58 protein-coding genes (2 of these 58 only partly in view) are annotated in these 54,958 nt (G+C 64.5%); 38 read left to right on the forward strand and 20 right to left on the reverse strand.

All coding sequences use genetic code 11. The annotated features are described in order from the left end of the window. The 3 genes in view from AB3G31_RS01035 to AB3G31_RS01045 are tightly spaced (at most 14 nt apart) and all read left to right on the forward strand, a layout consistent with a single transcriptional unit that may run on beyond the window. Positions 1-487 carry the 3' end of a carbohydrate ABC transporter permease gene (locus AB3G31_RS01035; protein ID WP_367848395.1) on the forward strand. Its footprint begins 557 nt before the window's first position, so 487 of the gene's 1,044 nt are visible here — the last part of the coding sequence; its start codon lies beyond the left edge, outside the window; its stop codon occupies positions 485-487. A gap of 10 nt (positions 488-497) precedes the next feature. Continuing rightward, positions 498-1,499 carry an ABC transporter ATP-binding protein gene (locus AB3G31_RS01040; RefSeq protein WP_367848396.1) on the forward strand — a complete coding sequence of 334 codons (1,002 nt, stop codon included), beginning with the start codon at positions 498-500 and terminating at the stop codon, positions 1,497-1,499. Between the two features lie 14 nt (positions 1,500-1,513). After that, entirely contained in the window at positions 1,514-3,928 is a 2,415-nt protein-coding gene (locus tag AB3G31_RS01045) for a TIM-barrel domain-containing protein (protein WP_367848397.1), read from the forward strand. Between the two features lie 55 nt (positions 3,929-3,983). Here AB3G31_RS01045 and AB3G31_RS01050 read toward each other — a convergent pair whose 3' ends face one another. The 4 genes from AB3G31_RS01050 to AB3G31_RS01065 all read right to left on the reverse strand — a co-directional run bounded on the left by AB3G31_RS01050 (position 3,984) and on the right by AB3G31_RS01065 (position 7,852). Then, positions 3,984-4,742, reverse strand: a complete 759-nt coding sequence (locus tag AB3G31_RS01050) for a sulfite exporter TauE/SafE family protein (protein WP_367848398.1) — start codon at positions 4,740-4,742, stop codon at positions 3,984-3,986. Between the two features lie 351 nt (positions 4,743-5,093). Next, positions 5,094-5,522 carry a hypothetical protein gene (locus AB3G31_RS01055; protein ID WP_367848399.1) on the reverse strand — a complete coding sequence of 143 codons (429 nt, stop codon included), beginning with the start codon at positions 5,520-5,522 and terminating at the stop codon, positions 5,094-5,096. 74 nt (positions 5,523-5,596) lie between these two features. Further along, positions 5,597-5,950 (reverse strand): aminoacyl-tRNA synthetase, encoded by a 354-nt coding sequence (locus AB3G31_RS01060; RefSeq protein WP_367848400.1) that lies wholly within the window; start codon positions 5,948-5,950, stop codon positions 5,597-5,599. A gap of 51 nt (positions 5,951-6,001) precedes the next feature. Further along, positions 6,002-7,852, reverse strand: a complete 1,851-nt coding sequence (locus AB3G31_RS01065; protein ID WP_367848401.1) for a patatin-like phospholipase family protein — start codon at positions 7,850-7,852, stop codon at positions 6,002-6,004. Between the two features lie 167 nt (positions 7,853-8,019). On the opposite strand from AB3G31_RS01065, the gene AB3G31_RS01070 reads away from it, so the two are divergent. Further along, positions 8,020-9,315, forward strand: coding sequence for an MATE family efflux transporter (locus AB3G31_RS01070; protein ID WP_367848402.1), 1,296 nt, complete (start codon positions 8,020-8,022; stop codon positions 9,313-9,315). Here the strand turns inward: AB3G31_RS01070 and AB3G31_RS01075 are convergent. The 7 genes from AB3G31_RS01075 to AB3G31_RS01105 form a co-directional block, all read right to left on the reverse strand. Further along, positions 9,299-11,836, reverse strand: coding sequence for a putative bifunctional diguanylate cyclase/phosphodiesterase (locus tag AB3G31_RS01075; protein ID WP_367848403.1), 2,538 nt, complete (start codon positions 11,834-11,836; stop codon positions 9,299-9,301). The two genes, AB3G31_RS01070 and AB3G31_RS01075, sit on opposite strands and share 17 nt — an antisense overlap. A gap of 84 nt (positions 11,837-11,920) precedes the next feature. Continuing rightward, complete coding sequence (locus AB3G31_RS01080) at positions 11,921-13,474, reverse strand: methyl-accepting chemotaxis protein (RefSeq protein ID WP_367848404.1); 1,554 nt, start codon at positions 13,472-13,474, stop codon at positions 11,921-11,923. Between the two features lie 241 nt (positions 13,475-13,715). Then, positions 13,716-14,399: an ANTAR domain-containing response regulator gene (locus tag AB3G31_RS01085; protein WP_367848405.1), complete on the reverse strand. Its 684-nt coding sequence runs from the start codon at positions 14,397-14,399 to the stop codon at positions 13,716-13,718. Next, positions 14,381-15,967, reverse strand: a complete 1,587-nt coding sequence (locus tag AB3G31_RS01090; RefSeq protein WP_367848406.1) for a sensor histidine kinase — start codon at positions 15,965-15,967, stop codon at positions 14,381-14,383. The genes AB3G31_RS01085 and AB3G31_RS01090 overlap by 19 nt, the downstream gene beginning before the upstream one ends. Before the next feature lie 330 nt (positions 15,968-16,297). After that, positions 16,298-16,843, reverse strand: coding sequence for a lipocalin family protein (locus AB3G31_RS01095; RefSeq protein WP_367848407.1), 546 nt, complete (start codon positions 16,841-16,843; stop codon positions 16,298-16,300). Positions 16,844-16,910: 67 nt separating this feature from the next. Next, positions 16,911-17,543, reverse strand: a complete 633-nt coding sequence (locus tag AB3G31_RS01100) for a MarC family protein (protein ID WP_367848408.1) — start codon at positions 17,541-17,543, stop codon at positions 16,911-16,913. Positions 17,544-17,554: 11 nt separating this feature from the next. Further along, positions 17,555-18,337: an SDR family oxidoreductase gene (locus tag AB3G31_RS01105; RefSeq protein ID WP_367848409.1), complete on the reverse strand. Its 783-nt coding sequence runs from the start codon at positions 18,335-18,337 to the stop codon at positions 17,555-17,557. A gap of 82 nt (positions 18,338-18,419) precedes the next feature. On the opposite strand from AB3G31_RS01105, the gene AB3G31_RS01110 reads away from it, so the two are divergent. Continuing rightward, a complete protein-coding gene (locus AB3G31_RS01110; RefSeq protein ID WP_367848410.1) occupies positions 18,420-19,106 on the forward strand; it encodes a dienelactone hydrolase family protein in 687 nt (228 codons plus the stop codon). A 94-nt stretch (positions 19,107-19,200) separates the two neighbouring features. Here AB3G31_RS01110 and AB3G31_RS01115 read toward each other — a convergent pair whose 3' ends face one another. Continuing rightward, positions 19,201-20,088, reverse strand: a complete 888-nt coding sequence (locus AB3G31_RS01115; RefSeq protein ID WP_367848411.1) for a LysR substrate-binding domain-containing protein — start codon at positions 20,086-20,088, stop codon at positions 19,201-19,203. A gap of 209 nt (positions 20,089-20,297) precedes the next feature. Here AB3G31_RS01115 and AB3G31_RS01120 point away from each other — a divergent pair, with 209 nt between their 5' ends. The 4 genes from AB3G31_RS01120 (at position 20,298) to AB3G31_RS01135 (ending at position 25,839) form a co-directional block, all read left to right on the forward strand. Next, on the forward strand, positions 20,298-20,603 hold the full coding sequence (locus AB3G31_RS01120) for a DUF4148 domain-containing protein (protein WP_367848412.1): 306 nt from the start codon (positions 20,298-20,300) through the stop codon (positions 20,601-20,603). A gap of 93 nt (positions 20,604-20,696) precedes the next feature. Continuing rightward, positions 20,697-24,161: a response regulator gene (locus AB3G31_RS01125; protein WP_367848413.1), complete on the forward strand. Its 3,465-nt coding sequence runs from the start codon at positions 20,697-20,699 to the stop codon at positions 24,159-24,161. Then, positions 24,152-25,198, forward strand: a complete 1,047-nt coding sequence (locus AB3G31_RS01130) for an HD-GYP domain-containing protein (protein WP_367848414.1) — start codon at positions 24,152-24,154, stop codon at positions 25,196-25,198. The genes AB3G31_RS01125 and AB3G31_RS01130 overlap by 10 nt, the downstream gene beginning before the upstream one ends. Continuing rightward, positions 25,195-25,839: an Hpt domain-containing protein gene (locus AB3G31_RS01135; protein WP_367848415.1), complete on the forward strand. Its 645-nt coding sequence runs from the start codon at positions 25,195-25,197 to the stop codon at positions 25,837-25,839. The genes AB3G31_RS01130 and AB3G31_RS01135 overlap by 4 nt, the downstream gene beginning before the upstream one ends. A gap of 850 nt (positions 25,840-26,689) precedes the next feature. On the opposite strand, the gene AB3G31_RS01140 is transcribed toward AB3G31_RS01135, so the two are convergent. Then, a complete protein-coding gene (locus AB3G31_RS01140) occupies positions 26,690-27,778 on the reverse strand; it encodes a magnesium transporter CorA family protein (protein ID WP_367848416.1) in 1,089 nt (362 codons plus the stop codon). Positions 27,779-27,840: 62 nt separating this feature from the next. Further along, positions 27,841-28,842 carry a porphobilinogen synthase gene (gene hemB / locus AB3G31_RS01145; RefSeq protein ID WP_367848417.1) on the reverse strand — a complete coding sequence of 334 codons (1,002 nt, stop codon included), beginning with the start codon at positions 28,840-28,842 and terminating at the stop codon, positions 27,841-27,843. A gap of 212 nt (positions 28,843-29,054) precedes the next feature. Between hemB and AB3G31_RS01150 the strand changes: the two genes are divergently transcribed. The 21 genes from AB3G31_RS01150 to AB3G31_RS01250 all read left to right on the forward strand — a co-directional run bounded on the left by AB3G31_RS01150 (position 29,055) and on the right by AB3G31_RS01250 (position 43,731). After that, positions 29,055-29,483 (forward strand): CopD family protein, encoded by a 429-nt coding sequence (locus tag AB3G31_RS01150; protein ID WP_367848418.1) that lies wholly within the window; start codon positions 29,055-29,057, stop codon positions 29,481-29,483. Between the two features lie 16 nt (positions 29,484-29,499). Then, complete coding sequence (locus AB3G31_RS01155; protein ID WP_367848419.1) at positions 29,500-30,609, forward strand: VanZ family protein; 1,110 nt, start codon at positions 29,500-29,502, stop codon at positions 30,607-30,609. Continuing rightward, on the forward strand, positions 30,606-30,965 hold the full coding sequence (locus AB3G31_RS01160; protein ID WP_315244483.1) for a (2Fe-2S) ferredoxin domain-containing protein: 360 nt from the start codon (positions 30,606-30,608) through the stop codon (positions 30,963-30,965). Before AB3G31_RS01155 ends, AB3G31_RS01160 begins: the two co-directional genes overlap by 4 nt. A gap of 69 nt (positions 30,966-31,034) precedes the next feature. Continuing rightward, on the forward strand, positions 31,035-31,661 hold the full coding sequence (locus AB3G31_RS01165) for an alpha/beta hydrolase (protein ID WP_367848420.1): 627 nt from the start codon (positions 31,035-31,037) through the stop codon (positions 31,659-31,661). 105 nt (positions 31,662-31,766) lie between these two features. Continuing rightward, positions 31,767-32,924 (forward strand): D-alanyl-D-alanine carboxypeptidase family protein, encoded by a 1,158-nt coding sequence (locus tag AB3G31_RS01170; protein WP_367848421.1) that lies wholly within the window; start codon positions 31,767-31,769, stop codon positions 32,922-32,924. A gap of 160 nt (positions 32,925-33,084) precedes the next feature. After that, on the forward strand, positions 33,085-33,462 hold the full coding sequence (gene rpsL, locus AB3G31_RS01175) for a 30S ribosomal protein S12 (RefSeq protein WP_011466063.1): 378 nt from the start codon (positions 33,085-33,087) through the stop codon (positions 33,460-33,462). Positions 33,463-33,613: 151 nt separating this feature from the next. Next, the gene (gene rpsG, locus AB3G31_RS01180) at positions 33,614-34,087 is read left to right on the forward strand and encodes a 30S ribosomal protein S7 (protein WP_076196149.1); all 474 of its coding nucleotides are present in this window, start codon (positions 33,614-33,616) and stop codon (positions 34,085-34,087) included. A gap of 89 nt (positions 34,088-34,176) precedes the next feature. Further along, a complete protein-coding gene (gene fusA / locus AB3G31_RS01185; protein WP_367848422.1) occupies positions 34,177-36,279 on the forward strand; it encodes an elongation factor G in 2,103 nt (700 codons plus the stop codon). Positions 36,280-36,453: 174 nt separating this feature from the next. Further along, positions 36,454-37,644, forward strand: a complete 1,191-nt coding sequence (tuf, locus tag AB3G31_RS01190) for an elongation factor Tu (protein WP_367848423.1) — start codon at positions 36,454-36,456, stop codon at positions 37,642-37,644. A gap of 19 nt (positions 37,645-37,663) precedes the next feature. Then, entirely contained in the window at positions 37,664-37,978 is a 315-nt protein-coding gene (gene rpsJ, locus AB3G31_RS01195) for a 30S ribosomal protein S10 (protein ID WP_019575636.1), read from the forward strand. A 214-nt stretch (positions 37,979-38,192) separates the two neighbouring features. Then, entirely contained in the window at positions 38,193-38,867 is a 675-nt protein-coding gene (gene rplC, locus AB3G31_RS01200) for a 50S ribosomal protein L3 (protein WP_315246657.1), read from the forward strand. Beyond that, a complete protein-coding gene (gene rplD, locus AB3G31_RS01205; RefSeq protein WP_367848424.1) occupies positions 38,867-39,487 on the forward strand; it encodes a 50S ribosomal protein L4 in 621 nt (206 codons plus the stop codon). The genes rplC and rplD overlap by 1 nt, the downstream gene beginning before the upstream one ends. Further along, positions 39,484-39,813 carry a 50S ribosomal protein L23 gene (gene rplW / locus AB3G31_RS01210; protein WP_295952978.1) on the forward strand — a complete coding sequence of 110 codons (330 nt, stop codon included), beginning with the start codon at positions 39,484-39,486 and terminating at the stop codon, positions 39,811-39,813. The genes rplD and rplW overlap by 4 nt, the downstream gene beginning before the upstream one ends. 2 nt (positions 39,814-39,815) lie before the next feature. Next, positions 39,816-40,640 (forward strand): 50S ribosomal protein L2, encoded by an 825-nt coding sequence (rplB, locus tag AB3G31_RS01215; RefSeq protein ID WP_315228369.1) that lies wholly within the window; start codon positions 39,816-39,818, stop codon positions 40,638-40,640. An 11-nt stretch (positions 40,641-40,651) separates the two neighbouring features. Then, the gene (rpsS, locus tag AB3G31_RS01220; RefSeq protein ID WP_295952987.1) at positions 40,652-40,930 is read left to right on the forward strand and encodes a 30S ribosomal protein S19; all 279 of its coding nucleotides are present in this window, start codon (positions 40,652-40,654) and stop codon (positions 40,928-40,930) included. Positions 40,931-40,940: 10 nt separating this feature from the next. After that, positions 40,941-41,270 (forward strand): 50S ribosomal protein L22, encoded by a 330-nt coding sequence (gene rplV / locus AB3G31_RS01225; RefSeq protein WP_295952990.1) that lies wholly within the window; start codon positions 40,941-40,943, stop codon positions 41,268-41,270. 13 nt (positions 41,271-41,283) lie between these two features. Beyond that, complete coding sequence (rpsC, locus tag AB3G31_RS01230; protein ID WP_315188277.1) at positions 41,284-42,186, forward strand: 30S ribosomal protein S3; 903 nt, start codon at positions 41,284-41,286, stop codon at positions 42,184-42,186. A 2-nt stretch (positions 42,187-42,188) separates the two neighbouring features. Then, complete coding sequence (rplP, locus tag AB3G31_RS01235) at positions 42,189-42,605, forward strand: 50S ribosomal protein L16 (protein WP_029708121.1); 417 nt, start codon at positions 42,189-42,191, stop codon at positions 42,603-42,605. A gap of 13 nt (positions 42,606-42,618) precedes the next feature. Further along, positions 42,619-42,828 carry a 50S ribosomal protein L29 gene (rpmC, locus tag AB3G31_RS01240; RefSeq protein WP_295952997.1) on the forward strand — a complete coding sequence of 70 codons (210 nt, stop codon included), beginning with the start codon at positions 42,619-42,621 and terminating at the stop codon, positions 42,826-42,828. A gap of 11 nt (positions 42,829-42,839) precedes the next feature. After that, a complete protein-coding gene (gene rpsQ, locus AB3G31_RS01245; protein WP_295952998.1) occupies positions 42,840-43,109 on the forward strand; it encodes a 30S ribosomal protein S17 in 270 nt (89 codons plus the stop codon). 112 nt (positions 43,110-43,221) lie between these two features. Then, the gene (locus tag AB3G31_RS01250) at positions 43,222-43,731 is read left to right on the forward strand and encodes a peroxiredoxin (protein ID WP_367848425.1); all 510 of its coding nucleotides are present in this window, start codon (positions 43,222-43,224) and stop codon (positions 43,729-43,731) included. A gap of 84 nt (positions 43,732-43,815) precedes the next feature. Here AB3G31_RS01250 and AB3G31_RS01255 read toward each other — a convergent pair whose 3' ends face one another. Further along, positions 43,816-44,688, reverse strand: a complete 873-nt coding sequence (locus tag AB3G31_RS01255) for a LysR substrate-binding domain-containing protein (RefSeq protein WP_367848426.1) — start codon at positions 44,686-44,688, stop codon at positions 43,816-43,818. A gap of 69 nt (positions 44,689-44,757) precedes the next feature. Between AB3G31_RS01255 and asd the strand changes: the two genes are divergently transcribed. Further along, complete coding sequence (asd, locus tag AB3G31_RS01260) at positions 44,758-45,600, forward strand: archaetidylserine decarboxylase (protein ID WP_367848427.1); 843 nt, start codon at positions 44,758-44,760, stop codon at positions 45,598-45,600. Here the strand turns inward: asd and purU are convergent. Genes purU through AB3G31_RS01280 form a run of 4 tightly spaced genes read right to left on the reverse strand, consistent with a single transcriptional unit; the run spans position 45,593 to position 48,638 of the window. Then, on the reverse strand, positions 45,593-46,441 hold the full coding sequence (purU, locus tag AB3G31_RS01265; RefSeq protein WP_367848428.1) for a formyltetrahydrofolate deformylase: 849 nt from the start codon (positions 46,439-46,441) through the stop codon (positions 45,593-45,595). The two genes, asd and purU, sit on opposite strands and share 8 nt — an antisense overlap. Beyond that, positions 46,438-47,229: a ChaN family lipoprotein gene (locus tag AB3G31_RS01270; protein WP_367848429.1), complete on the reverse strand. Its 792-nt coding sequence runs from the start codon at positions 47,227-47,229 to the stop codon at positions 46,438-46,440. The genes purU and AB3G31_RS01270 overlap by 4 nt, the downstream gene beginning before the upstream one ends. After that, the gene (locus AB3G31_RS01275) at positions 47,230-47,523 is read right to left on the reverse strand and encodes a DUF3567 domain-containing protein (RefSeq protein ID WP_367848430.1); all 294 of its coding nucleotides are present in this window, start codon (positions 47,521-47,523) and stop codon (positions 47,230-47,232) included. 59 nt (positions 47,524-47,582) lie between these two features. After that, complete coding sequence (locus AB3G31_RS01280) at positions 47,583-48,638, reverse strand: DUF3108 domain-containing protein (RefSeq protein ID WP_367848431.1); 1,056 nt, start codon at positions 48,636-48,638, stop codon at positions 47,583-47,585. Positions 48,639-48,682: 44 nt separating this feature from the next. Between AB3G31_RS01280 and AB3G31_RS01285 the strand changes: the two genes are divergently transcribed. The 3 genes from AB3G31_RS01285 (at position 48,683) to AB3G31_RS01295 (ending at position 51,325) form a co-directional block, all read left to right on the forward strand. After that, positions 48,683-49,669 (forward strand): fumarylacetoacetate hydrolase family protein, encoded by a 987-nt coding sequence (locus AB3G31_RS01285; RefSeq protein ID WP_367848432.1) that lies wholly within the window; start codon positions 48,683-48,685, stop codon positions 49,667-49,669. 164 nt (positions 49,670-49,833) lie between these two features. Continuing rightward, positions 49,834-50,232, forward strand: coding sequence for an energy transducer TonB (locus AB3G31_RS01290; protein WP_367848433.1), 399 nt, complete (start codon positions 49,834-49,836; stop codon positions 50,230-50,232). 154 nt (positions 50,233-50,386) lie between these two features. After that, on the forward strand, positions 50,387-51,325 hold the full coding sequence (locus AB3G31_RS01295) for a YcjF family protein (RefSeq protein ID WP_367848434.1): 939 nt from the start codon (positions 50,387-50,389) through the stop codon (positions 51,323-51,325). 60 nt (positions 51,326-51,385) lie between these two features. On the opposite strand, the gene AB3G31_RS01300 is transcribed toward AB3G31_RS01295, so the two are convergent. Further along, entirely contained in the window at positions 51,386-52,969 is a 1,584-nt protein-coding gene (locus AB3G31_RS01300; RefSeq protein ID WP_367848435.1) for a DUF2235 domain-containing protein, read from the reverse strand. An 83-nt stretch (positions 52,970-53,052) separates the two neighbouring features. On the opposite strand from AB3G31_RS01300, the gene AB3G31_RS01305 reads away from it, so the two are divergent. The 4 genes from AB3G31_RS01305 to AB3G31_RS01320 all read left to right on the forward strand — a co-directional run. Beyond that, a complete protein-coding gene (locus AB3G31_RS01305) occupies positions 53,053-53,424 on the forward strand; it encodes a hypothetical protein (protein WP_367848436.1) in 372 nt (123 codons plus the stop codon). 79 nt (positions 53,425-53,503) lie between these two features. Further along, positions 53,504-54,049, forward strand: coding sequence for a YcnI family protein (locus AB3G31_RS01310; protein ID WP_367848437.1), 546 nt, complete (start codon positions 53,504-53,506; stop codon positions 54,047-54,049). Between the two features lie 13 nt (positions 54,050-54,062). Next, positions 54,063-54,533, forward strand: coding sequence for a copper chaperone PCu(A)C (locus AB3G31_RS01315; RefSeq protein WP_367848438.1), 471 nt, complete (start codon positions 54,063-54,065; stop codon positions 54,531-54,533). 133 nt (positions 54,534-54,666) lie between these two features. Further along, positions 54,667-54,958 carry the 5' end (the start) of a PhaM family polyhydroxyalkanoate granule multifunctional regulatory protein gene (locus tag AB3G31_RS01320; RefSeq protein ID WP_367848439.1) on the forward strand. Its footprint extends 401 nt past the window's final position, so 292 of the gene's 693 nt are visible here — the first part of the coding sequence; its start codon is at positions 54,667-54,669; the stop codon falls past the right edge of the window.

Here is a 54,958-nt window from a genome sequence, read left to right on the forward strand (position 1 = left end):
CACGCTGATGATTCCGCCCACCATCATTCTGGTGCCCGCGTTTCTGGTGATCTCGGAGCTGAACCTGCTCAACAACCTGTGGGGCGTGATCCTGCCCGCCGTGGCCACGCCCACCGGGGTGTTTTTGCTGCGCCAGTACATGCTGACCATTCCCGACGAGCTGCTGGAGGCCGCCCGCATGGACAACGCCAGCGAATGGCGCATCTACTGGAAGATCATCCTGCCGCTGGCGGCCCCGGCCATGGCGGTGCTGGCCATCTTCTCGTTCATGTGGCGCTGGAACGACTTTCTCTGGCCGCTGATCGTGCTGTCCAAGTCCGAGAACTTCACCCTGCAACTGGCCCTGAACGCCTTCCAGGGCGAGCTCAACACCCAATGGCACTACCTGCTGGCCATGACCGTCATCACGCTGATCCCCATCACCCTGGTGTTCACGTTTTTGCAAAAGTACATCACCACCGGCATTGCCAGTGCCGGTGTGAAATAAGGAATTCGCAATGGCTACTTTAGAACTCGCCCAGGTCGTCAAGACCTTCGACAAAACCACCATCATCCACGGCGTGGACCTGCACGTTGCCAACGGTGAATTCGTGGTCTTTGTCGGCCCCTCCGGCTGCGGCAAATCCACGCTCTTACGCATCATCTCCGGGCTGGAGCCCGCCACCAGCGGCGAGATTCGCATCGACGGCCAGCGCGTCAACGAGCTCACCGCCGCGCACCGCGGCTGCTCCATGGTGTTCCAGTCGTATGCGCTGTATCCGCACATGAGCGTGTACGACAACATGGCCTTCGGGCTGGAAAACCTGGGGGTGGCCAAGGACGTGATTGCCACCAAGGTCACCGCCGCCGCCACCATGCTGCAGCTGGGCCCGCTGCTGCAGCGCAAGCCCACCCAGCTCTCGGGCGGGCAGCGCCAGCGGGTGGCCATTGGCCGCTCCATCGTGCGTGAACCCAAGCTGTTTTTGTTCGACGAGCCCCTGAGCAACCTGGATGCCGAGCTGCGTGTTTCGATGCGCGCCGAGATCCGCGACCTGCACGCCCGCCTGGGTGCCACCATGATTTACGTCACCCACGACCAGGTCGAGGCCATGACCATGGCCGACAAGATCGTGGTGCTGCGCGCCGGCCGCATCGAGCAGGTGGGCACGCCGCTGGACCTGTACAACCAGCCTTGCAACCAGTTTGTGGCGGGTTTCATCGGCAGCCCGCGCATGAACTTCGTACCGGCAGCCCAGTTCCCCAGCGCCAAGCCGGGGGCCACCACCGTGGGCATTCGCCCCGAGCATGCGCAGCTGGACGAACACGGCCCCCTGCACCTCCAGGTGGCGCAGGTCGAGCAGCTGGGCAGCACCAGCATCCTGCACGGCAGCGTGGTCGAGGGCACGCCGTTCGAGCTCATCCTGCCCGGCCAGACCCGCATCCAGCGCGGTGACACCGTGCGCGTGACGGCTCCGCCCGAGCACCTGCATTGCTTCGACGCCCACGGCCTCCGTATCTAAATCCGATCTTCACCATGCGCCTCGACCACCCCCCCGTATTCGCCCTGCAATCGCAGCAGGGCAACCACCTCACCTTGGCCAGTCCGGGTGGGGCCACCGCCCACATCTGGGTACTCGAAGAAGACATCGTCCGCGTGCTGGTGCTGCCGCAGGGCCAGTTGCAAATGCCCCGCACCTGGACAGTAGCGCCCGGCCTGGAAGACCTGCCGCCCGAGGGCCGCGACCGCATGGACACCAGCGGCTTTGCGTTGCCCGCGTTTGACCTGTTCGAAGACGGCACCCGGCTGTGCATCACCACCGCCCAGGTGCGCCTGACGGTTGCGCTGCAAGGCTTCTTCTGCCGCTGGGAGGGCCAGCACCAGGGCGCCTGGACGGCCACCGCCGCCGACCGCGCCACCCAAAGCTACAACTTCGGCTGGTGGGACGAGAAGGTCTACCACTACCTGGAGCGCACCCGGGGCGAGCAGTACTTTGGCCTGGGCGAGCGCGCGGGCGATGCCAACCGCGCGGGCCAGCGCTACCGCATGTGCAACCTCGACCCCATGGGCTACAACGCCCGCAGCACCGACCCGCTGTACAAGCACATCCCGTTCTACATCACCCGCAAAGGGGGCGAAAAAGACGCAGGCCTCAGCTTTGGTTTGTTCTACGACACCCTGTCCGACTGCAGCTTCGACATGGGCCGCGAGATGGACAACTACCACGGCCACTACCGCTATTTTGTGGCCGACCATGGCGACCTCGACCTGTATTACATCGCCGGAGCCGACCCGGCCGCCATCACCCGCCGCTACACCTGGCTGACCGGCAGGCCCATCTTTCCGCCGCGTTACGCACTGGGCTATTCCGGCTCCACCATGCGCTACACCGACGCGCCCAACGCCCAGGAGCGCATGGGCGAATTCCTGGCCCGCTGCGCCGAGCACGACATCCCCTGCGACTCGTTCCACCTGTCCTCGGGCTACACCTCCATCGGCGCGGGCCGCTACGTCTTCCACTGGAACCGCGACAAATTCCCCGACCCGGCCGCCTTCGTGCAAAGCTACCTCGACCGGGGCGTGCGCCTGGTGCCCAACATCAAGCCCGCCCTGCTGCGCGACCACCCGCGCTTCGAAGAGGCCACCCAGGCCGGCCTGCTGATCCACGACCCCGACGGCCAGCCCACCGCCGTGCAGTTCTGGGACGGCACCGGCGGCTACCTGGACTTCACCAACCCCGCCACCATTGCCTGGTGGAAGCAGCAGGTCACCACCCAGCTGCTGCAGCTGGGCATCCCCACCACCTGGAACGACAACAACGAGTTCGAGATCTGGAGCAGCCAGGCCCAGGTGCACGGCTTTGGCACACCGCGTGCCGCCATGGAAGCCCGGCCCCTGCAAACCATGCTGATGGTGCAGGCCTCGCACGCCGCGCAAACCGAATACGCCCCGCAGGAGCGGCCGTTTCTGGTGTCGCGCTCGGGTGCGGCGGGCATGCAGCGCTATGTGCAAACCTGGTCGGGCGACAACTACACCGCCTGGGACACGCTCAAGTACAACATCCGCATGGGCCTGGGCCTGGCCATGTCCGGTGTGTCCAACACCGGGCACGACATTGGCGGCTTCAGCGGCCCCGCACCCGGCCCCGAGCTGCTGGTGCGCTGGGTGCAGCACGGCATTTTTCTGCCGCGCTTCAGCATCCATTCGTGGAACGACGACCAGACCGTCAACGAGCCCTGGATGCACCCCGCCGTCACGCCGCAGATCCGCGCGCTGGTGCACTTGCGCTACCGGCTCATGCCGTATTTTTACGACCTGGTGTGGCGCTACCACCGCAGCTTCGCACCCATCATCCGCCCCACCTACTACGACTTCCCCGAAGACGCGCAGCGCCTGGAGGAAAACGACGACATGCTGCTGGGCGCGCACCTGCTGGTCGCCGCCGTGGTGGAGCCCGGCCAGACCGCGCGCCGCGTCTGGCTGCCTGGCACCGGGGCCTGGGTCTGCTGGCACAGCGCGGCGTACTTCGACGCCGGGCAGTGGATCAGCCTGCCCGCCGCGCTGGACTGCCCGCCGCCGCTGCTGGCCCAGGCCGGGTGCGCCATCCCGCTGAACGTGGGCGAGATCCACTTCGACAACGTGCAGGACGTGCGCGGCTTCCAGGTGTTTCCGCACCCCGGCGCGGGCCAGTTTGAGGCCACCTGCTTTGAAGACGACGGCCATTCGCAGGCCTGCCGCGACGGGGCTTACGGCCAGTGGCGGCTGCAGGTGAGCAGCAGCTCCGACAGCCTGCACATCACGGTGGCCCGCGAAGGCCAGCAGCCACCCACGCAAGCAAACCTGCTGCTGCGCCTGCCCGCCGCCGAAGCGCGCCCGCTGGCGGTGGCCGGGGCCACGGTGGCCCGCAGCACGGTGGTAGATGCGTGGCGCGAAGTTTTAGTGGTGTTTTAGGCCTCTAGCGCTTATGCCAAGGGCGTGACGAGCTACATATTAAATAGCAAATCCGCTACTGGAAAAACGCGGTGTAGCCGGTCTTCAAGATCAGCGCGCTCACCACCACGATGAACACGGTGCGCACAAAACCCGTGCCGTGCTTCAGCGCCATGCGCGAGCCCAGCACGCTGCCCAGCACATTGGCAATGGCCATGGGCAGCACAAAGTGCCACCAGATGTGGCCGGTGGAGACAAACAGGATCAGCGCCGCCAGGTTGGTGGCGGTGTTGAGCAGCTTGGCCGAGGCCGAGGCGTGCAAAAAGTCGTAGCCCAGCCAGCGCACCAGCAAAAACACAAAGAAGCTACCCGTGCCGGGACCAAAAAAGCCGTCGTAAAAACCGATGGTCAGGCCAATCGCGCTGGCGATCAGTGCCTCCTGCAGGCCGGAAAAGCGCGGCGCGTGCACCGCGCCCAGTTGCTTCTTGGCCAGGGTGTAGACCAGCACGGCCAGCAGAATCACCGGCAGCAGCTTGCGCAAGAAGTCGCTGGGCACCACCGTCACCAGCCAGGCCCCGAACATCGCCCCGGCAAAACCCGCTACCGCCGCGGGCAGCAGGCTCTGCCAGCGCAACTGCACCCGGCGGCTGTACTGCCAAGTGGCAAAGCCCGTGCCCCAGATGGAGGCCCCCTTGTTGACCCCGAACAGCGTGGCCGGGTGGGCCGTGGGGAAGGTGGCAAACAGCGCAGGCACCAGGATCAGGCCGCCGCCGCCCACAATCGCATCGATAAAACCGGCCAGCAGCGAGGCCAGCGAGACAAAAAGGAGTTCCATGCGAAGATTGTCGCATCCAGAAGTGCTATGGATTCAGGAGCTCCTCATGCCCTGTCCATAAGCGCTACCCGCGTAAAAAGCTTGCAAGCACTGCGGCCAGGCGCGTGCGGCAGAAGCCGGGCCACAAAAAGAAAAAGCGCCGGGGTGAAGCGGCGCTTTTCAAAAACATCTCGTAGCGGATGTCTAAATAAATTTGTTGATCATTCTGCTGGGTGTCTCCCCGGACCCTCGCTGGGAGAGGCCTTGGGCCTCTCTGCAAGTTGACGAGACTGTATACCCTTGTGTGGGCAAAGGTATTAGGACTTACCCTTTCTGGTGCGCACTTTTTTGGGGTGCCGTGTACCCGGCCCTTTAGTGGGCCACCTGGCGACGTGCCAGCAACTGTTCTTCGGCCATGAAATCGCTGTAGGTGAAGTCGGAGGGGCCCATGCCGGCTTCGTCGTCTTCGTCCTTCAGGGCCTGGGTCAGCAGCTTGCGCAGCACCATCAGGCTGCCGGGGTCGAGGGCTTTTTCGGTCTCCAGCAGGGCTTGCTGCAGGTCGGCGCTGCCCATGTGGGCCTTGCGCGGGTTCAGGGTTTCGATACCGCGGATGAGCCGCTGGGCCAGTTGCCGGGTGGCGATGAAGCGGCTGGCGGCAAATGCGGGGTGCACCCGGCTCAGCACCAGTTGCAGGCCGCCGAGCAGGATTTGCAGCTCCAGCAGCTTGGGGTTGTCGGTCACCCGGGGCAGCATCAGCTCGGCGTTCCAGGGGGATTCTTGGCGCAGGTCGGGTGTGTTCATAGCGCCAAAGTTTATAGACTGCTATGGTTTTGAATCACCGCAAAGCGGCATAAACGCCCGGCAATTGCGGCCTTCTAGGCCACCCGCAGTTCCTTCGGGTGTTCGAGTCGGCGCACCACTTCCTTGACCACCGCCATCATCACCGCCCGGTCGGGGCTTGGGTGGTCGGCCAGGTGCTGGGTGGTGCTGCCCGCCTGCACCCAGGCCCCGGCGGCGTCCGACCCAAAATGCAGCGGGATGTGGTGGGCCACCAGCAGCGGGCCGCAGGCGCTCCATTGGCGGCTCCACTGCGGCAGCTTGGTGCGCCCCTCCCACAGGGTGCCCGCAGATTCGTAGCACTCTTCGATCTGGTGGTGGCCCAGCAGATGGGCCAGTTGCCGCTCTTTGGCAACGCAACTGCGGAAGTACTCTTCGTCGGACATGCGCATGGGGGGCTCCTGAACGTGGTCAAAACACTATAAGCCTACGGGCTGCGAATGTCAGGCGGGGTGTCCCGCCTCGTCCAGAACCTGCAGGGCATGCGCGTAGCCGCGTTGCACGATGTTTTCCAGCCGCCGCCACTGCAGCATGCCCACCCGGTTCAGCGGCGGGTTGAAGTACATGTCGCACTGCTGCTGGGCGCTGCTCTGGCGCGACATGCTGTACAAAATGGTTACCGTCATCAGGTACGAGGGCAGCGACGGCAGGCGGTAACGGCGCTGGGCCAGCGGGCGCAGGCGGTCGCGCAGCAGGGCCCAACTGCCCGGCATGTCCTCGTGGTCCACCCGCACCGGGGTGCGGATGTTCAGGTCCACGCCGATCACCCGGCCCACGCCGCGCATGCTGCGCATCACGTCCACCGGAAAGTTGTTGAAGCTGCCGCCGTCGCACAGCAGGTCGCCGCCATGCGCCACCGGCGGCAGTGCGCCGGGGATGGAGGTGCTGGCCAGCAGCGCGTGGGGCAGGTTGCCGTGCTGCAGGCGCTGCTCGCTGGCGGTGGAGAAGTTGGTGGCCACGCAGAAGAAGTTGATCCACAGGTCTTCGATGTCGGCGTCAAAGCCCACCAGCTCTTCCACCGCGGTGCGCAGGATGCGTTTGAGGCGCAGGCCCTTGATCAGCGACAGCACCGGGAACAGGTTGAAGTCGCCGGTGGGGTTGGTGGCAAAGGCCCGGCGGGCGTTGGCCATTACCTTGTCCAGCGGCTGGTCGGAGGCGGCATAGGTGGCCATCACCGCGCCAATGCTGGTGCCGCCGACCCAGTCCACTTCGATGCCGCGCTCCTGCAGCGCCCGCAGCACGCCCAGGTGGGCCAGCCCGCGCGCGCCGCCTCCGGCCAGCACCAGGCCCACCGCGGTGCGGCTCTGGATGCGCGCCAGCCGGGCCATGTCGCGGTCCAGCGTGGGGCGGATGTGCAGGTGCCCGGCCACCGGGCGGCGCGCCAGCCAGCGGGCGGTGTGGCGCGGCGAGGGCTGGTTGGCCGGGTGCAGCAGCACCAGGATGTCGGCAATCACCGTCAACGGCGGGCGGTTGCTCAAAAACCGGGTTTCGCTGGGGTGCAGCACCGGCGGCTGGGTGGCGTCGGCCAGCAGCAGCAGTTCGTCGCAGTGGCGGCAGCAGCGCTGCGTCCAGGGCGTGGGCGTGGCATCGGCCAGCAGCAGCACAAAATCGTGCTCGGCCTCGATCTGGTCCAGCAGCATGGCAATGCGGCGCTGGGTTTCCTTGTCGGTGTTGTCGCTGGGGCCCAGGCCCAGGGCCTCCAGCCGCTGGTCGATGTCGTGGCGGCTGACCACGCCCACCCGGCCCAGAGTGCTGAGTTGCAGGGCCAGCCGGGCGGCAAAGTCGGGTACATCGATGCCGGTAGTGATGGGCAGCAGGCCGATGGTGACCAGCTTGTCGGCCACCGGCGCATGCCTGCGGCCCTGCAGCTGGCGGATGATTTGCGTGGTGAAGGCCTGCGATATTTGGCTGCTGCAGGCCAGCAGGCGCTGGAAGGCCGGGCGGTCCAGCCGGGCCAGCACCGCGTCGCGCACGGCCACCACGGTGGCGGCACGCGGCTCGCCGGTGTACAGGCTCATTTCGCCCACCACCTGGCCGCGTACGATGTCGCCCACCCGCTGCGGGCTGCCGCCTTCGCTGTGGACAAAGGCGCGCAGCCGGCCACTGACCACCAGGTACATCGCGTCGCCCGCATGGCCCTGGGTCAGCAGGGTGTCGCCGCCGCTCACCTCCAGCCACTCCAGACTGTGCCGCAGCAGCTCCATGGCCTCGGGCTCCAGCGTGCCGAAGAAAGCGGTGAGGTGGCGTACCAGCAGGGCATCCTGCGATTTCTGGCGGTTGGGCGAGGCACTCATGTCTGTATTGTTCTTAGATTGATTCGGTGCTTGGCGCTTATTTGATCAGCGTGGGAAGCTATTTTTTTTATAGTAACCGGGCTTGTACCATCGTCCCCATGGCCACTACCGCTCCCCCATCCTCACCACGTTTTGTTACAGGTCCATTGTTCCGGCATGTGGCGGTGATGTCTACCACTTCGGCCATCGGGCTGGTGGCGGTGTTTGTCGTGGATCTGATCAACCTGTTCTACATCTCCCAGCTGGGCCAGCAGGCGATTGCGGCGGCGGTGGGGTTTGCCGGGGTGGTGGGCTTTTTCCATGCGTCGCTGTGCATCGGGCTGACCATCGGCATCACGGCGGTGGTGGCGCGCACCGTGGGCGCGGGCCGGGCGGCCGATGCCAAGCGCCTGGCCACCTCCAGCCTGCTGCTGATGGTGCTGCTGGCGGCCCTGATCGGCAGCGGCACCGCGCCGTTTCTGCACCCGCTGCTGGCGGCCCTGGGTGCCACCGGCGAGACCGAGCGCCTGGCCGCCCGCTACCTGGGCGTGACGGTGCATTCGCTGCCGCTGCTGGGCATCGGCATGGCCTGTTCGGCGCTGCTGCGCTCGGTAGGCGATGCGCGCGGAGCCATGTCGGTGACGCTGGGGGCTGCGGTGGTGACCGCCGTGCTGGACCCGATTTTGATCTTCGGCCTGCACATGGGGCTGGACGGCGCGGCGGCTACTGCGGTGGTGTCGCGCAGCATCCTGGCGGCGGTGGGCCTGCGCGGCGTGCTGCGCCACGGCCTGCTGGGGCGCTGGAACCGGGCGGCCCTGGGCAGCGATGCCAAGTTGCTGGCGGGTGTGGCGGGCCCGGCGGTGCTGACCAACCTGGCCACCCCCATCAGCGCCGCGTTCGTGACCCACTCCATCGCCCAGTTCGGCGCGTCCGCCGTGGCCGGGCAGGCCATCATCGACCGCGTGACCCCGGTGGCGTTCGGGCTAATCTACGCGCTCAGCGGCGCGGTTGGCCCCATCCTGGCGCAAAACCTGGGCGCGGGGCATTTCGACCGGGTGCGCCAGGGCCTGCGCGACAGCCTGCTGTTCATGGTGATCGCTGTGGGCAGTGCCTGGCTGCTGCTGGCGCTGGGGCAAAACGGGCTGGTCTGGGCCTTCAGCGCGCACGGCGAGGCCGAGCACCTGATCCACATGTTCTGCTCCTGGCTGGCGGCCAGCTTCTTTTTTGCCGGGGCGCTGTTTGTGGCCAACGCCGCTTTCAACAACCTGGGCAAGCCGCTGTGGTCCACCGGCTTCAACTGGGCCCGCGCCACCTTGGGCACGATCCCGTTCGCCTGGTGGGGCGCGCAGTTCGGCCCGGTCGGCGTGCTGGCCGGGGCCGCCATCGGCACGGCGATTTTCGGCACGCTGGCGATGGGGGTGGCGTTTCGGTTGGTGGGGCGGATGGGCTCTGAGGTGGGCCCCGCCGCTACCGGGCGTGGTTGAACGTCGGGCTCTCTGGCGCGGCGACGGCATCCAACGCCAAGTTGCGTAATAACGCCGACAGTGCGGATGCCGGCATGGCTTTGGCGAACAGCCAGCCTTGGTAGGCCTCGCAGCCGTAGGCGCGCAGGAAGTCCAGCTGCGCGTGGGTTTCCACACCTTCGGCCACCAGGGTCAGCCCGAGGCTTTTGGCCAGGGCGATGATGGCGCGGGAAATCGTCACGTCGTTGCTGTCGTGGGGGATACCGTCCATGAAGCTCTTGTCGATCTTCAGCTTGCTCACCGGCAAGGCCTTCAGGTAGGCCAGGGAGGAGTAGCCGGTGCCGAAGTCGTCCAGGGCCACGCTGCAACCCAGGGCGACCAGCGCCTCCAGCTGCTCGCGCGCCTGCTCTGGGCGGGACATGGCCATGGATTCGGTGATTTCAATGTCCAGCAAATGCGCCGGGGCGCCTGTGCGTTGCAGCACGCTACGTACCTTTTCAGGCAGGTCCCGCTGGCGAAACTGCTGCGCGGACACGTTTACCGCCACCCGCAGCGGGGTGCCGGCGAGGCACCATGCGGCGATCTGGCTGCAGGCGGTTTCTAGCACCCAGTCTGACAGGGGCAGGATCAGGCCGGTGGCCTCGGCCACGGGAATGAAGGTCACAGGCGATACCGGGCCCAGCACCGGGTCCTGCCAGCGCAGCAAGGCCTCAGCACCTGCAATTGCGCCGCTCAGAATGTCCACCTGCGGTTGGTAGTGCAGCTCCAGGGCGCCTTGGGCCATGGCCTCCTTCAGGCGGGTGTGCAGTTGCATGTCCTCGTGCACGCGGCGGTCCATTTCCTGCGAATAACAGGCATAGGTGCCGCGCCCGGCATGCTTGGCCTGGTACATGGCCAAATCGGCGTAGCGCAGCAGGTTGTCGCTGTCGAGGGCATCGTCGGGGTAAAAGGCCAGGCCCAGGCTGCCGCCCGAATACACCACCTGGTCCTGCAAGCAGTAAGCGGCCTGCAGCGCGACCAGTAGCTTGTTGGCCACCGTCACGGCCTCGTCCACCTCGGTCAGGTCGGCCAGGAAGATGGCGAATTCATCCCCGCCCAGGCGCGCCAGCGTGTCATTGTTGCGCAGCACGCTGCGCATACGCACGCCCACCTGTACCAGCAGCACGTCGCCTGCGGCGTGCCCAAAGCTGTCGTTGATGGTTTTGAAATAGTCCAGGTCCAGAAACAGCACGGCGACGCGCTGGCCGATACGCCCGGCGCGCACCAGGGCCTGGTCCAGCTGCAGGCGGAACAGCCAGCGGTTGGGCAGGCCGGTCAGTTCGTCGTGCGTAGCCTGGTGGCGCAGCGACTCTTCAAACTTCTTGCGCTCGGTCAGGTCACGGATGTAGGCAATGGCGTGGTCGGCACCATGGTCCTTCCAGTGGCCCAGGGAAATGTCTACCGGCAGCATGGTGCCATCGCGGCGCATCAGCTTCAGGTTCATCTGGCCCATGGCGCGCGGGTGGGGTGCCATGAAGTACCCGCGCATGGACTCGGCGTGGCGGGCGCGCAGGTGCGCGGGCAAAAAGATGTCTACGTTCTGGCCCACTAGCTCTTCGGAGCGGTAGCCCGAGAGTTGCGCCATCGCCTGGTTGGCGAGCAGGATGCGCCCGGCACCGTCGACCCACAAAATGCCGTCGGGCGCGGCGCTCAGTACAAGCTTTTCCCGCATATGCTGCATTTGCAAGCGATCCAGCGGGCGGCGCAGCGATTCGTTGAAAGTGGCGTGGAACAGGTACAAATAGGCGCCAATCTTGTACAGGTGGCCCACCGCATTGGCCAGATCCTTGTCATTGGTGCCCAGCCGGGTAAAAAACAGCTCGGAGGCTGCCGACAAGGCCACGGCAAAGGCCAGTGCCATCGCGCACTCATTGGCCAGGGCGGATCGGCGCAGCCACAGCGCCAGCAGGGTCAGCGCATCCAGTGTGATTACCAGCCATTCCAGCCCGATCTTCCAGCCCGTCAGCCCCTGGTGGGGCACAAACAGGGCGGGCACCGCGTCCGGGAACAGCAGACCTACATAGGCAAGCATCCCCACCAGCAGCAAAACCCCGGCCAGGACCCGCCGTTTTGTGCCCACGGGCAGGTCCGGCCCTTCCGGCGCCAACACGTACACAAGCAAAGCCAGTGCCGCCAGCAGGCGTGCCGCCAGCCAGAAGAACATCGATTTTTGCGCGGAGTTGACCGTGATGGCATCCGGCATGCCGCCGTAGCTCATGGTATGCAGGAAATCTAGCAAACCCACGCCCAAAAACGCCAGCCCCAGCAGCACCACCGCGCCCCTGCGCGCCGAGAAGACGGCGCGGTAGCCGGTCATGAAGACTAGCATGGCCACTACCACAGCGAACAGCTCCAGACAGGTATGCCAATACAGGAAGCGCATTGGCTCAATGGCGATGGAGTGCTCGGCATGCGAGACCCACCACAGCAGCGGCAAGGCCAGAAACAGCAGGATCCAACCGAGGGCGTGCTGTACGGGATGGGTATGGGTAGAAGAACGCATGGTTTCGGCGGCAGAAGGCAAATCAGCGGGGCCAGGCCCAGCTGCCTGAGGGCTTAGCATGGTGTGGTCATAGGCACAGCACGTTCAGGCGGAAAACACCTGGACTGCGGCCACGAGACGCCGGGTCTGGTCGCGCATGCTGTCGGCAGCGGCGCTGCTCTGCTCCACCATGGCGGCGTTCTGCTGCGTCATCGCGTCCAGCTGGGATACGGCCTGACCCAGGTGCACAAAGCCCTGCGACTGCTCGCGCGATGCGCTGGTGATCTCCGCGATCAAGCCGTGAACGCTGCGAACCTTGCGTTCCACTTCGGTCATGGTCTGGCCCGCGTCGGCCACCAGTCGGGAGCCGTTTTCCACTTCGGCCTGGGACGCATCGATCAGGGCCTTGATCTCCTTGGCAGCGGCAGCCGAACGCCCGGCCAGGCTGCGCACCTCGCTGGCCACCACCGCGAAGCCACGCCCCTGCTCACCCGCGCGGGCGGCTTCCACCGCGGCGTTCAGGGCGAGGATATTGGTCTGGAAGGCAATGCCGTTGATCAAGCCGCTGATGTCGGCAATCTTGCGGCTGGCCTCGGCAATCAGCGCCATGGTTGACACCACGTTTTCTACCGCCTGTCCGCCCTGGGTGGCCACTTTGGTGGCGTCCTGCGCCAAGTTGCTGGCCTTTTCCGCTGTGGCAGCGTTGGTCTGCACGGTGGCGATTTGCTGCTCCATGGCAGCGGCAGTTTGCTCCAGATTGGCGGCGGTTTGCTCGGTGCGGCTGGACAAATCCCGGTTGGCCGAGGCGATGTCGTTGCTGGCGGCCTCGAGGCCCGCCACCTGCGCCTGGACGTCGGCCACCAGGGACTGCAGATTCAGTCCTGACTGGTGGATAGCGCGCGCCACCATTCCTACATCGTCGCAGCGGTTGAAGTGCAGGTTGTCGGCCGCTTCCCCACTGGCCACCTGCTGGGCTACCCCGCGTATCTTTCGCAATGGTGTGGTCAGTTGGTTCTCAATGAACGCGTTCACCAGCAGCAGGCAGCTGGCGATGCAGGCACCCAGCGCCCACGCGTTGCCGCCGCCCGGGCCCGCCATGGCAAGCACCGTCTCCATCACAGCCCCCGCGAGCAGCAAGGGCAGCCGCACCCGCCAGGCCGTGGGCAGCACCTGCAGCGCGCTGGTCCAACCCAGCAGGCCGGTGCGTATGAGCAATCCGCGGTGGAATGACCGTGCTGTGGACGTGGACGGCACTTCGCGCAGGCTGCGGTACAGCTTTTCGCTGGCGGCCACCTCGGCCCGTGTGGGCTGGGTGCGCACCGACAAATAGCCCACAACCCGGCCGTTGCGGCGCATCGGGGCTGCGTTGGCGCGGACCCAATAGTGGTCGCCGTCCTTGCGGCGGTTCTTTACCAGGGCGGTCCAGGACTGGCCCTCTTTCAGGCTGCGCCACATGTCCGCAAAAGCGGCGGCGGGCATATCCGGGTGGCGCACCAGGTTGTGGGCCTGGCCCAGCAATTCGTCGGCGGAAAAACCGCTGGTGCGGATGAATGCTGCGTTCGCGTAGGCGATATGGCTGGTGGTGTCGGTGGTGGACAGCAGGGTTTCCGTGCCCGGAAAGTGGTATTCGTTTTGCGTGACAGGGCGCAGGCTGCTCATGGACGCGCCCCTGTGGTTCGCCATGCGAACACGCAAATAGCGGTGCCACAGAGGGGCTGGAAAGCGCCGGTGTGGCGCAGAGTTTCAGTGGATGTGAACACGCTTGCCTCGGTCCGGTCGGACAGTCATAGCGACCTGGTGCAGCGCAGTGCGCGCGACCAAGCGGGTTAGCGAGGCGTGTTCGGGGCCTCTACAGACAAGCCGCGCCGGGGGTAGGGGCGGGCATGCGGGAAACCTATTGTTACAGAGCGGGCTTTACCAAGTCAAGGGATTGCCCGCCCGGGCCGGCGGGGGCGAGCAGGCTCAGGGTGTCGCGGGCACTGGCCAGGGTCTCCGCCAGCTCGGCCAGCTTGCGCTGCTGGGTGCGCGCGGTATCGCGTAGCAGGGTAAAAGCGTCTTTGCGCTGTAGCCGGTACTCGACCATCAAAATTCCCGTGGCCAGGCTGATCTTGCGCTCTGCGTCCAGTGCTTTTTGCAGCTGCCGGCGGGTGCTGCGCAAGCCTTGCAGTTCGTTGGCGCGGGCCAGCGCAGCTTCGATTGCGGGCACCAGTTGCTGGGTGTCCAGCGGTTTGACGGCATAGCCCAGCGCGCCATGGCGGGCAGCTTCTTCGACGATGGCGGTGTCGCTGTAGGCGCTCAGCATCATGAACGGTATATGGTCTAGCGCATGCAGACGCTGGGCCAGCAGCAGACCGCCCTGGCCGGGCATGGCGACATCGAGTATGGCCAGGTCGGGCCGCTGCCCACTGGCCAACCAGGCTTCGGCCTCCTCTGCCGATTCGGCGGTGGCAACCAGGTAGCCCGCATCGCGCAAGCCCTTGGCCACCATGGACAGGACCAGGCGGTCGTCGTCGACCAGCAGCAGCAGTTGTTGTTGTTGTTGTTGTTGTTGTTTGCGGGGTGGCATCATGTTGTCTCGGGGCATGTTGGGTCTTCTTGTTCTAGTCGGATGATGGGGGGCTCCAGTTCCAGCAGGGTGTGCACCTGGTCGCCGGACTGCTCCCGCCGGATGCGTGCGCCTTGGCGCGGCATCAGGGCGGCGATGAGCTGTAGGCCGCTGTGGTGCGAGGAGCCATGGTCGGCGGGCGGCAGCACTTGCCCGGCGTTGACAATGTGCACTTGCACTACGTCCGGGCGTGGGCCTTTGCGCAGGCGGATATGCACCCCGTCGGCGTTTTTGCCCCCATGCTTCACGGCGTTCAGGACCAGCTCGTTGATGACCAGGGCGATGGGTACGGCTTCTTTTTCGGCCACGATGCACGGGTTCCAGGGCTGCGGAATATCCACCGTGACGGGGGTGTGCCAAAGCTGGCGGATCTCGTCGCCGATCGCGCTAGTGAGCTCACACAGGCGCACTGTCGACATCACGCTGCGGCCTTGCAGGCCGTGGATCACGGCGATGCTTTGCACCTGGCCGATCGCCTGGTGGATGGGCACGGCGGTTTCCGGGTGCTGCTGTGCGTACTGGCGCAGGATGCCCATGATGCCTTGCAAATTGTTCTTGATGCGGTGGTGTACCTCTCGCACCAGAATTTCGCGGTGCGCGGATTCGTTGCGCAGCCGCTGGTGTTCCTGCAGCTGGCTTTCAGATGCGTTGCTGAAGATGCCCACCCAGTGGCTGGTGCTGTTGCGCGCGTCTTTGACCGCCGTCAGGCTTACCCGGGCCAGGTAGATGCTGCCGTCCTTGCGCTGTTGCCAGACGGTGCCCTGCCATTTGCCGCCCATCTGCTCGGTTTCCGCCCAGATATCTTCGTAAAAGCGGGTCGGTTGCTGGTTGGATTGCAGCATGGAGGGACTGGTGCCCAGTACTTCCGCTTCGCTGTAACCGGTGATCTGGCTGAAGGCCTGGTTGACGCGCAAGATGTGGCGGTTTTTGTCTATCACCATGATGCCGTCCTGGCACTCAAACGCAATGGCGGCGATACGCAGCTGCTCTTCGGCCTGTTGGCGGGCGGTGATGTCGGTCGATATGCCGCACAGCGCATGGATATCCCCCGCCGCATTGCGCAGCGGCAGCTTGATGGTCATGGTGGTGAAGGTGTGGCCATTGAGCAACTGCAGTTGGGCTTCGTCGATCCGCAGGGTGCGGCCCTCGCGCAACACCAGGTCGTCGTTGTGGCGCAGCTTGGCTACGCTGTCGGGCTGGAAGAACTGCTCGTCGCCTTGTCCCACCACGTCCTCCATGGATGCGTGCAGCAAGCTGCGCATGGCCTCGTTGGCAAACAGGTGACGGCCCTGCGCGTCTTTCAGGTACACGTAGGCATCCACGTGTTCCAGCACTTCTGCCAGTTGGGCCACCGGGGTCAGCTTCGCGCGCAGCCGCCGAGAGGCCACCAGCCAGCCGCAGGCGGTGACGAACATGCCGATGGTGAGGGTGGCCAGCCAGGCACGCTGCTGCATTTCGGGGGTTAGCCGGGGCACAACCATCAGGGCTAACGCCCCGATGCCGCCCGCTAAAGTACCCAGCAAGGCATGGAGGGGACGGGGCTTCATAGTACGCCGCAAAAGGACGAGGTGGCCATATGCAACTTGGACGGGAGCCAGCGTCCTATCTTCCAATGGCCACAGGGGTCTGCGGTCCACATGCTCTCTGTCCGAAAGTGTAACAGTGGGCATCTGTGCGGCGGGCGGCGGCAGCAGCACCCAGGGGAGACCCAAAGTGCCTTTTTTTACACTGGTTTTTTTATGGAAATAATGGCTGTAGCGCTTTATAGATAAGCGTTAAAGGCTATGAAAATAATAATGGCTGAGTCAGCCGTTGCACGCGTTTCCAGGCGCGCTGCCGCCTGCGTGTTTGCTTGATCCACATCAAGCCATCCCCGCTTAGCTGTCGCTGCGGCTCTGGTCCACCCACACCAGCTGGTCCACCGCAATGCCCAGCGCCTGCGCCTTGGCCAACAATTGCGCGCGGATGTCGGCGGGCAACTGTTTGTCGCGCGCCAGGATCCACACATAGCTTCGGTCGGCGCCCACTACCATCGCCCAGCGGTAGGCCGGGTCCAGCGCCACCACGTGGTAGCCGCCGTAGAACGGGCCGAAGAACGACACCTTGAGCGAAGCCGTGTGCGGGTCGCCGGTGAACTTGGCGATGCCTTCGGCTTCCTTCCAGGCGTTCTTCTCGCGGCTGAAGCCCCGGTTGATCACCTGCACGCTGCCATCGGCCTGCAGCGTGTAGCGGGCGCTCACATTGTCCAGCCCGCGCTCAAAGGAATGGTCCAGCCGGGCGATCTCAAACCACTTGCCCGCGTAGCGCGTGGCATCGAACGCCGTGACCGCGGTGATGCCTTCGGGCACGGCGGTGGAGCAGCCGCCTAGGGCGAGGGCGCAGGCCAGCAGCAGGGGGGCGAAACGGTGAAAAGTGTGTGTCATAAAATCTATTAAAAATAGGCCGCTAGCGCTCATTCCATCAGCACAAGCAGCTACAAAAATCGCAGCGCTATCCCCCCAGCACCGGAAACAGCTTGTGCAGCCCGTCGGCCATCACCTCCACGGCCAGGGCGGCCAGGATCAGGCCCATCAGGCGGGTCATCACGTTGATGCCGGTTTTGCCCAGCACGCGGGCGATCGGGGCGGCCAGGGCGAAGCACAGGGCGGTGGCCAGGCCGATCACCACGCCGTAGCCGACCAGGGCGGCCAGTTGCCAGAAGGTTTTGGCCTTGTCGGCGTAAATCACCACGGTGGACATGCTGGCCGGGCCGGTGAGCAGGGGGATGGCCAGCGGCACCACGGCGATGCTGGCGCCCACGGCGGCGCGCTCCGACGCATCTTGCAGCTCGGTGGCGTTGGACTTGGCCTCGGCCGGCTGGGCGTTGAGCATGTTCAGCGACGAGCTCAGCAACAGCAGGCCGCCACCCACCTGGAAGCTGGCCAGCGAGATGTTGAAGAATTCCAGAATCTGCAGGCCCAGCAGGGCGCTGACCGCAATCACCACAAACACGCTGAACGACGACACCCAGATGGTGCGGCGGCGCTGCGCCTCCGAAAAGCTCTGGGTGTAGTGGATGAAAAACGGCACGATGGCCAGCGGGTTGACGATGGCCAACAAGGTGATGAGCGGTTTGAAGTCCATAGCCATTGAGCTTAACGCCCCCCGCTGACATCCACCAGCGCCCCCGTCATGTAGCTCGCCTCCGGCCCCAGCAGCCACACAATCGCCTGCGCCACCTCCAGCGCCGTGCCGCCGCGTTGCATGGGCACCGTGGCCGACAGGTCGCGCACCCGGTCAGGCAGGCCGCCGGAGGCGTGGATGTCGGTTTCGATCAGGCCGGGGCGCACCGCGTTGACGCGGATGCCGTCGGCTGCCACCTCCTTGGACAGGCCGATGGTCATGCTGTCGATGGCGCCCTTGGCGGCGGCGTAGTCCACGTACTGGCCGGCCGAGCCCAGGCGCGACGCGGCGCTGGAGACGTTCACAATCGCACCGCCCTGGCCGTAGCCGGGGCCGAAACCCTGCGCACCCTGGCGGCCCATGCGCCGCACGGCCTCGCGGGCGCACAGAAACGGGCCAACCACGTTGATGCTGAACATGCGCTGCAGCCGGGCCGCGTCCATGCTGTCGACGCGGGCGGGCACGTCCACCACCCCGGCGTTGTTGACCAGGGCGCGCAGCGGGCCGAGCTGCGCATCGACGGCGGCAAACAGGCGCAGCACCTGGGCCTCGTCGGCCACATCGGCCTGCAGGGCGATGGCCTGGCCGCCCTGGGAGCGGATCTCGGCCACCAGCGCTTCGGCGGCGCTGGCGTTGTGCGCGTAATTGACCGCCACGGCATAGCCGCGCTGGGCGGCCAGCCGGGCGGTGGCGGCACCAATGCCGCGCCCGCCGCCGGTGACCAGCAGCACGGGAGGGGAGGGGAGTGGGGTCATAGGCGCACCAGAGAGTGGACCCAGAACGATACCAGTACGATGGCCCCCCCATTTCCCCCTCTCAGTTTCAGGAGCTTTCCCCATGTCCACTTTCATCGACCTGACCGCCGCCGACGGCTTTGTCCTGCCCGCCTACGTGGCCCAGCCCAGCGGCACGCCCAAGGGCGCGGTGGTGGTGATCCAGGAGATTTTTGGCATCAACAGCCACATCCGTGCGGTGGCCGATGGCTATGCGGCGGCGGGCTACCTGGCCGTGGCCCCGGCCATGTTCCACCGCGTGCAGCCGGGGGTGGACCTGGGCTACACCGCCGAAGACGTGCAGGCCGGTATCGCCCTGAAAGCCGCTGCCGAGGCGCTGGGCGTGCCCACGCTGATGCTGGACGTGCAGGCCGCCGTGGCCTTTGCTGCGGCCCAGGCGGGCAAGGTTGGCTGCGTGGGCTACTGCTGGGGTGGCCTGCTGAGCTGGCGCGCCGCCTGCCTGGTGCAAGGGCTGGCGGCGGCGGTGACCTACTACGGCGGCGGCATGACGGCGGCCGCCGAGGTGGCCCGCACGCCCCGGGTGCCGGTGCTGTCGCACTTTGGCGAGCGCGACCACGGCATCGCGCTGGACACGGTGCGGGCCTTTGCCCAGGCCCATCTGGCGGTGGATGTGCGCCTGTACCCGGCCGACCACGGCTTCAATTGCGACCAGCGCGGCGCCTATGACGCACCGGCGGCAGCGCTGGCGCGGGAGCGTTCGCTGGCGTTCTTTGCCGAGCACCTGGTCTGATGCTATTGTTTTAGACTAATTTTTTGATAGCTGCCTACGCCCATTCCATCAGCGTAGGCTGCCAATTTGATGCCTGAAAAATGGCCTGAAAACCTCAATCCTGCTTCCAGCGGGCTTCCATGAAGTCCAGCAGCGCCTTCAGGGCCGCGCTGTTGTGGCGGCGCTGGGTGTAGGCGGCGTACAGCCACAGGTCGTCGGCATGGAAGTCCTCCAGCACCGGCACCAGGGCACCGCTGTCCAGATGCGCCTGCACCAGCATGCGCGGCACGCGGGCCACGCCCAGGCCGTGCAGGGCCAGCTGCACCAGCGGCATCGGGTCGGTGGCATCCATGCGGCTGCGCACCGCCACGGTGTGCGCCTTGCCGTTCACCTTGAAACGCCATTGCGGGTGGTTGCCGTGCATGGCCAGCGTCACGGCATCGTGCCCGGCCAGTTCGTCCGGGTGGGCGGGCAGGCCGCGCTTGTGCCAGTAGGCGGGGGTGGCGCAGACCACCACGTCGATGCGGCGCAGCTTGCGCATGATCAGGTTGTCGTTGGGCGCGGTGCCCACGCGCAGCGCCAGGTCCATGCCTTCTTCCACCAGGTCCACCACCCGGTTGCCCAGGTCCAGGCTGATGTGCACCTCGGGGTAGCGGTGCATGAAGTCGGCCAGCAGGGCGGGCAACTCCACGCTGCCCACGCCCTGCGGCGCGGTCATGCGCAGGCGGCCACTGGGCTCATGCGCGCGGTGTTGCAGCTCTTCGCGGGTCAGCGCCATCATCTCCAGCAAGGGCTTGCTGCGCTCCAGCAGCAGGCCGCCCGCGTCGGTGAGGCTGACGGTGCGGGTGCTGCGGTTGAGCAAGCGGGTGCCCAGGCGGCTCTCCAGCTCGGCCACGTGCTTGCTCACATTGGCCTTGGACACATCCAGGGTTTTGGCGGCCAGTGAAAAACCGCCGCGGGCGGCGACTTCGCGGAAGGTGCGGATGAGTTCGAGGGTGTCCATTGTTTCCAAGACCGAAACAGCCTGGTTCCGTTTAGGGGGCGTGAAGCTGAAACTTAGTTACCGCCAGGCCTTCTGAACAAGGGCAAGGCAAGAACATGTTCTTCACCCTGTGAACCAGTCCTCCGGCGCGGCAACCACCCTGACAGAGTGGCACGTCCCGCCAGAGGTTCCTGGTCCGGCTGCATTGTTTTTAACTTTAAGGAACCACCATGAACACGACCAAACTTTTAGCCGCCTCCCTGATCACCCTGGCAACGGTGGCCACCACCAGTGCGTTTGCCGACTCCTACGACCGCGAATACCCGGTGGTTAGCAATACCCACAGCACCGTCACCCGTGCCCAGGTGCAGGCCGAGCTGGTCGCCGCCGAAAAAGACGGCAGCCTGGCAGCGTCGAACGAGGACAACAACTACCCCGTCATCCACCCCACCGGCACCCCGTTGACCCGCGCCGAAGTCCGCGCCGACCTCATCAAGGCCGAAAAAGACGGTAGCTTGCAGCAGTTCCACGATTAAGGCGGCCGCCGCCGCAGCGTTACATCCTTGGAGCACAATGTTACAAATCGGGCGGATGGACCGCCCGGTCTTCAGAGGCTCTAGGGATGCAGCATGGCGTTGGACATTGGCAAGCTTGAATGGGCCCCCTGGGGCCTGTGCGCGGCCACGCTAGGTGCCAGCTGGGTGCTGCAGCCGCCGGGCGCATGGCAGGCTGCGGGCGGGGTGGTGGCGGCGACGCTGCTGTCCTGGGCGGGTAGGCGGGTGCTGCGCAAAGCGGTACAACCCGCCGCCGATGCCGTGGCAACCCTGGAGCGGCAGTGCCAACAGCACCGCACCGTGCTCGACAGCCTGCCGTTCCAGGTGTGGCTCAAGGACCCGCAGGGCACCCACCTGCTGGTCAACCAGGCGTATGCACAACGGCTGCAACTGCCTCAGCCCGGTGCCGCCGTGGGTAAAACAGACTTTGCTCTGTGGCCCTTGGCGCTGGCCCAGCGGTTTCGCGACGACGATGCGCAGGTGATGGCCAGTGGGCAGCCCTTGCGCGTCGAGGAGCAGCAAGGCGCCGCACCCGACGCGCCGTGGTTCGACATCGTCAAGACACCGGTGCACCTGGGCCCGGGGCAGGGCGGTACGGTGGGTGTGGCCATCGACATCTCCGAACGCAAGGCCCTGGAAAAGCGCCTGACCGACAGCGAGCAGCAGTTCCGCGGCCTGGCCGAAAACATCACCGACATGATCCTGTGCCTGGACGCACAGGGCCGCCGGGTCTACATGAACCCGACCATGCAGCGCCTGTACCGCGCGGTGCTGGGCCCCCATGTGGATGTGCTGGACAGCGCCGTCAGCATGCTGGGTGCCGACGACCGCCAGCAACACGATGCCCTGGTGGCGCGGGTGTTAGCTACAGGCCTGGAAGGGCAACTCGAGTTTGCCTCGCCCGCGCGCGGTGGCAAGCCGCCGTTTTTTGCCACCTCGCGCTACATGCCCCAGCGCAACGCCCAGGGCGACATCGAGGGGGTCATCATCGTCGCCCGCGACACCACCGCCCGCAGGCAGGCCGACGCCCACCTGCGCAGCCTGAACCGCGCCCTCACCCTCACCAGCGCCACCAACCTGGCCGTGGCCAAGGCCACCGGGCTGCAGGAACTGCTGGATGCCGTGTGCCGCCAGATGGTCGACATCGGCGGCTACCTGACCGTCTGCATTGGCCGCGCCGAGTCGGATGCGCGTAAATCCGTCATCCTGGTGGCGGGCTGCGGCAGCCTGGCTGCAGGCATGTTCGACCTCAGCCACAGCTGGGACCCGGCCGCCCCCGACTTCGGGGCCATGGGCCGCAGCATTGCCGAAGGCGCACCCGTGCTGGTGGCCGACGTACAAAACGACCCGCGCGTACTCACCAGCCCCGGCACTGCCCGCAGCCTGGGGGTGCGTTCCATGCTGTGCCTGCCGCTGCACGGCACCGACCGGGTGTGGGGCTCGATTTACGCCTATTCCATGGCCTTGGAGAGCTTTTCCGAGGACGAAGTGCGCCTGCTGGGCGAGGCAGCCAACAACATCGCCTACGGCATCCGCTCGCTGCTGGCCCAGGGCGGCATGCGGGCGGCCGAGCAGGCCCTGTACGAGTCGTCGCTGGCGCGGCAGATCGCCGAAGAAGCCAGCAAGGCCAAGAGCGACTTCCTGGCCACCATGAGCCACGAAATCCGCACCCCCATGAACGGCGTGCTGGGCATGACCAGCCTGCTGCTGGACACCCCGCTCAACGACGAGCAGCGCGAATACGCCGAAACCGTGCGCAGCAGCGGCGAGGCCCTGCTGCGCATCATCAACGACATCCTCGACTACTCCAAGATCGAAGCCGGCAAGCTGGAGCTGGAGGTGCTGGACTTCAACCTGCGCACCCTGATGGACGAGGTGACCGACGTGGTGGCCCTGCGCATCGGCGCCCAGCCGGTGGAATGTGCCTGGGTGGCGCAGCCGCGGGTGCCGTCGCGCGTGCGTGGCGACCCCGGCCGCCTGCGCCAGGTGCTGCTGAACCTGGCGGGCAACGCCACCAAGTTCACCCGGCAGGGCGAGGTCACCATCGACCTGAGCGTGGCCACCGAGCAGGGCCACGAAGTGGTGCTGCACTTTGAGGTGCGCGACACCGGCATCGGCATCGCCCCCGACAAACTGGCCCAGCTGTTCACCCCCTTCACCCAGGCCGACGCGTCCACCACCCGCCAGTACGGCGGCACCGGGCTGGGCCTGGCCATTGCCAAGCAACTGGTCGAGCGCATGGGGGGCGTGATCGGGGCCCGCAGCGTGCCGGGCCAGGGCTCGGTGTTCTGGTTCGAGCTGCCGCTGGGCACGCCGCAGGGGCCGCATGGGGACGGGGTGGAGCGTCCCCCGCACGCGGTCGCCGGGCTGCGCGCCCTGGTGGTGGACGACAACGCCACCAACCGCCGCCTGCTGGCGCTGCTGCTGCACCACTGGGGCATGCAGACCGTGACCGCCGAAGACGGGCTGCAGGCCCAGCGCGTCCTGGCCGCCGAGCACGCGGCAGGCCGCACGCTGCACCTGGCGATACTGGACATGCGCATGCCCGGCATGGACGGCGAAGCCCTGGGCCGCTGGATGCAGGCCCACCCGCTGTGGGCCGCGGTGCCGCGGGTCATGCTCACCTCGGTGGCCCGGCGCGGCGACGCAGCCCGCCTCACCGCCGCCGGGTTCGCAGCCTTTCTCACCAAGCCCATCAAGGGCCCGCAGTTGCTGCGCTGCATGCAAACCCTGCTGTCCGCGGATGCCGCCGCACCGCCCGGCCCCCTGGCCGCGCCGCCGCTGCCCAGCCCCGGCGGCCAGGCGCTGGCTACGCCCGGTGCCCGGGTGCTGGTGGTCGAAGACAACCCTACCAACCTGCGGCTGGTGCTGGCCCTGCTGGGCAAATGGGGCCACACGGTGCACACCGCCGTGCACGGCGCGCAAGCCCTGGCCCTGCTGTTGCAGCACCCGTTTGACGTGGTGCTGATGGACTGCCACATGCCCGGAATGGACGGCTACGAAGCCACCCGCCGCATCCGCGCGGGCGAGGCCGGGGAGCGGCATGTGGATGTGCCCATCATCGCCCTGACCGCCAACGCCATGGTCGGCGACCGCGCCACCGCCATCGCCGCGGGCATGGACGACCACATCAGCAAACCCTTCGACGTGCCGGCCCTGCGGGCGGCGCTGCAGCGCTGGAGCGGACTGCGCTCGGGCTCGCCCCGCCTGTCCGGGCCGCAGCCGGAAGACTTCAGTTTGGCGCAGCTGGGCCGATACTATGCAAGCGACTTGCCGCGGGTGGAGCCCCTGCTATCCGGCCTGTGGGGCGACCTGCAACAGCAACTGCCCGCCCTGCGCGAGGCGTTGGCTGGGCACCCGGGGGCTGCAGCCCGGGTCCGGCTGGATGCACTGGCCCGCATGGCCGACGCACTGGGCGGTGCCGCCCTGGCCCAGCAGGCACGGGCACCCGAGCCCGAATTGCACACGCTGGAGGCCCTGGTCGAGCGATTGGGCGCGGCCATCCTGGCCCACACAACAGGGAGTGCCGCATGGACGTAGTGATCGTGGACGACGTAGACATCAACCTGGTGCTGCTCAACCGCCTGATGGACCAGGTGGGCGGCTGCCGGGTGCACAGCTTCCTGCTGCCATTGGAGGCGCTAGCCTTCTGCCACACCACCGTGCCCGACCTGCTGCTGGTCGACTACCTGATGCCGGAGTTGGACGGCATCAGCCTGGTGCGCCAGTTCCGCGCCATCCCCGGGCGCGAAGACATCCCCGTGCTGATGGTCACCGCCAGCGACGAGCGCTCCGTGCGCGTGCAGGCCCTGGAAGCCGGGGCCAACGACTTTTTGGCCAAACCCCTGGAGCGCACCGAATTCTTTGCCCGCACCCGCAACATGCTGGCCCTGCGCCGCAACCAGACCCGGCTGGCCAACCGCGCCCAGTGGCTGCAGGAAGAAGTCGCCAAGGCCACCACCGAGCTGCGCTTGCGCGACAGCGAAACCATCGCCTGCATCTCCCGCATCGCCGAATACCGCGACCCCGAAACCGGCCTGCACACCCAGCGCATGGCCCACTACTCGCTGCTCATCGCCCAGCACCTGGGCCTGCCCGCCGACGTGCAGCAGCTGTTGTTCGATGCCGCGCCCCTGCACGATGTGGGCAAGGTCGGCATCCCCGACAGCATCCTGCTCAAGCCCGGCAAGCTCACGCCCGAAGAGTTCGAGACCATGAAAACCCACAGCCGCATCGGCCACCAGGCGCTGGTGGTGGGCCGCTCCAAACTGATGCAGATGGCCGCCACCATCGCCATCTCGCACCACGAAAAGTTCGATGGCAGCGGCTACCCCGCCGGGTTGGTGGGCGAGGCGATCCCGCTGGCGGGCCGCATTGTGGCCGTGGCCGACGTATTTGACGCGCTCACCAGTGCCCGCCCCTACAAAGCTGCCTGGCCGGTCGAGCGCGCCCTGCAGCTGCTGCGCGACGGCGCGGGCGGCCATTTCGACCCTGTCTGTGTGGATGCCTTCCTGGCCCAGTTCGATGCCGTGCTGGCCACCAAAGCCCGGCTCGACGACCCCGCGCTCACGGCATGAAGATCCTGCTGGTCGGCGGCCACGCCACGCCCGGCCACGATGCCGTGCTGCGCACCCTGCTGCAGGGCTGGGGCCACCAGCTGCTGCACGCCGATGGTCCGGCCGACCTGGTGCTACTGGACCTGGATGGCGGTGCCGACGCCGTGCTGGCCCACCCCGCGCGCCCGGCGCTGGGCCTGGCCAGCTTCGACCACCCTGGCACTGCTGCGCGCTGCCAGGCCGCCGGGGTGCAGATGCTGCTGTTCAAACCCGTGCACCCGGCCCAGCTGCGCGCCGCGCTGGAGGCGCAAACCGCGCACACCTTCGACTACGCCCAGGCCCTGGCCCAGGCCGACCCCTGGATCGTCGGCGTGGTCGCCCCGCAGTTCATGCAAGACTGGCCCCAGCAGCTCGCCGCCCTGGAAGCCGCCACGCAGGCCGGTGATGCCGCCACCGCCCACCGCATGGCCCACACCCTCAAAGGCCTGGTCGCCAACTTCCACGCCAGCCCCCTGGTCCGCCGCGCCCAGGCCCTGGAAACCGACAGCGCCCAGTGCGCCACCCCCGCCTACCAGGCCCAGGTAGCGGCCCTGCACGCCGACCTCGGGCGGCTGGACATGGCCCTGACGGAGTTTTGTTTGGCGCATCTGGATGCTATGTAAATAAGAGCTGCTTGTGCTTGTTGGGTGAGCGTGGGTAGGGGTTTTTGTGGGTGGGTAGGTAGGTTTGTCCGCTGGCGGGAGGGCGCTACGGCGATCCCTGGCCGGGAGTTGCGCCCGGCGGCGCAGTAACTTTTCTTTGTGTGGCCAAAGAAAAGGCACCAAAAGAAAGGCCACCCCCACTGTCTCCGCCCTCCGCTGTCGCTGCGGGAACCTGCGGTGCTCACTTTGTGCGGGGTCTGGCTAAACTCGCTGCGCTCAAACAACGCCAGCCCTTTTCCGCCCAAAGCTGCGCTCCTCGGCTGCGACAGAGGGGGACCCCGAATGCGGGATCGGGGGCGCGCAGCGCCCCATCGTGCCTAGGGCACGAAACTGGGATCGGCACGCCAGCCGATAGCCGAATCGATTGCACAACCACCAACACCGACCAGCTCGCGCCCTAGGCGCGATGCCCGGCTTCGCCGGGCCGATCCCGCTCCCCGGGGTCCCCCTCTGCAATGCGCCGAGGAGCGCAGCTAGCGATGGACCAGGGCTGGCGTTGTTTGAGCGCAGCGAGTTTAGCCAGACCCCATCGGTGGCGAGCACCGCAGGTTCCCCGGCGCGAGAGCGACGGGGCGCTGGCAGTGGGGGCGCCTTTCTTTTGGTGACTTTTCTTTTGCGCAAAAGAAAAGTTACTGCGCCGCCGGGCGCACATCCCGGCCAGGGATCGCCGTAGCGCCCCACCCGCCAGCGGACCAACCTACCTACCCACAAAAACCCCTCCCCGCGCCCACCATGTCATACCCATATGCTATGCAATAAATAGCTTCTCACGCCCGCCGAATAAGCGCAGGCAGTCGATTCGACCCTCAGCTCAACTACCGCTGCGTTTCAAATACCGCTTGCGCCAGAACAGCAGCCCCATGCCGATGGCGATCACGCCCATGGCGCCCATGGCCCACCAGAAGCCGCCCTGGCGGTGCAGCAGGGGGATGACCTCGAAATTCATGCCGAAGATGCCGGCGATCAGGTTCAGGGGCAGGAAGATGGCGGTTAGCACCGTCAGGGTCAGCATGATGTCGTTGGCGCGGTTGCCCTGCACGCTGAAATGCATCTGTACGGCGGTTTCCACGCTTTGCTCCAGGCGGCGCACGTGGTGCACCACGCGCTCGATGTGCTCCAGCACGTCGCGGCTGCGCACCTGCAGCAGCTCGCGCTCGCGGGCGGCGGCGGGGCTGTTGGTGTCGGGCCAGGTTTTCACCGCCTCGATCCAGTCCTGGATGGCCGAGCGCTGCTCTTCGCACACGTCGTCCAACTGGTGCAGGGTGAGGCGTGCGTCCAGCAGCGCGGCCCAGTTGCTGAAGCGGGCGCCGGGCTGCAGCAGGGCGGTTTGCCAGTGGTCGAGCTGGCGGGTGAGCTCGCGGCGCAGGTCCAGGTAGCCGTCGACCATCAGGTTGACGATGCGCAGCATCACGTCGGCCGGGCTGGTGGGCACGCGCGCGCCGCTGGCCCGCAGCTCGGTGGAGGTGGCGGCCAGCAGCTTTTCGGCATAGTTGTCGCGCACCGTGCAGTCGCTGGGGTGCACCGTGAGCAGCACCTGGTCGGACACCGCAAAGCCCACCGGGCTGGTGTCGATGCGGCGCAGGATGGGGGGGCCGCTGTGCTTGGTGGTCGGGCTCGGCACGGTATCGGGCTGCCCTGCCGCCAGCCGCCGGAACACCAGCAGGTCGTACTGCGAGGTGTAGTCGTAGTGCGAGGGCAGCTGCTTGTTCAGCAGGTCGGACACGTGCAGGTCGACCAAGGTGTGGCCGCACAGCTGCTGCAGTGTGGCCTGGATCTGCGCCAGCTGCGCCTCGAACTCTGTGCGCGCGCAGGCCAGCCAGACAAAGCCGCCCGGCACGGGGGCCGTGGGCAGGGTGCTGGTTTCCACCACGCTGGTGCCGACGATGGTGAAAATGCGCATGGGCTGAATTTATAAGAAGTAGGCCGCCAGCGCTTATTCAATAAGCGTGAGAAGCTATGGTTTTAGGACTGCAGTAGCCGGGCGGCGTCCAGCGCAAAGTAGGTCAGGATGCCATCGGCCCCGGCACGCTTGAAGGCCACCAGGCTCTCCAGCACCACCCGGTCGTGGTCCAGCCAGCCGTTCAGGGCGGCGGCCTTGAGCATGGCGTATTCGCCGCTGACCTGGTAGGCGAAGGTGGGCACGCGGAACTCGTCTTTCACCCGGCGCACGATGTCCAGGTAGGGCATGCCGGGCTTGACCATCACCATGTCGGCGCCTTCGGCGATGTCCAGGGCCACTTCGCGCAGGGCTTCGTCGCTGTTGGCCGGGTCCATCTGGTAGGTTTTCTTGTCGCTTTGGCCCAGGTTGGCGGCCGAGCCCACCGCGTCGCGGAACGGGCCGTAGAAGGCGCTGGCGTACTTGGCGCTGTAGGCCATGATCTGGGTGTGGATGTGGCCGTGGGCTTCCAGGGCGGCGCGGATGGCGCCGATGCGCCCGTCCATCATGTCGCTGGGGGCCACGATGTCCACGCCCGCGGCGGCCTGGGCCAGCGCCTGCTGCACCAGGGCCTCGATGGTTTTTTCATTGACGATGTAGCCATTCTCATCGGGCAGGCCGTCCTGGCCGTGGCTGGTGTAGGGGTCGAGCGCCACATCGGTCATCACGCCGAGTTCAGGGTAGTGAAGTTTGAGCGCGCGCACCACGCGGGGGATCAGCCCGTCGGGGTTGAAGGCTTCTTCGCCGCCGTAGGTCTTCAGCGACGGGTCGACCACCGGGAACAGCGCCATCACCGGGATCTGCAGCCGCACGCACTCGGCCGCCACCGGCAGCAGCAGGTCCAGGCTGAGCCGCTCCACGCCGGGCATGGAGGCCACGGTTTCGCGGCGGTTCTCGCCGTCGAGCACAAACACCGGGTAGATCAGGTCGTGCGCGGTCAGCGTGTTCTCGCGCACCAGGTTGCGGCTGAAGGCGGTGCGGCGCAGGCGGCGCGGGCGGCCGGTGGGGTAGGGGGCAAAGGTGGTCATGCCCAAAATTGTGCACCATCCCCATAAGCCCTCTTGAATCGCTTGTGCAGCTTTGCTAAATTGCCCGTGGGGCGGCTCTGGCCGTCCTCCCGCTTTACCTCCCTGAGCGGGGCCCCAAGGTGGCAACACCGGCGGGCTTACCGCCCCGGCCTGTTGGTCGGGGTATTTTTTTGGGCGCGGGCATCGTGGCATGCCGGGCCTAAACTCTGCGCATGCTCTGGATCAAATCTCTCCACATCGTTTTCATCGCCAGCTGGTTCGCTGGTCTGTTCTACCTGCCGCGCATTTTTGTGAACCTGGCGATGGTGCCGCCCGGCTCGCTGGCCGAGCGGGAGCGGCTGCTGCTGATGGCGGGCAAGCTGCTGCGCTTCACCACCATCCTGGCCGTGCCCGCGCTGGTGTTCGGGGCCTGGCTCTGGCTGGGCTACGGCATTGGCCGTGGGCCGGGCAATGCCTGGATGCACGCCAAATTGGCCCTGGTGCTGCTGGTGGTGGGCTACCACCACGGCTGCGCGGTGCTGCTGCGCAAGATCCGCGCCGGGGCGCCCATGCGCGGCCACGTGTGGTACCGCTGGTTCAACGAGGTGCCGGTGCTGCTGCTGCTGGGCATCGTGGTGCTGGTGGTGGTCAAGCCGTTCTGAGCACCGGGGTGGCGCTGTGCACAAGACTTCCGCCTGGCCCCTCGCGCTGCTGTATGTGGGGCTGGTGCTGTATGCCAGCCTGTACCCGTTTGACGGCTGGCGCGACCAGGGGATTTCGCCCTGGTTTTTCATCACCGCGCCGCTGCCCAAGTACTGGACCGGGGTGGATGTGGGCATCAACATCGTGGGCTATGCGCCGCTGGGCTTTTTGTTCGCCCTGAGTGCACTGCGTACCCGGCGCGACCGGGCCCCGGTGCTGGCTGCCACGCTGGCCGCCTGCCTGCTGTCGCTGGGCATGGAAACCCTGCAGAGCTTTTTGCCGGTGCGGGTGCCGTCTAACGTGGATTGGGGGCTGAATACCGCCGGGGCCTTGCTGGGCGCGGTGACTGCCTCGCTGCTGGAGCGATTTGGCGCGATCGACCGCTGGAGCCGGTTCCGCGCCCGCTGGTTTGTGGCCGATGCGCGGGGCGAACTGGTGCTGCTGGCGCTGTGGCCGGTGGCCTTGCTGTTCCCGGCGGCCGTGCCGCTGGGCCTGGGCCAGGTGCTGGAGCGGCTGGAGGCGGCCCTGGCCGACGCGCTGGAAGACACGCCGTTTCTCGACTGGCTGCCGGTGCGCGATGTGGAGCTGCAGCCGCTGGTGCCCAGTGCCGAGCTGCTGTGCGTGCTGCTGGGGGTGCTGATTCCCTGTTTGCTGGGCTACTGCGTGGTGCGCAGTGTGTGGCAGCGGGCGGTGTTTGCGCCGCTGGTGGTGGCGCTGGGCCTGGGTGCGGCGGCCTTGTCGGCCGGGTTGAGCTACGGCCCGACCCATGCGCTGGACTGGCTGAGCCTGCCGGTGCACGTGGGTCTATGGACCGGGCTGCTGTTGGCGGGCGCGCTGGTGTGGCTGCCGCGCCGCGTCTGCGCACCGCTGGTGCTGCTGGCCCTGGCGGTGCACGTCAGCGTGCTGAACCAGGCCCCTACCAGTGCCTACTTTGCGCAAACTTTGCATACCTGGGAGCAAGGCCGGTTCATCCGTTTCCAGGGCCTGGTGCAGTGGCTGGGCTGGCTGTGGCCGTACGCGGCGATGGTGGTAGTGGTGGGCCGTATCGCCCGGCCCGTGTCCGGGAAAACTAAAATACCCGCATGACTGACACCACCCAAGCGGATGCACCCGCTGCGTCCTACTACGGCCGCCACATCTTCTTCTGCCTGAACGACCGCACCAACGGCGAAGACAGCTGCGCCCACCACAACGCCCAGGCCGGCTTCGACCGCTGCAAGGCGCTGGTGAAGAAGGCCGGCCTGTCCGGCCCCGGCCAGGTGCGCGTCAACAAGGCCGGTTGCCTGGACCGCTGCGCCGCCGGGCCGGTGGCCGTGGTGTACCCCGAAGCAGTCTGGTACAGCTTTGTGGACGAGAGCGATATCGACGAAATCGTCGAGTCGCACCTCAAGAACGGCCAGGTGGTGGAACGCCTGGTGACCCCGGCGCATCTCGGTCGTTGAATTTAAGCTTTTTAGGCCTCTAGCGCTTATTCCATAAGCGTGAGCAGCTATTAATTTGGTAGTAACCCCGTGAACGCATCCACCCAACGTTTGGTTTTGGCCGGTGCCGCAGGCGCGATCGAAGGCGTCATCGACCACCCCCAGGGCATGCCGCGTGGCGTGGCCGTCATCGCCCACCCGCACCCGCTGTTTGGCGGCACCATGGACAACAAGGTGGTGCAGACCATCGCCCGTGCCTTTGTGCAGTCGGGCTGGAGCGCGGTGCGCTTCAACTTCCGGGGCGTGGGTGGCAGCGCGGGCGTGCACGACGAAGGCCGTGGCGAGCTGGACGACCTGCTAGCCGTGGTGGCCCAGGCCGCCCCTGCCGACCAGCCCCTGGCGCTGGCGGGCTTTTCCTTCGGCGCCTTCGTGACCAGCCACGCCGTGGCCTCGCTGTGGGATGGCCGCCCTGTTGAAAAATTGGTGCTGGTGGGCACGGCCACGTCGCGCTGGACCGTGGCCCCGGTGCCGCCGGAGGCCCACGACCGTACTTTGGCCGTGCACGGCGAGCTCGACGACACCGTGCCGCTGGCCTCGGTGATGGACTGGGCGCGGCCCCAGGTACTGCCGGTAACGGTGGTACCAGCAGGCGGCCATTTCTTTCATGGACAATTGCCGCTGTTGAAAAACCTGGTGCTGCGCCACCTGCGTTCCTGAACGCGTGCCGAACACTGCCTGAACTTTCTGGCCCGTGTGCCGCTCGTACACGGGTTTTCCCCTTGCTCTGGTGATTGCATCACCCCTAATTTGAACCCCCCTCCCATGAAATATTTCCTACAGGCTGTTGCCGCGCCCGTGCTGGCTTCCTTTTCCCTGATCGCCGCCGCCCAGTCGGTGGCCGGCCCCGAAATCGCCGCCAAGTCCTACATGGTGCTGGACGTGACGGCCAACCAGGTTCTGCTGGAAAAAGACATCGACATGGCCGTCGAACCCGCTTCGCTGACCAAGCTGATGACCGCCTACCTGGTGTTTGACGCGCTGCGCAGCAAGAAGATCACCCTGACGCAGACCCTGCCGGTCAGCCTCAAGGCCTGGAAGATGCCCGGCTCGCGCATGTTCATCGACCCCAAGATGCAGGTGCCGGTGGAAGACCTGATCAAGGGCATGATCGTCCAGTCGGGCAACGACGCCACCATGGCGCTGGCCGAAGGCGTGGGCGGCACCTCCGAGCGCTTTGTCGAGATGATGAACGCGCAGGCCAAGGTGCTGGGCATGAAAGCCACCGGCTACCGCAACCCCGAAGGCCTGACCGAAGCCGGCCACACCACCACCGCCCGCGACCTGAGCATTCTGGCCACCCGTTTGATGCACGACTTCCCCGAGTACGCGCACTACGACGGCATGAAGAAATACCACTACCCCGGCACCCCGGTCAGCAACGAAAACAACCGCAACGGCCTGCTGTTCCGCGACCCCACCGTCGATGGCCTGAAAACCGGCCACACCGACGCGGCAGGCTACTGCCTGATCGCCACCGCCAAGCGCGAATTCCCCAACGTCGGCAGCCGCCGCCTGCTGACCATCGTGCTGGGCACCACCAGCGACAACGCCCGCCTCAACGAGTCGCAAAAGCTGCTGAACTGGGGCTATACCGCCTATGAAGGCGTGAAGCTGTTCGACGCCAACCAGGCCGTGGCCACGCCCAATGTATGGAAGGGCAAGGACGCCACCATGAAGCTGGGCCGCCCCGACGCGATCGTGGTGGCCGTGCCATCCGGCAACGCCGCCAAGGTGAAAACCGAGATCCAGCGCCCCGATCCGCTGGTGGCACCGTTCACCAAGGGCCAGGCCGTGGGCTCGCTGAAGGTGACGTTGGGTGAACAAACCCTGCTGACCGTGCCCCTGGTGGCGCTGGACGGTGTGGAGCAAGCCGGCATTCTGGGCCGGGCCTGGGATTCGATCCGTTTGTGGATCAAGTAATTTCGGTAAGTGAGCGCCTGCAAACATAGTCGATGCCGATAGTGTTTGCACGCACGCCCTCGAAAAGCTATACTCGAAGGCTTTTCGGAAATTTCCGAAGGGATTCACGTTTTTGTAAATTCGAACGTTTAGGGACGTTTTCTTTGTCAAGGAGGCTTTAGTGCCAACCATTAACCAGCTAGTACGTCAGGGGCGCGAGGTCGAAACGATCAAGTCCAAGAGCCCTGCGATGCAAAATTCTCCGCAACGCCGTGGCGTTTGCACCCGCGTCTACACCACGACGCCTAAAAAGCCCAATTCCGCTCTGCGTAAGGTTGCCAAAGTGCGCCTGACCAACGGTTTTGAGGTCATTTCCTACATCGGCGGCGAAGGCCACAACCTGCAAGAGCACAGCGTCGTGCTGGTGCGCGGCGGCCGGGTCAAGGATTTGCCTGGTGTGCGTTACCACATCGTGCGCGGCTCACTCGACTTGCAAGGCGTGAAAGACCGCAAGCAGTCGCGTTCCAAGTACGGCGCTAAAAAGCCAAAGGCCAAGTAAGCCCTGGTTTCCAAGTAGTAAAAGGTGTTGTCTCCCGCGTGGCGCGGTGATGCAACGTAGTGACCCGTGTTTTGGGTCGAGTAAGTAAAAACCAAAATGGTTTTTGCGGTGTCTGCCAAGACGCCAACTGAAGCAATTAAGAGGTGAAAAAATGCCACGTCGTCGCGAAGTCCCTAAACGTGAAATCCTGCCGGATCCTAAGTTCGGCAATGTTGAGCTGTCCAAATTCATGAACGTGATCATGGAAGGCGGCAAAAAAGCGGTCGCAGAGCGCATCATTTATGGTGCCCTGGAGTTCATCGAAAAGAAGAACCCCGGCAAAGACCCAGTTGAAGCCTTCACCCTGGCAATCAACAACGTCAAGCCCATGGTGGAAGTGAAATCCCGCCGCGTGGGTGGTGCCAACTACCAGGTTCCGGTCGAAGTGCGCCCTGTGCGTCGCTTGGCCCTGAGCATGCGTTGGTTGAAAGAAGCTGCTCGTAAACGTGGTGAAAAGTCCATGTCCCTGCGTTTGGCTAACGAGTTAATGGAAGCCACCGAAGGCCGTGGCGGTGCCATGAAGAAGCGTGACGAAGTCCACCGTATGGCTGAAGCCAACAAGGCCTTCTCTCACTTCCGTTTCTAAGAAACGTCCTCAACTTAGCTCCTCAAGCTGGCAAGCCCGCTCCACCCTTTTGGCGGATGGCGGGCTTGTGGCTTTAACGAAAGAGAAAAATGGCTCGCCATACCCCTATTGAGCGCTATCGCAACATTGGTATCTCCGCGCACATCGACGCGGGCAAGACCACCACCACCGAGCGCGTGCTTTTCTACACCGGTGTGAACCACAAGATTGGTGAAGTGCATGATGGCGCCGCCACCATGGACTGGATGGAGCAAGAGCAAGAGCGTGGCATCACGATCACCTCGGCGGCCACCACCTGCTTCTGGAAAGGCATGGACAAGTCCCTGCCAGAGCACCGCATCAACATCATTGACACCCCCGGCCACGTCGACTTCACGATTGAAGTCGAGCGCTCGATGCGCGTGCTCGACGGTGCCTGCATGGTGTACTGCGCTGTGGGCGGCGTGCAGCCCCAGTCCGAAACCGTGTGGCGCCAGGCTAACAAGTACAAAGTGCCACGTCTGGCCTTTGTGAACAAGATGGACCGTACCGGTGCCAACTTCTTCAAGGTCGTGGACCAGATGAAGCTGCGCCTGAAGGCCAGCCCTGTGCCCATGGTGATCCCCATCGGTGCTGAAGAAAACTTCACCGGTGTGGTCGATCTGATCAAGATGAAAGCCATCATCTGGGACGAAGCTTCGCAAGGCATGAAGTTCGACTACCGTGAAATCCCCGCTGAATTGGTCGAATTGGCCAAGGAATGGCGCGAGAAGATGGTCGAAGCGGCTGCAGAAGCATCCGAAGAGTTCATGAACAAGTACCTTGAAGAAGGTGACCTGACCGAAGAAGAAATCAAGCTGGGCATCCGCACGCGTACCATCGCCAGCGAAATCCAGCCGATGTACTGCGGCTCGGCGTTCAAGAACAAGGGCGTACAGCGCATGCTGGATGCCGTGATCGAATTCATGCCTTCGCCCGTGGACATTCCTCCAGTCAAGGGCATCGACGAAGACGAACAGCCCGTCGTGCGTAAAGCCGACGACAGCGAAAAGTTCTCGGCCCTGGCATTCAAGCTGATGACCGACCCGTTTGTGGGCCAGTTGACCTTTGTGCGCGTCTATTCCGGCGTGCTGCAAAAGGGCGACAGCGTCTACAACCCGATCCGCGGCAAGAAAGAGCGTATTGGCCGTATTGTGCAAATGCACGCCAACAACCGCGAAGAAGTCAGCGAAATCCGCGCTGGTGACATCGCCGCTTGCGTGGGCTTGAAGGACGTGACCACGGGCGAAACCCTGTGCGATCCATCGGCCATCGTGATGCTGGAGCGCATGGTGTTCCCTGAGCCTGTGATTACCCAGGCCGTGGAACCCAAGACCAAGGTGGACCAGGAAAAAATGGGCATCGCTTTGCAGCGCCTGGCCCAGGAAGATCCTTCGTTCCGCGTCAAGACCGACGAAGAATCAGGCCAAACCCTGATCGCCGGTATGGGCGAGTTGCATCTGGAAATTATTGTCGACCGCATGAAGCGCGAGTTCGGCGTGGAAGCCAACGTGGGCAAGCCCCAGGTTGCCTACCGCGAAACCATCCGCAAGACTGTCGAAGATGCCGAAGGCAAGTTCGTGCGCCAGTCCGGCGGTAAGGGCCAGTACGGCCACGTGGTGCTGAAGATCGAACCCAATGAACCCGGCAAGGGCATTGAGTTCATCGACGCGATCAAGGGCGGTGTGGTTCCTCGCGAATACATCCCCGCGGTCGAAAAGGGCATCAACGAAGCCGTGACCCAAGGCGTGATGGCGGGCTACCCCGTGGTCGACGTGAAGGTCACGCTGCACTTCGGTTCGTACCACGATGTCGATTCGAACGAATTGGCGTTCAAGATGGCTGCGATCTTCGGTTTCAAGGAAGGCTGCCGCAAGGCCAGCCCAGTGATTCTGGAGCCGATGATGGCCGTGGAAGTGGAAACGCCTGAAGACTACGCCGGTAACGTGATGGGCGACTTGTCCTCACGCCGTGGCATGGTCCAGGGTATGGAAGACATGGTTGGTGGCGGCAAGGCCATCAAGGCCGAAGTGCCTCTGTCGGAAATGTTTGGTTATTCCACCACGCTGCGTTCCATGTCCCAAGGACGTGCTACGTACACGATGGAATTCAAGCACTACTCGGAAGCACCACGTAATGTGTCCGAAGCCATCATGGCCAGTCGTGCCAAATAAAGGCGCCAAGTAAAAAGTTTGTAGAACGGGCCTGGTGGCGCAAGCCGCCTGGTCCGATTCTCACGATCCCCCTGTCTGCGATGGTGTGCCGCCTTGTTCCCGTGCGAGGCGATCCAGCAACACTGTGCAGACGTTAAACCTGACACGGGAATTAGCTCTTTGGAGAATTGAAAAATGGGAAAAGAAAAGTTCACACGTACCAAGCCCCACGTCAATGTGGGCACGATCGGCCACGTTGACCATGGCAAAACCACACTGACCGCCGCCATCACCACCGTGCTGGCAGCCAAGTTCGGCGGCCAAGCCAAGGCGTACGACCAGATCGACGCAGCGCCCGAAGAAAAAGCGCGCGGTATTACCATTAATACCGCCCACGTCGAATACGAAACCGCCAACCGCCATTACGCCCACGTCGACTGCCCAGGCCACGCTGACTATGTGAAGAACATGATCACGGGTGCGGCCCAGATGGACGGCGCGATTCTGGTGTGCTCGGCTGCTGACGGCCCCATGCCCCAGACCCGCGAACACATCCTGTTGGCCCGCCAGGTGGGCGTGCCTTACATCATCGTGTTCCTGAACAAGTGCGACATGGTCGACGACGCCGAACTGCTCGAACTCGTTGAAATGGAAGTGCGCGAGCTGCTCGACAAATACGATTTCCCTGGCGACACCACCCCCATCATCCACGGCTCGGCGAAGCTGGCCATGGAAGGCGACAAGGGTCCCCTGGGCGAAGAAGCCATCATCAAGCTGGCCGAAGCACTCGACACCTACATCCCCATGCCTGAGCGTGCAGTGGACGGCGCATTCCTGATGCCCGTGGAAGACGTGTTCTCGATCTCTGGCCGCGGCACCGTGGTGACCGGTCGTGTCGAGCGCGGTATCGTCAAGGTCGGTGAAGAAATCGAAATCGTCGGTATCACCGTGACCCAGAAGACCACCTGCACCGGCGTGGAAATGTTCCGCAAGCTGCTGGACCAAGGCCAGGCTGGCGACAACGTCGGCATCTTGCTGCGCGGCACCAAGCGTGAAGACGTGCAGCGCGGCCAAGTGCTGTGCAAGCCCAACTCGATCAAGCCCCACACGCATTTCACCTCCGAAATCTACGTGCTGAGCAAAGACGAAGGCGGCCGCCACACTCCTTTCTTCAACAACTACCGTCCCCAGTTCTACTTCCGTACCACGGACGTGACCGGTGCGATCGAGTTGCCAGAAGGCAAGGAAATGGTCATGCCTGGCGATAACGTGTCGATCACCGTCAAGCTGATCAACCCCATCGCCATGGAAGAAGGTCTGCGCTTCGCTATCCGCGAAGGCGGCAAGACCGTCGGCGCCGGTGTGGTTGCCAAGATCATTGCTTAAAACGACGTAGGAACACACCATGTCTACCAAGCAAAAAATCCGCATCCGCCTGAAGGCGTTCGACTACAAACTCATCGACCAATCGGCCGCTGAAATTGTGGATACCGCTAAGCGCACCGGCGCGATTGTCAAGGGCCCCGTGCCTTTGCCAACCCGCATGAAGCGTTTCGACATCCTGCGTTCGCCGCACGTCAACAAGACCAGCCGCGACCAGTTCGAAATCCGTACGCACCAGCGTCTGATGGACATCGTTGACCCAACAGACAAAACTGTTGACGCGTTGATGAAGCTCGATCTGCCCGCTGGCGTGGACGTCGAAATCAAGCTGCAATAAATCAGCGGTAAGGCAATCGGTGTGGTTTTCGCGCAAGCGGGAGCCACCCATCCCCCAAGGAAATAGCCCGGACTTGCCGAAAATGCAAGTGCGGGCTATACTCCAAGGCTGCGCTGAAATTCGCAAGGATTTCAGCGCAGTTTTATTAACAGTCTTTCACGCAAAAACCGTGTAGCCAATTGCAGTTACACGGGTGGAAGTTACGGAGAAAACAATGAGTCAAAGCAACTCCCTAGGGTTGCTGGGCCGCAAGGTAGGCATGATGCGCCTATTCACCGATGACGGGGACGCAGTTCCTGTGACGGTGGTAGACGTGTCTAACAACCGTGTCACCCAGATCAAAACCCAAGAGAACGACGGTTATGTGGCCCTGCAGGTCACATTCGGCGCACGCAAAGCTTCGCGTGTGACCAAGCCGGCGGCCGGTCACCTTGCGAAAGCAGGCGTTGAAGCCGGTGAAATCATCCAGGAATTCCGCGTCACGTCCGATGCAGCCGCCCAGTACAAGCCGGGTTCTGTTGTCGCCGCTGGTGCTGTGTTTGCCGTGGGTCAAAAAGTCGACGTGCAAGGCACCACGATTGGTAAAGGCTTTGCCGGCACCATCAAGCGCCACCACATGAGCTCGCAGCGTGCTTCGCACGGTAACAGCCGCTCGCACAATGTTCCTGGCTCCATTGGTATGGCCCAGGATCCAGGTCGCGTGTTCCCTGGTAAGCGCATGACGGGTCATTTGGGTGTGGACACAGTCACCACCCAGAACCTCGACGTGATCCGCATCGACGAAGCCCGTCAACTGCTTTTGATCCGGGGCGCAGTTCCTGGTTCCAAGGGCGGTTTTGTGACGGTGCGCCACGCCATCAAGGCCAAAGTAACGCAAGGAGCGAACTAATGCAGCTCGAACTCCTGAATGACCAAGGCCAGACCGCATCCAAGTTTGATGCGTCTGAAGCTGTATTCGGTCGTGCTTACAACGAAGATCTGGTGCACCAGGTTGTAGTCGCTTTCCAAGCCAACGCGCGTCAAGGCACCCGTGCCCAAAAAGACCGTGAGCAGGTTCGCCACTCGACCAAGAAGCCGTTCAAGCAAAAGGGAACTGGCCGCGCTCGCGCCGGTATGACCTCCTCGCCCCTGTGGCGCGGCGGTGGTCGTATTTTCCCGAATATGCCTGACGAAAACTTCACGCAAAAAATCAACAAGAAGATGTACCGCGCTGGTATGGCTGCGATCCTGTCGCAGCTGGCCCGCGAAGGTCGTCTGGCCGTCGTTGACTCGCTGACCGTCGATTCCCCCAAGACCAAGCCCCTGGCGGCAAAGTTCAAGGCGATGAATCTGGCGTCGGTGCTGGTCATCGCGGACGAAATCGATGAAAACCTGTATTTGGCTTCCCGCAATCTGGTCAACATTCTCGTGGTTGAACCCCGTTACGCCGATCCGGTGTCGCTGGTCCACTACAAGAAGGTTTTGGTGACCAAGGCTGCCATGGACAAACTCCAGGAGATGTTCGCATGAGCCGCATGAACTCGACGAAGCGTCAATTTGACGAAGGCCGTCTGATGCAAGTGCTGATCGCTCCCATCGTGTCTGAAAAGGCAACTATGGTGGCTGAGAAGTCCAACGCAGTGACGTTCAAGGTACTCCAGGACGCGACCAAGCACGAGATCATGGCTGCAGTGCAGCTGATGTTCAAGGTGGAAGTCAAGGGCGTTTCTGTGGTCAACACCAAAGGCAAAACCAAGCGTTTTGGCAAATCCATCGGTCGCCGCGACAACATTCGCAAGGCCTATGTGACGCTGAAGCCTGGTCAAGAGCTGAACCTGACCGGGGAGGCCGCGTAATCATGGCTGTCATTAAAATGAAACCCACTTCGCCAGGCCAACGCGGCATGGTGAAGGTCTCGCGTGACCACCTGTACAAGGGTGCTCCTCACGCGGCGCTGCTGGAACCCCAGTTCCAAAAAGCGGGCCGTAACAACAATGGTCATATCACCATCCGCCACCGTGGCGGCGGTCATAAGCACCATTACCGCGTTGTGGACTTTGTTCGCAACAAGGATGGCATCCCCGCAAAGGTTGAGCGTATTGAATACGATCCAAACCGTACGGCCCACATCGCTCTGGTGTGCTATGCCGACGGCGAGCGTCGTTACATCATTGCTCCCCGTGGCCTGGAAGCCGGTGCAAGCCTGATGAGCGGTGCAGAAGCACCGATCCGCGCTGGTAACACTTTGCCTATCCGTAACATCCCTGTGGGTTCGACCATCCACTGCATCGAGCTCAAGCCCGGTGCTGGTGCACAGATCGCCCGTTCGGCTGGTACCTCGGCAACGCTGTTGGCACGTGAAGGCATCTATGCCCAGGTGCGTATGCGCTCCGGTGAAGTTCGCAAGATCCACATCGAATGCCGCGCCACCATTGGTGAAGTCGCCAACGAAGAACACAGCCTGCGCCGTTTGGGCAAGGCCGGTGCGAAGCGTTGGAAGGGTATCCGCCCAACCGTTCGCGGTGTGGTGATGAATCCTGTCGATCACCCACACGGCGGTGGTGAAGGTAAGACCGGCGAAGGCCGTCATCCAGTCGATCCTTGGGGCAATCTGACCAAGGGTTACCGTACCCGTAACAACAAGCGCACCCAAGTGATGGTGGTGTCGCGTCGCAAGAAGTAAGGGGTAGCTAGATGACTCGCTCACTTAAAAAAGGTCCCTTCGTAGACCACCATTTGCTGGCCAAGGCTGAAAAAGCCGTCGCCATCAAAGACAAAAAGCCAATTAAGACCTGGTCGCGTCGTTCCATGATCTTGCCCGATTTCATCGGCCTGACCATTGCTGTGCACAACGGCAAACAGCACGTCCCTGTCTATATTACCGACCAAATGGTGGGCCATAAGTTGGGAGAGTTCGCACTCACCCGTACTTTCAAGGGTCACCCTGCCGACAAAAAAGTCGTGCGGAAATAAGGAATAGACCATGGAAACACGTGCAGTCCTTCGCGGCGTGCGTTTGTCAGTAGACAAAGGCCGTCTGGTCGCAGATTTGATCCGCGGCAAAAAGGTAGACCAAGCCCTGAACGTCTTGGAGTTCACGCAGAAAAAAGCTGCTGTGATCATCAAGAAGGTTCTGGAGTCGGCTATCGCCAACGCTGAGCACAATGACGGTGCCGACATCGACGAGTTGAAGGTCAAGACCATCTTCGTTGAACAAGGTGCCACTCTCAAGCGTTTCACAGCCCGTGCAAAGGGCCGTGGTAACAGTATCAGCAAGCCCACGTGCCATGTGTACGTGACGGTCGGTAACTAAAAGGTCGGAAGATATGGGACAAAAAATCCACCCTACCGGCTTTCGTTTGTCGGTCAGCCGTAACTGGTCCAGCCGTTGGTATGCAAGCAACAACGACTTCGCCGGCATGCTGGCCGAAGACATCAAGGTACGTGAGTACCTGAAAGCCAAACTGAAGAATGCTTCGGTTTCGCGCATCTTGATCGAGCGTCCTGCCAAGAACGCCCGTATCACGATTTTCTCGGCTCGTCCGGGCGTCGTGATCGGCAAAAAAGGCGAAGACATCGAGAACCTCAAGCGTGACCTGGCCAAGCAATTGGGCGTGCCCGTCGCAGTCAACATCGAAGAAGTGCGCAAGCCTGAAATCGATGCCAAGCTGATTGCCGACAGCATCACCCAGCAGCTCGAAAAGCGCATCATGTTCCGCCGTGCGATGAAGCGCGCCATGCAAAACGCCATGCGTCTGGGTGCCCTGGGCATCAAGATCATGTCGTCTGGCCGTCTGAATGGCATTGAAATCGCTCGTTGCGAGTGGTATCGCGAAGGTCGCGTGCCACTGCACACCTTGCGTGCGGACATCGACTACGGCACCTCGGAAGCCAAAACCACTTACGGCATTATTGGCGTGAAGGTTTGGGTCTACAAGGGTGATACCTTGGGTCGTAACGATCTGCCTGCTGTGCAAGAGCCGCGCAATGATGAAGAGCGTCGTCCCCGTGGACCCCGTCGCGATGACCGCGGCGGCCGTCCTGGTGGCAATGACCGTCCTCCAGCTCGTGGTCCCCGCCGTCCTGTTGGTGCCAATGCGGCTCCTGCAGACGGTAGCGACAAACCTGTTGAAGCCACAGGTGCTACGGCACCGAAATCTACCGTTCAGCGCGTCCGTAAAGTAGCCGCGCCTGCTGCACCTGCTGCAGCTGACGGTAAAGGAGAATAAACATGTTGCAACCCGCGCGTCGCAAGTACCGCAAAGAGCAAAAAGGCCGTAACACCGGCATCGCAACCCGGGGTAGCTCGGTTGCGTTTGGTGATTTCGGTCTGAAGTGCACGGACCGTGGCCGTCTGACGGCCCGCCAGATTGAAGCCGCACGCCGTGCGATTTCCCGCCACGTCAAACGTGGTGGTCGTATCTGGATCCGTGTGTTCCCCGACAAGCCAATTTCCCAAAAGCCTGCTGAAGTGCGGATGGGTAACGGCAAGGGTAACCCCGAGTATTACGTGGCTGAAATCCAGCCCGGCAAGATCGTGTTTGAAATCGTCGGTGTTCCCGAAGAGTTGGCCCGTGAAGCGTTCCGTTTGGCAGCTGCCAAACTGCCTTTGCGTACCACCTTCGTGGCCCGCATGATTGGTCAGTGATCAGGAGATTGAGATGACGAAAGCTACTGAATTACGTACCAAAGACGTTGCCGGCCTGCAAACTGAAGTGAAAGCGCTGCAACGCGCCCATTTCGGTCTGCGTATGCAAAAAGCCACGCAACAACTCAACAACACAGCTACGCTGCGCACTGCGCGCCGTGACATTGCCCGCGCCAAGACCATTCTTGTCGAGAAGCAATCGGCTGACAAATCTGCTAAGTAAGGAGCAACAACATGACGGAAGCTAAAACATCCCTCAAGCGCACCTTGGTTGGCAAGGTGGTCAGCGACAAGCGTACGAAGACTGTGACCGTGCTGATCGAGCGCCGTGTGAAGCACGAGCTCTACGGCAAGATCGTTGGCAAGTCGAGCAAGTACCACGCCCATGACGAAAAGGGCGAGTACAAGCTGGGCGACACCATCGAGATCACGGAAAGCCGTCCGATCTCTAAAACCAAGAACTGGGTTGCGACCCGTCTGGTGCAAAAGGCTATTGCGGTTTAATTCTGCAAACTAGTTAAAAAACGGCTCACAATGTGGGCCGTTTTTGTTTTTGGGCTCGAAGAACATGTTCTCACGAGCCCATTTCCATTTTTAACCTACAAAGGAGCACACCATGATCAAAGTCGGCGACACCCTGCCTTCCACCACCCTGATGGAGTACATCGAAGTTGAAGGCGAAGGCTGCAGCATCGGCCCCAACCCGGTCGAGGTCAGCAAGGCCACCGCAGGCAAGACGATTGCCCTGTTCGCCCTGCCCGGCGCGTTTACGCCCACCTGCTCGGCCCAGCACGTGCCCGGCTATGTGCAGCACTTCGAAGCCTTCAAGGCCGCGGGCGTGGACGAAATCTGGTGCATCAGCGTGAACGACGCCTTTGTCATGGGGGCCTGGGGCCGTGACCAAAAGACGGCTGGCAAGGTGCGCATGCTGGCAGACGGCAGCGCCGCCTTCACCACCGCCGCCGGCCTGGTGCTGGACCTGACCGCCAAGGGCCTGGGTATCCGCAGCCACCGCTACTCCATGCTGGTGAAAGACGGCGTGGTGCAGACCCTGAACCTGGAAGACGGCGGCAAGCTGGAAGTCAGCGGCGCAGAAACCCTGCTGGCCCAGGCCAAGGCTGCTTAAACCTTTTGCTATCTAAATAATAGCTGCCCACGCCGATGGAATCGGCATGGGCAGCTCTTTTTGCTTAAAGGCCAGTGGTGCTGTTCAGACCATGGCTTTTTTGAGCCAGTCGGCAAACGCCGCGCATTCCCAGCGGTCCATCGCACCGGCATGCCAGCACAGGTAGTGGGCATGCGGGCTGGGCACGTTGCGCGCAAACAGGCGCACCAGGGAGCCGTTTTCCAGCCAGGCGGTCGCCAGGCGCAGGCGCACCAGGCCGATGCCCATGCCAGCGGCCGCGGCATCGCACATCAAACCGATATCGTTGAACTGCGAACCCTCGACGGGTTCCGGCCAGTCTTGCTGGTGGGCGGCAAACCAGGTGCGCCAGGGCTCCAGCGGGCTGCGCAGCAGGCGGGCACCCTCCAGGTCGGCCACGCTCTCAAACGGGCCGTGCTCGCGCACAAAGGCGGGCGAGGCCAAAGGCGTGACTTCGTCGCGGGTCAGGCAGACGTGCTCCACGTCGGCGTAGCGGCCGGTGCCAAAGCGCACCATCAGATCGGCATCTTCGGCCACCACGTCCAGCAGCGGAATCGACACCTGCAGCGTCAGGTCTATCTCGGGGTAGGCCTCGGTGAACTGGCGCAGGCGCGGGATCAGAATGGCGCGGGCAAAGGTGGGCGTCACGGCCAGCCGCAGCTTGCGCTTGCCCGGGGCCGACTGGGCACTGGGGAAGCGCTCCAGAATCGCCAGCCCTTCGCGCACATGGGCCAGGTACTCGCTGCCCTCGGTGGTGAGCGAAAAGTCGGCCCGGCCAAACAGCTTGGTGCCCAGGATCTGCTCCAGCTGCTTGACCCGGTGGCTCACGGCGCTGGGCGTGACGCACAGTTCCTCGGCCGCCTGTGTCACGCTGCGCAACCGGGCCAGCGCCTCGAAGGTCAGCAGGCATTGGATCGGGGGTATACGCGTAGCAGCCATGCCCGATTGTGACCCGTCCGACGCGGGCCGCTGACTACAATGGCCCCCTTTTCGCCTAGGGGATTGCGCGTGTCTGACCGTTTCAAAGTGTGGCTGCAGTACCTGCTGCCCAAACACGCCATCACTGCCTTTGGCTGGCACGTCGCCACGGCGCGCGCCGGTGGCATTACCACCGGCATCATCCGTTGGTTCGTCGGCAAGTACGGGGTGAACATGGCCGAGGCGGCCAACCCCGACATCACCAGCTACGCCAGCTTCAACGACTTCTTTACCCGGGCACTGAAGCCGGGCGCCCGTCCGCTGGCCCGCGCCGACCTGGTGTGCCCGGTGGACGGCGCGATCAGCCAGTTTGGCCGTATCGAGCGCGACCAGATCTTCCAGGCCAAGGGCCATACCTTCTCAACCACGGCCCTGGTGGGTGGCGACGCGGCGCTGGGCGCGCTGTTCGAGAACGGCCACTTTGCCAACATCTACCTCAGCCCCAAGGACTACCACCGCATCCACATGCCCTGCGACGGGCGGTTGACGCGCATGGTCTACGTGCCCGGCGACCTGTTCTCGGTGAACCCGGTGACGGCGCAGGGCGTGCCGGGCTTGTTTGCGCGCAACGAGCGGGTGGTGTGCGTGTTTGACTCCCCGCGGGGTCCGTTCGTGCTGGTGCTGGTGGGTGCAGCCATCGTTGGCAGCATGGCCACCGTCTGGCAGGGCGTGATCAACCCGCCGCGCGGCCCGGTGCGCGAATGGCGTTACGACGACCAGCAGGTGGTGTTGAAGCAGGGCGAGGAGATGGGCCGCTTTTTGCTGGGCTCGACCGTGGTGATGCTGTTCCCCAAAGGCCCGCTCACGTTTAACCCCGCCTGGGCACCCGCGGGCAGCGTGCGCCTGGGCGAGGTGATGGCCAACGCTATTTAAAAATAACGGTCTTGTGGCCGTTGAGCAGCACGCGGTGCTCGCTGTGCCACTTGACGGCGCGGGCCAGCACCTGGCTCTCGGTGTCGCGGCCCTGGGCGGTGAAGTGCTCTACCGTGCGGCTGTGGTCCACGCGGGCCACATCCTGCTCGATGATCGGGCCTTCGTCCAGGTCGGCGGTCACGTAGTGGGCGGTGGCGCCGATCAGCTTCACGCCGCGGTCGTGCGCCTGGTAGTAGGGCTTGGCGCCCTTGAAGCTGGGCAAAAAGCTGTGGTGGATGTTGATGGCCCGCCCGGCCAGCTTGCGGCACAGGTCGTCGCTCAGGATCTGCATGTAGCGCGCCAGCACCACCAGCTCGGCCCCTTCGCCTTCGATCACCTCATAGATGCGGCTTTCGGCCTGCGCCTTGGTGGCGGCGGTCACCGGGATGTGGTGAAACGGCACGTTGTAGCTGGCCGCCAGCTGGTAGAACTCGCGGTGGTTGCTGACGATGGCGCGGATGTCCAGTGGCAGCAGGCCACTTTTCCAGCGGAACAGCAGGTCGTTCAGGCAGTGGCCTTCCTTGCTGACCAGCAGCACGGTGCGCACCGGTTCGGCCGCGTCGTGCAGGCTCCAGCGCATGGCAAAGCCTTCGGCGAACGGTGTCAGCTGGCTGCGCAATTCCGCGGTGCTGTGGGCCGCGCTGGCGAACTGCACGCGCATGAAGAACAAACCGGTGTCGGGGTCGTTGTACTGGCCGGCTTCTTCGATGTTGCAGCCGCGCTCCAGCAAAAAGCCGGATACGGCGTGCACGATGCCCGGACGGTCGGGGCAAGACAGGGTGAGGATGTGGGCGTGGTTCATTGGGGCTGGATTGTCGCGCAGTAGTCGGTTGGCGGAATGCGGGGTGTCCTCCAGATGCTATCAAAATTTACTATGCTTTTAGGAGCTTCTTGCGCTGATTGGACAAGCAGCAGCACCGTTTTTGATTGGAAATTTTGGGGCAGATATTGGGGAATGCCCAGGGTGGCATCCACATGGCCCGCCCCGGCCAGCAGCAACACCGTCTTGCCGGGCACGGCCGCTGCCTGCAGGGTTTGCGCCATGGCCTGGTCGCGGGCGATCTGGATGCGGGTCATGGGGCCGATCTGGCTCTCGGGCAGCAGGCCGCAATGGCCCAGGCGGATGGCCTGCTGCTGGGCCTTGAGCGCCGGGCCGGGCAGGGCACCGTCCAGCCGCCCATTGGCCATGGCCGCGCGCATCTGGGCGCGTGGCAGGTTGGCACCGAACACCGGCACCCCGGCCTGCACGGCGGCCATCACGGCCGGGCCGTAGGCGTCCCAGGGCCAGCCCGCGTCGTCCCATGCCAGGGCGGTTTGGACGGCATTGGGGCTGGCGGAGGCGGCCAGGCCGCGGGTGCTATGGCCTTGTTCGGCCATCTCCAGCACCAAGGCCGCAAGCTGGCCCTGGGCGGCCAGAACCTCTACCGTCTCGCGGTGGATGCGTTGGTGGTCGGGTGCATCGTGCTGCTCACCCAGCAGGATGGCATCGGCGGGCAGCAGTGCCAGGATGCGGTTCGGCGATGGCGTAGCGCAGCCGCTCAACAAGGCCGTGGCCAGCAGGGCGGCGCGCAGCAGCATGCGGGTGGGCAATCAGTGGATGCTGACCGGGTTCTGGGCCAGCCCGGCGTACTGCTCCAGTGTGTCTTCGACTTCTTCCTGGGTGGGCGTGTTGAGCTGCCAGGCGGCAATGTGGCGCTGGAACAGCTCGGCCCACGAGCCATCGAGGTACACCTCTTTGCCTGAGCGCTTGTCCACGATTTCAAAGCCGTGGCGCTCCAGCGTGGGCGGGCGGGGGGTGTCTTCCACCGGCAGGAGGGCTTCCAGGGCGGCAACCGGCTGCATGTGGACCACCACAAAAGATTCGGAGTCGTAAAGCGTGTTCATGGCGGGGTCCTTATTTCAAAGCTACAGCACAGTTGGAGTCGATTGCTTTGGTTTCAAGCTTAGGGCTTTTCCACTCCGCGCAGCTGCTGGTCTACGTAATCCCCATTGGCGTTCGTGATTTTCAGCCGCACCGGCAGGTAGCCCATGCCAGGGGCCAGCCATAGCTCGACCTTCTGGTCGAACTCCTTGCGCGGTTTACGGACGAGTTTGAGCGTGTCCAGACTGTCGTAGGGGAGGAAGCTTTTCTCGGGCCCCTCCACGCTGAAGATCCACAGATCGGCGTCCTTGGGGCCGATGGTCTGGATGGCGATGGTGGCCGCGGGCGGGTAGGCGGCGGGGTCGCCAGCCAGGATGCCCGCCAGTTGCAGGACCACACTGAGCTGGTCTTGTGCCGCGGTCTGCAGCACCACCTCGGGGGTGTTGGCGCTGAAGCTGGCGCGGTGGTTGGCCTGGTCGAAGTGGGCCGCCACCTCGGTGCGCCATTTATCGGAAAAGCGCTGCGGCGCCAGGCCCTCGGGTGCGATGCTGCCGGTGCTGGTGCGGGTGCGCGAGCCCAGAAACAGCATGCTGGCCTGCAGCGTGGCCTCGTAATGCTGGCCGTCCTGCTTCCACAGCAGTTCGCCGCGGGCGCTGTAATGCAGCTTTTTGGACTCGCCCGTCAGCGCGTACAGCAGGCGCACCGGCTCGGGGAAGGCAAACCGGGTGGCGAGGGTCAGCGGCACCGCGGGTGGCGCAGGGGCCGATGCGGCAGAGGCCGGGGGTTCGGGCGGGGGCGGCGCCTCCACAGGCAGCGGGGCCGACGCGGGTGGCTCGGGCGCAGACGGCACCGGCTCTGGCAGCGCAGGCTCTACGGGCTCTGCCGTCGCGACGGTGGTGCTGGGTTCCTCGGGCGGTGGCGGCGCGGCCTTGCGCACGGGTTTGGGTGGCACCGGTCGGGGTGTGGCGGGGGCGGGCGGCACGGGTGGCGGCGCGATAGTGCGGGTGCTCAGCGTCTGCACCACCAGGGGGGTCTGCACCTGCAGCATCGCAGGCAGGCGTTGCAGCACGGCCAGGTGGGCCAGCAGCACGGCGCCGGCAATGGCCAGCAGGGACAGAGAGGGCTTCGTTAAACTCATTGGGCTATGCAACGCTTTATCCCCATCCTCCGTCTGACTTCCGTATGAAATTGGCCACCTACCAGGATGGTTCCCGCGATGGCCAGCTCGTGGTGGTGTCGCGCGATCTGGCCACAGCCCATTATGCGACCGGGGTGGCCAGCCGCCTGCAACAGGTGCTGGACGACTGGAGCTTCCTCAGCCCCCAGCTGCAAGACCTGTCGGACGCACTGAACCAGGGCCGCGCCCGCCACAGCTTTGCCTTTGACCCGCGCCAGTGTCTGGCCCCCTTGCCCCGCGCCTACCAGGTGGTGGAGGGCCAGGCTTACCCCAGCTTGCTGCAGCCCCCTGAGGCCGGAGCCAGCCCGGTGCTGGCCCCCGCCACGGGTGACCACTTTGCCGGTGCCTGCGACCCGCTGCGTTGCAGCTCCGAGGCGCTGGGCATGGACTTCTGTGCCGGTCTGGCCGCCATTACCGCCGACGTGCCCCAGGGCGTGAGCCCGCCGCAGGCGCTGGACGGCGTGCGCCTGCTGGTGCTGACCAACAGCGTGCGCCTGCGCAGCCTGGAGGCGGCCGAGCACGCCAAGGGCGCGGGCTGGGTGCAGAGCGCGCCCACCCTGGCGTTCAGCCCGGTGGCGGTAACGCTGGACGAACTCGGCGAGTCCTGGGACAAGGGCCGCGTCCACCTGCCGCTGCACACCAGCTGGAATGGCCGCAAGGTCGGCATGTGCGACGCCGGGGCCGAGATGCAGTTCCACTTTGGCCAGCTCATCGCCCACCTGTGCGCCACGCGGGCGGTGCGGGCGGGCAGCATCGTGGGCTCCGGGCCGGTAGCGAATGTGGGCAACGGCAAAGGATCGGAGGGAAGGGCCAAAGCCCAGTGGCCCAACGGCTACCACAGCATTGCCGAAAAGCGCGCCATGGAAACCCAGCTCAGCGGCCAGCCCAGCACCGGCTATTTGCAGTTTGGCGACACGGTGCGCATCGAGATGAAGGGCCAGGATGGCCTGAGCCTGTTCGGAGCCATCGACCAGGAAGTTGCCCCCCGTTGAATGTGGCTCACCCCCAGGCTGCACACTGCGTGTTTTCGCCAACCCCCTTGCAGGGGGCAACACCAGCAGTCTGGCAAAGCCAGTTCTGCGGTGTTTCTGGGCTGCGTGTGGTCTAGTTTTAGTTTTGGGTCATCCTCCTGTGGGTTGTTTTTTTTGAGGTTCTTATGAAGAGTTTTGTGATCCGAGGTTTGATGGCCGCCGCCGCGGCGGTGCTGGTGGGTTGCGCCTCGGCCCCGCCCGAAGCCGAATGGCCCGAGCAGCAGGTCAGCATCGAGGACATGCGCAGCACCGACCCCTGGGTGGCCAAGATCCCGCTGCCCGCGGTGGACATGGTGCGTGACCGCTCGCGCAACAGCACGGTGGTGCTGCAGGTGTATGTGGCCGCCGACGGCACGGTGCAGCGCGCCCGCGTCGCCCAAACCAGCGCCAACCCGCTGCTCGACGAGGCCGCGCTGGTGTCGGTGCAAGCCTTGCGCTTTGTGCCGTACCGTGAGAACGGTGTGGCCCTGCCGGTCACCGTGGTGGCCCCCATGACCTTCAAGTTCTACGACCGGCCGCGGTGATTTTGCTATGTAATCAGTAGCTGCTTGTGCTTATTCTGTAAGCGCTAGCGTCCTGAATGGCTTAAATTTTTGATGGTGCGGAAGCGGGGGCGGTCCGGAACCTTTGGGCCTGCGCAGGCACCAACCGGTTCCGTCCTGTCCAGAGAGCCTTTCCATGCACGCAACTGAAACCCGCGCCATCGTCACCCTGAGCCTGCTCGCCGCTTTTGTGGATGGCGAAAAGCACGAACGCGAGCGCGCCGAAATCAAGCGCATCGCCGAAGGCCTGTCGCAAGCCGATGGCCTGAACCTGCCCACGCTGTACCAGGACGTGCTGATGAAGCGCGTCTCTCTCGACAGCGTGGCCGCCGCGCTGACCAGCGCCGAATCCAGGCAGTTGGCCTATGAAATGGCGGTCTGCGTCTGCGATGCCGACGGCGTGCAGTCGGTAGCCGAACAGCGTTTTCTGGCCAGCGTGCAGCAGACGCTGGGGCTGGGCACGGCGGCAACCGCGCAGTTCTCGCAGCAGGCCGATGCCATGGCCTCCGCGCCATTGGCCGTCGCTACGCCAGTGGCCGCCGCCGCGCCGCCCCAGCCCGGCGATGCCGAGCTGGACAAAACGATTCTGAACGCCGCCATCGTCAATGGCGCGCTGGAGCTGCTGCCCGAATCCCTGTCCACCATGGCCATCATCCCCTTGCAGATGCGGCTGGTGTATGGCATCGGCAAGGCCCATGGTTTTGAGCTGGACCGGGGCCATATCAAAGATTTTCTGGCTACCGTGGGCGTGGGCCTGACCGCCCAGTATCTGGAGCAGGCCGGGCGCAAGCTGTTGGGCGGCCTGCTCGGTAAGCTGGGCGGGGGCCTGGCGCGCGGGCTGGGCCAGCAGGCCGTCAGCAGCGGCATGGGCTTTGCCGCCACCTACGCCCTGGGCCACGTGGCCAAGCGCTACTACGCGGGCGGGCGCACCCTGTCCACCCAGACGCTCAAGGATGCCTACGCCAGCGTGGCCCAGGAGGCGCAGGGCCTGCAGGGCCGCTACCTGCCCGCCATGCAAGAGACCGCCCGCACCCTGGACGCGGGCAAGGTCTTGGCCATGGTGCGCGGAGTCTAGCAGTTGCTATGTAAATAGTAGCTGCTTGTGCTTATGGGATAAGCGTGGGCGGCCTGAAAGTTATGCAACCCGGGTGATGGTCAGCCGCACGCTGCCGTGGTTGTTGCCATACAGCGCCCACACGTCGTTGGCAAAGCAAAACAGGTAGCCGGGCCGCGTCACCTGGAACGGCGCTTGGGCGTGGGCGGGCAGGTTCAGGTACTCGTGGGGGTCGGGGCTGCCGTCGTTGGGCACGATGGAGTCGTCCCCCGAGTCGTTGGCGATGGCCCCCACCAGGCTGAACCAGGGGTAGGACTCGACCCGCTTGGTGAGCCAGAAGTCGGTGGAGGCGTTGCCGGTGGCGCGTTTCACCAGGTCCTCCAGCTTGCCCCCCAGCGAGCCCACCGCCCGGGCCAGGTCGCCCAAGGTGTAGTCGTCGTTCTCGGTGCCCCGCCAGTCGCAGGCGTCCTGGCTGTCTTGCCATTCGCCGGTGGCGGCAAAGGTGTAGCGCTGCCCTGCGGCAAGGTACACGCCGGTGGTGTTCCAGACGGTGTCGGCGTGGATATCTACCGTGTGGCTGCCGCCCACCGCCAGCTCCACCGTGGGGTGGTAGGCCGGGTAGGCGATGGGCGAGGCGGCCTGCCGGGTGCGGGCGCTGTCGTGGAAGCGCGCCTGCTGGTCGGGCACCATGGCTTCTATCTTGCGGGGCCGCGAGCGCAGCTTGGCAAACGCGCCCTTGTACGAGTTGTGCAGCACGCCCAGCGGGTTGGGTTTGAGGGTGTGGGTGATGCCGGGGCGGAACACCAGGTCGGCGGCCTCGGCCTGCTCCAGCATCCACAGCAGCGCGCCGTCGGACAGGTCGGTGTTGGCATAGCCGCCGCCCACGTTGCTGTGCACACCGGGGAACCACACCTCTTGCGCGTCAGGGTGCGCGTGGGGCGACCCGGCGGCGTTGCTCCAGCGGGTCACGGTGAAGCTGGCGCGGATCTCGTCCAGCGCCATGGCGTGGCGGGCGGTGCGGACGTGTTGGCCCAAGGCGGTGTTATGGAAGCGCCATTTTTTGCCGTTGTCGAACAGGTTCAGCAGCTCGAAGTCGTCGGGCACGCCCAATGCGCCCACCGTGTCCCACACCCCGACAAAGCGCACCGGGGTGGCCTCCTCGCCGTGAAAGAACTTCCAGCCGGGCACGCCGTCGAAGTCTGTGTCGCGGGCCCAGCCGCGGGTGTCTTCGTCGCGGGTGGCGTAGCGCTGGTAGGCCAGGTAGGCCGCATCCACGCGCTGCCAGGCGGCTTTGGATGGCACCTCGCGCAGGTCCAGCAGGCCGCGCCCCAGCCAGCCGCCCAGGCTGCGGGCGGTAAACGCCCCCCGGCTGAAGCCAAATATATAGATGGCATCGCCCGGCGTGTAGTGCGTGGCCAGCCAGTGGTAGGCGCTGCACAGGTGCTTGCTGATGCCGGTGCCCACGGCCCCGCCGCTGATCTTGTCCAGCGCATGCCCCTCGGCCCCCACGCCGGGGTGGTAGTAGCTGGTTTGCGGCTGGCCCTGGTGGTCCTGCGGGGCCAGGGCGTTGTACAGCTTGACCACATTGGTCGGGGCCAGAATGCCGTTGTCCTCCTGGGTGGGGGAGTTCCAGGTGCCGTCGTTGCACAAAATGAGCCGCTTCATTTGGTTTTCCTATGGGACGGGCCATTGTGTGCAGAAAGTCCTTGCCATGGCATCCTCCAAATGGGGGAGCGATAATCCAAATCATGTCTCGCCTGCACAGCCCCCACACCCTGGCCCGCCGTCTGGTGCGCTGGGTGCTGCTGTGTTTTGCGCTGTCGCTGGGCGTGGCGATTGCGTCGCCGCTGACGCACCCGCAGGCCATGGAGCTGGTGTGCTCCAGCGGCGGGGCGGTCAAGCTGCTGGTCACCGCCCCCGACGGCAGCACCCAGGTGGTCAGCCAGATGGGCGATTGCCCGCTGTGCGCCACCGCCGCAGCGCCGCCCCCCACGCCGGTCAACCTCCGGGTCGAGCCACCGTCCGCCCTGTCGTACGCACTGCGCAGCCAGCCAGGGGTGCACGCCGCCCATGCCGCTGCTGCGCCCCTGCCCGCGCGCGGGCCACCTGCTTCCGCCTAGACTCCTAAATAGATAGCTGCCCACGCCCGTACCTGCGGCGTGGACGGCGGTTTTCTTATGTTTTTTTGCCGGAATGCGTATGTCTTTTTCTTTTGCTCTCAAATCCGTAGCTGCTTGCGCCCTAGCCATCAGCGCTAGCACTTCTTTTGCCCATATTGTTCTGGCCGATCCTGCGGCCTTGGCCAACACCGGCTACAGCGCCGCCCTGCGCGTGGGCCACGGTTGCGACGGTGCGGCCACCACCGCCATCCGCGTCACCGTACCGGCGGGCTTCCAGGGTGCCAAGCCCCAGCCCAAGGCGGGCTGGGTGCTGTCCACCACCGTGGGGCGGCTGGCTAAACCGTACGACAACCACGGCACGCCCGTCACCGAGGGCGTGACCCACATCACCTGGACCGCCACCCCCGGCAACGCCTTGCCCGATGCCTACTTTGACGAGTTCGTGCTGCGCGGCAGCCTGCCTGCCGAGGCCGGTACCATGGCCTTCAAGGTGCTGCAGACCTGCGAAAAAGGCAGCATCGACTGGTCGGACATGCCCGCCCCCGGCACCTCGGCGCACGACCTGAAAACGCCCGCCGCCATGCTCGAGATCATCCCGTCCGACCACGCTGGCCACCAGCATTGAAAGCCCAAACACTATGAAATTCGTAGCTTCTCTCGCGCTACTGGTCTGCGCCAGCGGTCTTTTTGTGCAAAGTTCCTATGCCCAGAATGTCGAGGTCAAAGATGCCTGGGTCCGCGCCAGTGTGCAGGGCCAGAAGGCCTCGGGGGCCTTCATGACCCTGACCGCCAAGGCCGATGCCCGGCTGGTCTCGGTCAGCACCCCGGTGGCCGGGGTGGCGCAGGTGCATGAAATGAAGATGGAGGGCGACGTGATGCGCATGCGCGCCGTGGCGGGTGGCCTGGCGCTGCCCGCGGGCCAGCCGGTGGCGCTGACCCCCGGCGGCTTCCATGTCATGCTGATGGACCTGAAGGCCGCGCTGCCCAAGGACAGCACCGTGCCCATGACCCTGGTGTTCCAGGATGCCAAGGGCGTACAAAGCACCCTGGAACTGAAGTTGCCGGTGGCCACCGTCCCCCCTGGCGGCATGGGAGAACACAAGCACTGAAGCATTTCTGACACATTGCGGTAAGCTGTACAGGCTGCGTACTGTGACCGTAGCCCACCCCCAACTTTCATGGACTTGGGTGCACAGCATCCCAAGCCACGAAAGTGGTTTCACAAGAAGATCAGGAGACACCATGAGCGACACACCCGCCTTTGACTTCAGCAAATTTGTGCCCGGTTTTGACTTTTTACAGAACCTGGGCAAAGGCGCTTCCACCGCCGCCCCGGCCATGGGCGGCTGGGTCGCCCCGACCCTCAGCGTGGAAGAGCTGGACAAGCGCATCACCGAACTCAAGGCGGTGCAGTTCTGGCTGGACCAGAACGCCGTAGCCCTGAAAGCCACGATACAGGCGCTGGAAGTGCAAAAAATGACCCTGGCCACCCTCAAGGGCATGAACCTGAGCATGACCGAGCTGGCCAGCGCCT

The organism is Rhodoferax sp. WC2427, from assembly GCF_040822085.1.
In the GTDB taxonomy this organism is placed as follows: domain Bacteria; phylum Pseudomonadota; class Gammaproteobacteria; order Burkholderiales; family Burkholderiaceae_C; genus Rhodoferax_B.

Bases quoted from the DNA above. Each gene is read 5' to 3' on its own strand.
- AB3G31_RS01315 (WP_367848438.1), top strand. From the start codon at position 54,063: ATGAAATTCGTAGCTTCTCTCGCGCTACTGGTCTGCGCCAGCGGTCTT.
- AB3G31_RS01065 (WP_367848401.1), bottom strand. From the start codon at position 7,852: ATGAGTGCCTCGCCCAACCGCCAGAAATCGCAGGATGCCCTGCTGGTA.
- AB3G31_RS01055 (WP_367848399.1), bottom strand. From the start codon at position 5,522: ATGAACACACCCGACCTGCGCCAAGAATCCCCCTGGAACGCCGAGCTG.
- AB3G31_RS01250 (WP_367848425.1), top strand. From the start codon at position 43,222: ATGATCAAAGTCGGCGACACCCTGCCTTCCACCACCCTGATGGAGTAC.
- AB3G31_RS01115 (WP_367848411.1), bottom strand. From the start codon at position 20,088: ATGGACACCCTCGAACTCATCCGCACCTTCCGCGAAGTCGCCGCCCGC.
- AB3G31_RS01120 (WP_367848412.1), top strand. From the start codon at position 20,298: ATGAACACGACCAAACTTTTAGCCGCCTCCCTGATCACCCTGGCAACG.
- fusA (WP_367848422.1), top strand. From the start codon at position 34,177: ATGGCTCGCCATACCCCTATTGAGCGCTATCGCAACATTGGTATCTCC.
- AB3G31_RS01300 (WP_367848435.1), bottom strand. From the start codon at position 52,969: ATGAAGCGGCTCATTTTGTGCAACGACGGCACCTGGAACTCCCCCACC.
- AB3G31_RS01135 (WP_367848415.1), top strand. From the start codon at position 25,195: ATGAAGATCCTGCTGGTCGGCGGCCACGCCACGCCCGGCCACGATGCC.
- rpsJ (WP_019575636.1), top strand. From the start codon at position 37,664: ATGTCTACCAAGCAAAAAATCCGCATCCGCCTGAAGGCGTTCGACTAC.
- AB3G31_RS01130 (WP_367848414.1), top strand. From the start codon at position 24,152: ATGGACGTAGTGATCGTGGACGACGTAGACATCAACCTGGTGCTGCTC.
- rplD (WP_367848424.1), top strand. From the start codon at position 38,867: ATGCAGCTCGAACTCCTGAATGACCAAGGCCAGACCGCATCCAAGTTT.
- AB3G31_RS01160 (WP_315244483.1), top strand. From the start codon at position 30,606: ATGACTGACACCACCCAAGCGGATGCACCCGCTGCGTCCTACTACGGC.
- purU (WP_367848428.1), bottom strand. From the start codon at position 46,441: ATGAACCACGCCCACATCCTCACCCTGTCTTGCCCCGACCGTCCGGGC.
- AB3G31_RS01080 (WP_367848404.1), bottom strand. From the start codon at position 13,474: ATGAGCAGCCTGCGCCCTGTCACGCAAAACGAATACCACTTTCCGGGC.
- rpsQ (WP_295952998.1), top strand. From the start codon at position 42,840: ATGACGGAAGCTAAAACATCCCTCAAGCGCACCTTGGTTGGCAAGGTG.
- rplC (WP_315246657.1), top strand. From the start codon at position 38,193: ATGAGTCAAAGCAACTCCCTAGGGTTGCTGGGCCGCAAGGTAGGCATG.
- rpsS (WP_295952987.1), top strand. From the start codon at position 40,652: ATGACTCGCTCACTTAAAAAAGGTCCCTTCGTAGACCACCATTTGCTG.
- AB3G31_RS01075 (WP_367848403.1), bottom strand. From the start codon at position 11,836: ATGCGTTCTTCTACCCATACCCATCCCGTACAGCACGCCCTCGGTTGG.
- tuf (WP_367848423.1), top strand. From the start codon at position 36,454: ATGGGAAAAGAAAAGTTCACACGTACCAAGCCCCACGTCAATGTGGGC.
- AB3G31_RS01275 (WP_367848430.1), bottom strand. From the start codon at position 47,523: ATGAACACGCTTTACGACTCCGAATCTTTTGTGGTGGTCCACATGCAG.
- AB3G31_RS01090 (WP_367848406.1), bottom strand. From the start codon at position 15,967: ATGAAGCCCCGTCCCCTCCATGCCTTGCTGGGTACTTTAGCGGGCGGC.
- AB3G31_RS01255 (WP_367848426.1), bottom strand. From the start codon at position 44,688: ATGGCTGCTACGCGTATACCCCCGATCCAATGCCTGCTGACCTTCGAG.
- AB3G31_RS01045 (WP_367848397.1), top strand. From the start codon at position 1,514: ATGCGCCTCGACCACCCCCCCGTATTCGCCCTGCAATCGCAGCAGGGC.
- AB3G31_RS01295 (WP_367848434.1), top strand. From the start codon at position 50,387: ATGCACGCAACTGAAACCCGCGCCATCGTCACCCTGAGCCTGCTCGCC.
- rpsC (WP_315188277.1), top strand. From the start codon at position 41,284: ATGGGACAAAAAATCCACCCTACCGGCTTTCGTTTGTCGGTCAGCCGT.
- AB3G31_RS01085 (WP_367848405.1), bottom strand. From the start codon at position 14,399: ATGCCCCGAGACAACATGATGCCACCCCGCAAACAACAACAACAACAA.
- AB3G31_RS01310 (WP_367848437.1), top strand. From the start codon at position 53,504: ATGTCTTTTTCTTTTGCTCTCAAATCCGTAGCTGCTTGCGCCCTAGCC.
- AB3G31_RS01150 (WP_367848418.1), top strand. From the start codon at position 29,055: ATGCTCTGGATCAAATCTCTCCACATCGTTTTCATCGCCAGCTGGTTC.
- AB3G31_RS01280 (WP_367848431.1), bottom strand. From the start codon at position 48,638: ATGAGTTTAACGAAGCCCTCTCTGTCCCTGCTGGCCATTGCCGGCGCC.
- AB3G31_RS01140 (WP_367848416.1), bottom strand. From the start codon at position 27,778: ATGCGCATTTTCACCATCGTCGGCACCAGCGTGGTGGAAACCAGCACC.
- AB3G31_RS01040 (WP_367848396.1), top strand. From the start codon at position 498: ATGGCTACTTTAGAACTCGCCCAGGTCGTCAAGACCTTCGACAAAACC.
- rplB (WP_315228369.1), top strand. From the start codon at position 39,816: ATGGCTGTCATTAAAATGAAACCCACTTCGCCAGGCCAACGCGGCATG.
- rplW (WP_295952978.1), top strand. From the start codon at position 39,484: ATGAGCCGCATGAACTCGACGAAGCGTCAATTTGACGAAGGCCGTCTG.
- AB3G31_RS01050 (WP_367848398.1), bottom strand. From the start codon at position 4,742: ATGGAACTCCTTTTTGTCTCGCTGGCCTCGCTGCTGGCCGGTTTTATC.
- hemB (WP_367848417.1), bottom strand. From the start codon at position 28,842: ATGACCACCTTTGCCCCCTACCCCACCGGCCGCCCGCGCCGCCTGCGC.
- AB3G31_RS01060 (WP_367848400.1), bottom strand. From the start codon at position 5,950: ATGCGCATGTCCGACGAAGAGTACTTCCGCAGTTGCGTTGCCAAAGAG.
- rpmC (WP_295952997.1), top strand. From the start codon at position 42,619: ATGACGAAAGCTACTGAATTACGTACCAAAGACGTTGCCGGCCTGCAA.
- AB3G31_RS01170 (WP_367848421.1), top strand. From the start codon at position 31,767: ATGAAATATTTCCTACAGGCTGTTGCCGCGCCCGTGCTGGCTTCCTTT.
- rplV (WP_295952990.1), top strand. From the start codon at position 40,941: ATGGAAACACGTGCAGTCCTTCGCGGCGTGCGTTTGTCAGTAGACAAA.
- AB3G31_RS01105 (WP_367848409.1), bottom strand. From the start codon at position 18,337: ATGACCCCACTCCCCTCCCCTCCCGTGCTGCTGGTCACCGGCGGCGGG.
- AB3G31_RS01125 (WP_367848413.1), top strand. From the start codon at position 20,697: ATGGCGTTGGACATTGGCAAGCTTGAATGGGCCCCCTGGGGCCTGTGC.
- AB3G31_RS01305 (WP_367848436.1), top strand. From the start codon at position 53,053: ATGTCTCGCCTGCACAGCCCCCACACCCTGGCCCGCCGTCTGGTGCGC.
- AB3G31_RS01095 (WP_367848407.1), bottom strand. From the start codon at position 16,843: ATGACACACACTTTTCACCGTTTCGCCCCCCTGCTGCTGGCCTGCGCC.
- AB3G31_RS01290 (WP_367848433.1), top strand. From the start codon at position 49,834: ATGAAGAGTTTTGTGATCCGAGGTTTGATGGCCGCCGCCGCGGCGGTG.
- AB3G31_RS01100 (WP_367848408.1), bottom strand. From the start codon at position 17,543: ATGGACTTCAAACCGCTCATCACCTTGTTGGCCATCGTCAACCCGCTG.
- AB3G31_RS01285 (WP_367848432.1), top strand. From the start codon at position 48,683: ATGAAATTGGCCACCTACCAGGATGGTTCCCGCGATGGCCAGCTCGTG.
- AB3G31_RS01070 (WP_367848402.1), top strand. From the start codon at position 8,020: ATGTCTACCACTTCGGCCATCGGGCTGGTGGCGGTGTTTGTCGTGGAT.
- AB3G31_RS01110 (WP_367848410.1), top strand. From the start codon at position 18,420: ATGTCCACTTTCATCGACCTGACCGCCGCCGACGGCTTTGTCCTGCCC.
- rpsG (WP_076196149.1), top strand. From the start codon at position 33,614: ATGCCACGTCGTCGCGAAGTCCCTAAACGTGAAATCCTGCCGGATCCT.
- rplP (WP_029708121.1), top strand. From the start codon at position 42,189: ATGTTGCAACCCGCGCGTCGCAAGTACCGCAAAGAGCAAAAAGGCCGT.